This window comes from Citrobacter sp. MGH105, assembly GCF_001037485.2.
GTDB lineage: Bacteria > Pseudomonadota > Gammaproteobacteria > Enterobacterales > Enterobacteriaceae > Citrobacter > Citrobacter portucalensis.
On the sequence record NZ_CP073049.1, the window covers coordinates 172,818 to 228,654 of the forward strand.

Below are 55,837 nucleotides of genomic sequence, written 5' to 3' on the forward strand. Positions count from 1 at the left end.
CGCCGTTGGGCTTGGGGCCGGTGTGTTTGATGAAGTGCGCCACCAGCATCGTGAATCTGTATATCTGACCTCTACCCGTCACCCGGTTGATGGCACGTTGCTTTGCGAGTTCAAGGAAGAACACAGCCACGCCACTGATCATCTGATCTATCTGCCAGATGATGAAGAGAAAAGACGTCGTGTTACCAACGCGCGAACGCTGGTTTTGATTGATGACGAGGCAACCACCGGTAATACCTTTATTAACCTGCTTTCTGCCCTGCGTAATACCGGCAAGCTTCAACATATTGAACAGGTTATCGCCGTTACGCTTACCGACTGGAGTGGCAAAGCCTTGTCCGAGCGCAGCACCTTACCCGTCACTTCTGTTTCTCTTGTAAGCGGTCAGTGGGGATGGACCACATTACCAGATGCACCGGTCCCGGACATGCCGAAAGTCAACGTAACTTCACGCGGAGAATGGGACATCCAGGGGAAACAGTCATGGGGTCGACTGGGGATGCTCGCACCTGCGGCCGATCTCGGCCATGAGGTTTCCGTCCGCAAAGGGGAGCGTGTTCTGGTTCTCGGGACAGGGGAATTCGTCTGGGAGCCGTTCCTGCTTGCAGAACGGCTCGAAGCTGCCGGGGCAAAGGCATTTTACGGTTCGACCACCCGCTCCCCTATCGCCGTTGGTTATGCCATTGAGTCCGCCATTTCCTTTACGGATAACTACGGGCTGGGCATCCCCAATTTTGTCTATAACGTCGCCCACCAGCAGTTTGACCGCATTCTTGTGTGTACTGAGACACCCGCAGAAAGTATTGACGCGCAGCTTCTTAAGGCGCTGGCTGAGGTTGCGCCCGTCGTGGAGATTGTTACCTATGAATAAACCCGTTGTTCTGAGCGACCTTGACGACACGCTCTTTCAGACCCGTCGTAAAATGGTAGACGAGCTGGCCCTGGAGCCATTTCGTACCGGTGCCGTTGATCGCACCCTGAATCCACGAAGTTTTATGACAGAAGAACAGTCCATGCTGGTGGACTGGCTCCTTGAGCAGGCTGAACTCATTCCTGTTACCGCTCGGGGAACTGAAGAAATCAGCCGCGTCAGGATCCCTTTCCGCTCCTGGGCAATCACCACGCATGGGGCCGTCATTCTAACGCCAGAGGGAACGCCCGACGAGGAATGGAAGGCCCTTATGCTCGACCAGTTAGCGCCCTACCAGGAAAGGTTAGAGTCTATGCAACGTCTGATCACTGAAATGATGGACGCAAAGGGGATCAAGGCCTGGGCAAGGCTTAACTATGAATATGATGAAACTCCGGTTTATATGGTGATGAAACACCGGGACAGCACACGCCTCGATGAGCTCACTGCTATTGCTGATGAAATTGAAAAGGTGTTCTCAACGGAAGGTTTCTACATCCATCGAAACAGTAATAACGTAGCCTGGCTCCCCACGCCGGTTGAGAAGGGGCGAGCTGTCAGTTGGCTGCTCGAAAAGCTTCGCGCTGAGCGCGGGGTTTTCCCCGTAATAGGTCTGGGTGACAGCCTGAGCGATCACCGTTTTATGAAACTGTGCAGCTGGTTTGGCATTCCGCGACAGAGTCAGTTTGCAGAGGCCATTTCACAGCGAATTTTTGGAGAAGAATAAAATGCAGCCACATGAAACATTCGCTGGCTCATACCAGCCCGGTGACGTGGAGTTTCTGCTAAAGCCGGTAGTCATTGAGATGACGCCGGTTGAGCAAAAAGAAGAGCTGATTCAGTCCGGAAAGAAACATTATTCGGACATGCTCAGCCAGGAGCCAGCACCCACACAATGGCATCTTGATTTGTTTCACCGGGCGCTGGATCGGGGGGCAGACCGGCTTGCAAAAGAAGTCACGCAGCTCGCTATTGCTCTGGTCGAACGCTTCGGTGATGAGCCCATCGTTCTGGCCAGTCTTGTCAGGGCAGGTGTGCCCCTCGGCGTTATGCTGCACCAGACCCTGCGTGATATGGGGAAAACCTCATGGCATTACGGCATCAGTATCATCCGGGATCGCGGAATTGACAGTACAGCACTTGACGTCATTGAAGAGCGACACGGTACCAGCGGTATTGTGTTTGTTGACGGATGGACAGGTAAAGGTGCAATTACCGGAGAGCTTGTACGCGCACTGAAAGATCGCCCGGGCTATCCTGAGCAGCCGCGACTGGTTGTCCTGGCGGATCCCTGTGGCTGCTCCTGGCTTGCTGCCAGTGATGATGACTGGCTCATTCCTTTTGGCATCATGGGTGCGCCGGTATCAGGCCTGATCTCCCGGTCAGTATGGTCCTCTGAAGGATTACATGGGTGCATGGTTTGCGAGCATCTCAGTGAATTCGAATGCAGCCGGATGCTTGTCGATACCGTCGCTCATTTCCGTAAGAAGTTAACACCGACATCCCTCGCTCCCCTGAGCTGGAATACGGAGTCAGCCCGGATCTTATGGCAGACAAGTCGCGACGTTATCGCGTTCCTGGCCGATGAATTTAAAGTGGACAGCGTCAATCGTATTAAACCCGGTATTGCTGAAGCAACCCGGGCTGTATTGCGTCGGGTACCGGACCATATATTTGTGCGTTCTATTGACGACCCGGACGTTGCCTTGCTTGTAGGGCTTGCTCGTGAAAAGGGAATAGTTGTTACAGAAATGGGGGGAACCCTCGGCCAGTATCGGGCTGTAACCATTATCAAGAAGGTACTCTGATGAAAAATCGTCTTTCTCCCTGGAATCTGGGAGCCACGCTATACATGCCTGCAACACGGGAAGATATTGCTGATGCCGTCCTGCATGGGAAAATCCCGGGTTTGCGCTCTCTGGTAATTTGCCTTGAGGATGCTGTCAGTGAAGCAGACATCCCCATCGCCCTCATAAATCTGGAGCACCTGCTGCACGAGCTCAGTAACAGCATGCGTAGCCTGGGTAAAAATGACTGGCCTCTGGTGTTCATTCGCCCCCGGCATGCCGACATGGGCAGATGGTTAAAAGCGCATTATGATCTTTCCGCTGTCGACGGGTTTGTGTTGCCGAAATTTACCCTCAGTTCGTTAGCTGAATGGTGGGATATCATGGGCGGGACTCACCTGTGCATGATGCCAACGCTGGAAACAGAAGACGTCTTTGACGTGGCTCAGATGCGGGAGCTGGCCACCCGTCTGGTGGAACATCCCTGCCACGACCGCATTATTGCGCTTCGAATCGGCGGCAACGATCTTATGAACGTTGTGTCGCTTCGCCGTCCCCGGGACCTGACGCTGTATGACAGCCCGATGGGCTACGTCATCAAAATGCTCGTTTCGGTCTTCGGCCCGCGTGATTTTGCCCTGACCGCGCCCGTATGTGAGCATATTGACGATCATGCCGTAATGGCCAGAGAGCTGGCTCTTGATATGGCACATGGGCTTGTTGGGAAAACGGCCATTCACCCGGGTCAGATAGAGGTCATTCAAAACGCGCTGATGGTCACTCAGGGTGAGCATTCTGACGCTCTGCGGATCCTGAACTCTACCCAGGCCGTGTTTAAGTCGCAGGGAGCAATGTGTGAACCCGCCACACATCGCCGCTGGGCGGCTGGCATTCTGGACAGAGCTCGTTTTTATGGGTTACAGAACGAGCAAAGCGCTGATGGAATCAGATTACTTACCGTGACCCAGCATCATTAAGGAAATCATAATGGGGTTCAGGTTCAGAAAGTCGATCAACATTATTCCTGGTGTTCGCCTCAACCTGAGTAACGGTGCACCGAGCCTGAGTGTCGGGCCGAGAGGTGCTTCCGTTTCTTTTGGAAGCCGGGGGACCTATGCCAATCTGGGCTTGCCCGGTACCGGGCTGAGTTACCGTACCCGGCTTGACCGGGCCGCGCGTTCCGGAGGTGGGAACCGGACGGCTACCGACCCGGGGCTCAGACAGGCGCTTGAGCAGGAAGCCGCTGATCTCATGTCAGCGGTGACCGCAATCCGTAATATTCACGAGCTGACGCCGGATCCTAAAACAGGCATCAGCTGGGCAGAGCTGGAAGCAGTATACCTGCATAACAGAACGTCGCCTTTTCAGGTTCCGGCACCGGTGCGTCCAGAAAAGCCAGACTATCTTGCATTGCCGGAAAAGCCTGCCGAGAGCGAAGGCATTAGTTTTCTGGGTAAATGGTTTGAATCGGAATCAGCTAAAGCTGAGCGCCACGCCGAAAATCTTCGCCGGTGGCAGCAGGAGCTGATTGATGTGGAGCGTGAGAATACCCTTCGACAGCACCGGTACCAGCAACAACGGACGGCCTGGGCCGAACAGTATGCAAACTGGAAGTTTGAGGCTGAAGAACATGAAAAACGGCTCGCCACGGCTCAGGCAGATGCCCGGCAGCAGTTCCGGACAGACGCCGCGTTTTTCGAATCATACCTGGCGGGTGTGCTGGCAGAAACTGAATGGCCGCGTGAAACGCTTGTTGCATTTGAAGTAAAGCCGGAGCTATCAGCAGTCCTGCTGGATGTTGATTTAGCTGAGATTGAAGATTTCCCTGATAAGATTTACGGCGTTAATGCCCGGGGCACGGAGCTGACGGAAAAAGCCATGACGCAAAAAGCCGTACGCGAAAACTATGCCCGCCACGTCCATGGCTGCTTGTTCCGCCTGGTCGGTATCGTTTTACATACGCTACCGTTCGACAACGTGATTGTGTCAGGCTTTACGCAACGGGTCAGTAAGCGGACCGGCTATCTGGAGGATGAGTATATCCTGTCCTGCAAATGCAGTCGCAGCCAGATGTCGTCAGTAAATTTTGCAGGCTTAGAACACATTGATCCGGTTGAAGCGTTAGGCGATCAACCGGTTATTCGAAAGATGAGCAGTACCTTCATTTTTCAGCCTATTGAACCACTAACCCTTTAAGCAGGCTAAATCTTACGATGCAATTAAATACCAGACAGGCCCGGATTTTTAAGCTTGCCAACTTACTGGGCACCGGCAAGCCCGTTTCCGCTGCCGACATTATAACCAGTCTGGAATGCTCAGAGCCGACATTAACCCGGGCACTCAAAGAGCTACGCGAGTCATATTCTGCGGAGATCAAATACAGCAAGGCAGGTCATTCATACCATCTCGTTAATCCGGGCCAGCTGGATAAAAAGACCCTTCGCCGGATGAATGAAGCGCTCGCACAGAATGCTGAACTGAAAACCGGTGAGTCCACAGGGAAGGTCGTACTCGATAAGGATAAAAAAACAGCCGTGTCATTATCGCTACGCATGCGGATTTTAAGAAAAATTGACCGTCTGGCTGCGCTGAGTGGCTCGACCCGAAGTGAAGCGGTAGAGAAGCTGGCTCTGCACTCCGTTGATGAACTGATAAAAGAATACAGCGCTAAAAAGTCCTGACGCTAAATCTCAGACCGGGGTGAAAACCCCGGTTTTGTCATATTTCACCTCTGTATCTGCGTGACGGAGTTTTGATCTATTCTCCTCCCGCAATGTCAGCAGCGCCTTTCTGCCTACAAAACCTGGTGTCTTGACATCCTCTTGTGCTACACATCAATCTTTGGGCGATTTACACTCCATTCATGCAGATCTGTGATGTATGATGATTTTCATACATAAGAAAGTTTATTTTTGCCGGAGTTTTTTTCAGAAATCTTATATTCCAGTACGGTCTGAATTTTTTTCTCTGATAAGAGGCCATTCACATGTCGGTAATTCAATGGTGGTTAACTTATTTCTTTAATGCCGCTTCTGAGTATTTAATCTCCACCCGACAGATGTCGTGCCGTTTTATCAAATCTACAAACTCTGGCCTCTTCCTGAAACTACTCTCCTCTTCCGATCTCTTAAGAAGGAATTACATTTGAGACGCTTACCCGTATATCTGCTACTCGACACGTCCGGCTCTATGCACGGAGAGCCTATCGAAGCGGTTAAGAATGGCGTTCAGACGCTGCTTACCACGCTGAAACAGGATCCGTATGCACTCGAAACGGCTTACGTGTCAGTGATCACCTTTGATTCTTCAGCCCGACAGGCAGTCCCCCTGACAGACCTCCTGAGTTTCCAGATGCCAGCACTAACAGCCAGCGGCACCACGTCTCTTGGCGAAGCGCTTACCCTGACGGCCAGCTCCATTGCCAAAGAAGTACAGAAAACGACGGCTGACACTAAAGGTGACTGGCGTCCCCTAGTATTCCTGATGACGGATGGAAGTCCGAATGATGACTGGCGTAAAGGCCTGAATGACTTTAAAGCCGCCAGAACCGGCGTTGTTGTGGCATGTGCAGCCGGGCATGATGCCGATACCAGCGTCCTCAAAGAAATCACTGAAATCGTGGTTCAGCTCGATACAGCTGACAGTTCGACGATTAAAGCTTTCTTTAAATGGGTCAGTGCGAGCATTTCGGTAGGCAGTCAGAAAGTGGAGTCCAGCAAAAAAGAAGTGATCGGTCTTGAAGACCTGCCACCGCCGCCGCCAGAAGTAAATGTGGTCTTATAATTTTATTAATTAAGGGGATGTCATGTCTGTCAGTCTGAGCAAAGGCCAGGGCGTAAGCCTGAAAAAAAATGAATACGATCTCTCGTCCGTTACTATCGGCCTGGGTTGGGATATTAATGAGGAAAAGAAAGGTTTCCTCGGCGGGATCTTTGGTAAAAAAGAAGAAGAATACGACCTTGATGTGATCGCTTTCCTGTGTAATTCAGCCGGAAAGGTGACCGATCTCGGCAATGTGGAAAATGGTAAACCAACGCTTGTGAATGGCGATATCATCTTTTTCAACAGCCTTCGCCATAAGTCAGGCAATATCTGGCTGACAGGCGATAACCGAACCGGAGCCGGTGACGGTGACGATGAGCAAATTATTGTGCGCCTGAATTCCCTTGACGCTCAGTACGAGAAAATTGTGTTCATCGTTCAGATCTACAATGGTGAAAAGCTCCAGCAGCACTTTGGTAAAGTTCAGAATGCCTTCATCCGGGCAGTAGATGCCCGTAATATTGAAATGGCACGATTCGATCTTTCTGGCGGACCCGCCTTTGCCAGCCAGCGCTCCATGGTCTTTGCCGAGCTGATACGCGAACCTACAGGCTGGAAACTCAAGGCAATTGGTGAGCCTTCAGAATCAGATTCGTTTGTCTCACACCTGAGGAATTACATCTGATGCGTCGCCTGCCTGTTTACCTTGTTATCGACACCTCCGGTTCAATGCGCGGTGAGTCCATCCATTCCGTTAACGTTGGAATTCAGGCGATGCTAAACGCACTCCGCCAGGATCCATACGCCCTCGAAAGTGTCCATGTCTCCATTATCACCTATGACAATGAGGCGCGTGAGTTTATTCCTCTCACGCCGCTGGAAGACTTCCAGTTTTCTGACATCGTTGTGCCAAGCGCTGGCGGGACGTTCACCGGCGCTGCCCTTGAATGTCTGATGCAGTGTGTAGACCGGGATGTGCGTCGCTCAGATGGTGATACAAAAGGAGACTGGCGTCCCCTGGTATTCCTGATGACTGATGGTACGCCTTCTGATGCCATGGCGTACGGTGAAGCGGTAAAAGCTATTCGTGGCCGGGGATTTGGCTCCATCATTGCCTGTGCGGTAGGTCCTAAAGCAGGCCACGAGCATTTAAAACAGCTCACTGATAAGGTTGTGTCTCTGGAGACTCTCGACTCAACCGCTTTTGCAGGTTTCTTTAAATGGGTTTCGGCCAGCGTTTCTTCCGGTAGCACAAGCGCGGGGATCAATGCCGGAACAGATACCCTCCCACCTCCTCCACCAGAAATACAGCTGGTGCTCTGACAGACAGGAAGGTGCTGCTTTACCCGGCAAACGCCTTCCTTTACAGAACCGTTTTCTGCTGACTGTTACCAGCCGTACGAGGGATATTATGAGACGCCTTCCCGTTTTTTTTGTTCTGGACTGTTCAGAGTCCATGATCGGTGAAAACCTGAAAAAAATGACTGATGGTCTGCAAATGATCGTCGGAGATTTAAGAAAAGATCCACACGCACTGGAAACGGCCTGGGTCTCGGTAATCGCATTTGCCGGAATAGCCCGCACGATTGTACCTCTGCACGAAATTGCCTCGTTCTACCCTCCCCGCCTTCCCGTTGGCGGCGGCACGAGCCTTGGGGCTGCATTGCGTGAGTTGACCGTGCAAATTGATACTCAGGTAAGAAAAACCACTCATGAGACTAAAGGCGACTGGAAACCCGTAGTGTATCTCCTTACCGACGGACGTCCGACTGACGACACAACCTTAGAAGTGAAACGCTGGAAAAATAACTACGCGAGTAAGGTGAATCTCATTGCCGTTGGCCTGGGACCGTCAGCGGACCTGAATATCCTGCGGCAGCTGACAGAAAATGTCATGCTATTCACAGAGTCACAGGAAGGCGACTTTACCCGCTTCATCAAATGGATCACGGCCTCGGTTACTGCTCACAGCCGCAGTGTCGGGGACGAAAAACAACCGGAGCTCAGCCAGACTGAATACATAGTTCGCCTGTCCAAAGACGAGTATGTAAAAGCGTACGACGAAAACTGCGTTACGCTCACCGGGCGTTGCAGCAAGACTCGTCGACCGTACCTGATGAAATATGAACGGCCACCAGCAAGGGTTTCCGGGCTCGATTTCAACCTGAACCTGAACAACTTTAATATTGCCGGATGCTATCCCATTGATGAGGACTATTTTGCGTGGTCAGATGCCACCGCTACCGATTTGCAGGTAAACACAAGCGAACTGCATGGTGTACCGGGTTGCCCCCACTGTGGTAATGCCAGTGCGTTTGCCATGTGCTCATGCGGGAAGTTGCTCTGCATTGATGGCCCCGATGACGTGATCTGCCCATGGTGTGAAAAAGGTCTTTCATTCAGCAATGATGGCGGAAACACTAACTTCGACGTAAACAGAGGGAGAGGTTGATGTCGCAAAATACGTCACTTGAAGAAAAGATTATCCGCTTAGTTCTGTCTGAGCTCAGCCACACCGCAGAAGGTGAGCGGCTTTCCCTTCCATCCCAGGATCCTGCCCTGTCTGCCGAGGTTATGCAGCTTATAAAGCGGATTGAGAACCTTGCAAAAGGTACCTCTGCACTGGTTAACGAAGGTGAGAACGAATCAGTGACTGCCCTCCCGCCTGCTCCAGGCCTTGCCGAAAAGCAACAGCCGGTCGGGACTGATGAGGATATGCAGGGAAACCACGCTATTGACAAAAAAGAGACGCAAACAGCCACAGTCAACGAAACCAGCCCTACATTGTGGAAATTGATGCCTTTTTACGAACTTCAGAAACCAGGAAAAAATGAAACTGAAAACCAGCCGTCTCCGATACTAAAACCTGGGCAGGTACCGGAAAGCCAGCATCGGACCGGGTCAGCAGTGCAATGTGTAATGCCCCCGACAGCGAGAATAACCATACCCAACGCCCGCGCAGGCGAACGTTTCTCTTCGCCGGTTGCCATCATACTGGATGAGGGTGGACGGGCGACGATAAGAGACGTTGTCTTTCCCCGGGACATTGGCTTGTCGTATAAAAAAGAACAAGGGTTGCTCACTGGCATACCCACTGAAATTGGCGATATTGAGCTTTCAGTACTGTGGTCATACACTTCGCACGACGAATGCGAAACAAAGTTACTTTTTGTAGTAAACCCGGATCCGAGAAGCCTGTGGAAGGTAATAGAACCACCAGCAGACGCTCCCTACCCTAAGGCCCATCTGGACTCTGCTGGCCTGGTCAGAGATAACATATGTATTGCTGCCGCCAGTCGCCGGGGCCGCTCTCATGAGCATGCCGGGAGCTTCAGAGATGATGACTTCTATATCAACCACTGCCAGGAAACAGGATGGTCTGTCATGCTGGTCGCAGACGGGGCCGGTAGTGCAGTAAATTCCAGAGAGGGATCGCGAATTGCAGTCATGACGGCTGGCGATTACCTTTTCAATCAGCTCAGTGGAGTGAAAGGCGTCCGTTTAAAAGAGCATATCACGACTTGGGAAGGGAGCGATCAGCAGGCAACCATAAACGCCATGCTTCATCATTTTAAACAGGCAGCTACGCTCGCGGTCAACAGCATCCAGAACGAAGCCATTTGTGCAGAACAACCTGTGAAATCCTATTCAACAACCCTTCTTGCAACTGTAGCACTGCGAACTGAAAACGAGCTGTTTGCAGCTGCTTTCTGGCTTGGCGATGGTGCGATAGGTGCATACAGTCCTTCAGGTAAAGTCAGGATACTTGGAAATCCCGATAGCGGAGAATACGCAGGACAAACCCGCTTCCTTGACCAGAGCATTATCGCAGACCCATCATTTACTGGTCGCATCAGCGTGGGCAAATGGAATGACGTATCTCACTTGATCCTTATGACCGACGGCGTATCAGACCCTCTGTTTGAGACTGATAACGGGCTTCGCAGTGACGAAAAATGGACCCGTCTCATTAATGAGATCTCCCCTATCCTCGCAGACGCCAGTATTGCGTCTGAGGGGTTAGGCGACTGGTTAAACTTTTTCTCCACTGGGAACCATGATGACCGCACTATTGCGGTGTTGTGGTAAGGGATACGCTTTTTCGGTGATCAATATGGCAAATATCGTTACGTGTAAAACAAAGAACGGCGAAACAGTCCAGTATGTTGACGAGGTGATTGGTTCAGGCTCGATGAAGGATGTTTACTTTTCGCCTGATAAATCTTACGTCGTCGCTTTTTATCAAAAACCGCAGAATGAGCAGGCCCGGGATCGTATTGATATGATCACCGGCCGCTACAGGCAAAACATTTTTGGACAATCCGGTGGCGAATACTGGAAGGATCTGTTTTGTTGGCCGACCCACGTTGTTGAGCATGGGAATAAAATCGGTATCGTGGTTCCAACCTACCAGAACCATTTTTTCTTTAAATATGGTTCCAAAAACGATGATTTTCTGGATATTAAAGGCCGGGAGAAAGAAGGCAAATGGTTTGCCAGCGCCAGCAACCAGAATAAATTCCTCGATCCGCGTGAACGAGGCAATACGCTTACCTATCTCAAAGTCTGTCTGCTGCTGACAAGAGCCGTCAGAAGGATGCATGCAGCTGGCCTCTGTCACAGCGATCTCAGCTATAAAAACGTGCTGATTGATCCAGAAATGGGCCATGCCTGCATCATTGACGTAGACGGCCTAGTCGTTCCTGGAAAGTATCCTCCCGATGTGGTGGGCACTCCGGATTTTATCGCTCCGGAGGTGGTGAAAACCAGCCATCTTTCCAAAGAAGATCCGAACCGCGTACTGCCAAGCATTACTACTGACCGCCATGCACTGTCGGTGCTTATCTACATGTACCTGTTTTTCCGTCATCCGCTACGTGGCGGAAAAATACATGACATGTCGGATGAAGTGCGTGATGAAACCTTATCAATGGGTGAGAAAGCGCTCTTCATTGAACATCCGACAGACAAAAGTAATGCAGTCAAAATCAGTCAGTTATCCTCCTTTTCACTTCCCTGGGCTGACCCGGGTAAAATTCCTTACACCATCATGGGTCCCTACCTGACGTCATTGTTTGATCGAGCCTTCATCGATGGCTTACATGATGCCACAAAACGCCCTACCGCCGATGAGTGGGAAAGTGCCTTGGTTAAGACCGTTGACCTGATACAGCCCTGCCAAAACACGAAATGTGAACAGAAGTGGTACGTTTTCTCGGGTAAGACAAAGCCGGTCTGTCCTTACTGCGGTACGCCGTATAAAGGTAAGTTGCCAGTGCTTAATTTTTATTCTTCTCGTAAAGAAGGCAGCTATCGTCCTGACGATCACCGGTTGATGGTCTGGAGCGGGCAGTCTATCTATGCGTGGCATGTGAATCGTCTTATCGCGCCAAATGAACGTACAACGGATGCACAAAGGAAACGGGTTGGTTATTTTGTTTACCATAACGATCAATGGTGGTTGGTAAATGAAGGCATATCAGGACTAATGTCATTACCGGATAAGCGGCAGATTATGGTTGGGGAAAAAATAGAACTGAAGAATAACGCTCAATTTGTTTTGTCAAAAGAGGAAGGTGGCAGGCTGGTAGTCGTTCAATTAGTAGAAAACTAACAAATATCTCTTACCAGATTTTAGCTGTTACGGCATTGAGCCACTCATCGCGACTAATTCGATGAGCGGCCCGCCAAACGAGGCTGTGAAGCGCTTATGAAGGCGATGGATCGGTTTAACAAAGAGCTGCGTAGCTCTCTGTTCCTGCTTGGGGAAGGGATTCAGCAGGATTTCAGGGGGTAGCAGACCATACTGTCAATGTCGCCACGGTATACCACTCGCTGGAATGAGCTACTTGTCGTAAAAGCCTGACATCCATGCCAGTGTTACCCGGCATGGTCAGTTCTGGCATGAAAAGCTACTTTAACCACCACGGGCCTTCTGGATTGCGTATTTCAGGGTAGCTTCGTCGACAGCCCCCGGGATGAATGATGTCGTTGCAGCATCGGGTTTTTGCATGTTCATGATAATGAACCCTGGCGTTCCGCTGATCCCGAGAGCTTCCCCCAGTTGCATATTTCCGGAAATGACATTCTCATAGCGACTTTTTTCTCGATCGCTGAATGAGCTGTTGAACCCGGATTTATTCACCACCATGTCTAAATCACTGAGCGTAAACCCTCGCTGGTTGTTGAAGAATACATACGCGCTGGTCATCAGGTTGTTGTGGTACTTACGATACGCTTCAGCGCCAAATGCCTGGTACACATGCAGGCCTGTCGCCGCCCCCATCGCAGAAACGGGTTTCGAACCAGCGAAGATTGGAAATTCTTTAAAGAAGAATTTAACATCGCTGCTCTGGCTCAACACGGATTCAACGACCGGCGCTACCTTCATACAGAAATGGCACTGGTAGTCGAAAAACTCGATGACGGCGACGGCCGCATTATCCGGTCCAATGTTGGGAGTCTCTTTGGTCTCGAAGAGAGCCGGTGCGTAAGGGATGATCCGCTCAAGGGAGGCGTTGGTATTTTGGTTTTCAAGAGCCTTACCCGCTTCAAGCAGATACTGAGGATTTTTTACCAGATAGGTAGCCGCTACCTTTCCTACTTCATCGTTACTGGGGAGCTCAGTTTTAAAATATTTCGACGTGATATACACAGAGCCAGCCGTCGCAATCAACACAGAAATTAAAACAGACGCTACGGGTTTTAAATAATTTAATTTAGTCATAGCCACCTTTACGAATTCAACTTGTTAGTTATCAACCTGTGTTCGATTATACTGTCACAGCACATCGGAATTATTCGTTAAAGAACCCTTTTTGGAGGAATTAGAATGTTACGGCATTTATTCTTACTGACCGCCACAACGTTCTTATGTGGGTGCAGCTATCATTTCGGGAATGATGTTGATGCTTACGATTTAATGTCACGCCCGGTAGGCAACAAGAAATTTGAAATTGTAGCGCCTGATGACAGTATACAATCGCGCATGTTTGCAGCCCGGTTTGCGAGTGGATTAACGGGGATAGGGTTTAATATTTCCAACCATCTGCCCGACTATATTCTCAGATTCAGTTACAGTAAGACCCAGGAAAATATGCAATACAGTGAACAGCTGGTGACGGGCATAACCGGATATGTCGTCGAGAAGAAGACAACGAAAAAAGATAAACACGGGCAGACTCAGACGGACTATGACTATAAACCCGTCAGCGGGATCGTGGGGTCAGAGACGATATCACAGAGGCATTTCTGGCGCCGCCTTGATGTGGAAGTCTACCCTGCGGGGAAAGGGGCACAACAGGTTCTTAAAGTCAGTATGCAGAGCAATGCGCCAATCCCATCGGACAGCATTGCGTATTCCGCAATGATCGACGCTCTGGCCGGGAAACTGGATGCCCCGCTACGCTCCGGAAACTATGTCGCATCGGTTCCCTGGAACTAATGACCAGCACCGCAACGCCCAACCGCAAAGTGACTTTTCTCACCTGCATGCCGCACCTTTACCGGCCTCCTCTGTTGAAATCATAGAGCCGGTAAAGATCACCGATCGTCATTGCATCCACTTTGGACACGAACAAATACTCAAACTGCGCTTTCTGAATATCTGACACTGACGCATCGTCCAGCACCTCCTGGTAAAATCGAGCACTGATGCATCTCTCCGGATGCATGAACTGGTACCGACTCTGGAGAACCACCATTAGTAAAAACAGAATCAGCAGAACGAGAAGTAATATTTGGTTGGAGAGCTCCAGTCCCAGCGACACACCGATGGTTGCCAGGAAACAGAGAGTCCATCCGACCAGGGCAAAAGGAGCCTTTTGGATCTTTTGTTGGTAATAACGGAAGATCACCGGATCATTTAAATACCGCTTATCCGGTAATCCCGTTGCCCGGGTGACAATGCTGAGCCAGAGCGACATTTTCTAACCCCCAAATCGCGGATATACGGCGCTCTCAGGCCATACGTTCATAAAAGGCAACCAATGGCTGGGTGATGGGGTTTTGTACAAGCTCGGGGCGAATGGCTTTCAGCTGCCTTACCGGCGCTAGCTCATCCGTCGGCTTCACGATTCCATTGCCCGGACCTTTCCGGGTACTGTCGGTGTTCACCTTTAGCCTGTCATTATTCAGATACGATTCAACCCGCTTAGACATGGCGTCGCTGGGGGATGATGCGTCATTAAGTTTTTTTAAAACCGCGTCTTTATCCGTCTGAGCCGCAGAGACCAGCAGTTCACTGCTGGCCTCAATGTCTGCGTTGCAGGACCCGAACTGGCATTGGGCCGCAAAGACGGGTTGAGTGCCAACCGCCACGAGCATTAACGTTGTCAGTATTACAGATTTCATAATCACCTCTTGCAGTCGTGAAAAGTCACTTTTGTGCGGTGCCCATGCGGGTCACCAGATTTTCCGGGCTCAACCAGCCGGTGAACAACTGAGGTTTACCCGACAGCGTTACCATGGTTGGCGTACCCTGAAGCGGAATAGTTGAAGCAACCTGGAAATGCGATTTGATAATATCGAGGCAGGCCGCGTCAGGCCGTCCTTCCGGAATGATTGATATCGAGCTCATTGCAGCATCCAGCGCATCATTAGGTTTGGCCGCACACCAGATTTTTGCCATATTCCCCGCGACCACGGAGTTCAGGCCTGCACGCGGAAAAGTGAGGAATTTTATTGAGATCCCGGCATCGAGATAGGATTGAAGATCATGATGTAGTTTCTGGCAATACCCGCAGGTTATATCAGTAAACACCGCCAGGCGATATTTTTCATTCGCCGACTTATATTCTATGGATTTTGTTTTAGCAGCAAACTCCCTGACGCCTTTCAGTATCGCCTGTTCCGTTGTATTCTCCACATCTTTGCCGTTAACATGAAACAAGCTCCCGGTAAAAATGTAATCACCATCTTTGCTGACGTAACTCACGCCTTCTCTTGAAATCACGGTATAAATATCTTTTACTGGGGATGGTTCAATATGCTCGATGGACAGCCCAACTTCTTTTAATTTCTTCAGTGCTGCATCAGGAAGCACGTCAGTTTTCACTGTCTGGGCATTCATGCTAAAGGCCGTACAAGATGCCAGTAATAAGAATGATGCCTTGATAGTCTTATTCATTTCAGCTCCTTTAATGGAGCATTAATACTATCATGCGAAAAAATCCTCCAAATTCGCTTAAGGGACAAAATTCCCTCCCTATAGTAAAAATTTTTAGCCCGCGATGTGGGAGAATATCCAGTATGTAATTCCAGTGGAGATTATCTCGTGTTTATACCACCAGCAGATGATGTGAAACCTATTCCCGTTCCTGTTGAAGTCTACACACAGTGCATTACCGATGCCTCCCGCTTTTTCGGGATTGATGCAGAATTGGTCTTTACGCTTTTTGATAATGAAGGCGGAAAAGTGGGAACGTTCAGCCGGAATAAAAATGGCACTTATGATATTGGACCTATGCAGATCAATTCGTCCAATCTGCCGGAAATACGTGGCCACTTTCCGTCTGTTACCTGGCGGGTATTGGCCTATGACGCCTGTGCCAGTTTCTGGGTAGGTACCTGGTGGCTTTACCGGAAAATTGTAGACCGAAATGGTAATGTATTTGAAGGGATTGCCGATTACAACAGCAAAACCCCTAAGGTCCGGGCGAGGTATATCTTTAACTTCATGGTCAAATACAATCGCCGGATTCAGGGCCGGAATGGCATGGACGAGTTATATCAGTGGACGCAACCAAAGACCCAGTACAACGGACATATTGTAAAAAATGTTCCGGAGTAAATTACCCCCCTACTCTCCAATTTATTGTTTAGTTGTTTTACGTGGCTGTGAACAATTCATCACTGAGCGAGTGAAACTGTCCCGTGAAAGAGGTTAGGTATGCTCCAATCAATATACGAATTCCTGTGCAAGATACGCTGTTCTCCACAGAAGCTTAGAAATAAAGACTTGGACGGGATCTTGCCTCAGGATGAATCAACAGCTGGCTTATGGGGACCTCTGCCATTAATCCATATTGTTCTTTTCCTGGATTTTGATGGTGTAATCCACAAATGTCAGAATGAATCTTTCGAACGGATGTATTTGATTGAGAAGTTACTTGATGCAAGTCCTTCAATGTTCATCGTTATATCAAGTTCATGGAGAGAATGCGGGAGTATTACCTACCTAAAGTCACTTTTCCGCTCGCCGTACAGAGACCGGGTAATTGGCGCAACCCCATCCCTGTGTCTACCCTCGGGGGGAATAGGGGTACGTGCAGCTGAATGTGAAGAATTCGTGGCCAGGCACCAGGTAAAAGCCTTTATCTGCCTTGATGACGATACGACCCTGTTTCCGCCAGAATATCCGCACCTGATCCGTACGGATTATTACACGGGGGTTAAAGAAAAGGACATAACGGATCTGATAGCCAGATATAACCTACTGATGGCCCGTTTTTATTAAAAAAGTAACTTTTCCACACACTCCGTCAAAAAAAACCATGATTCGCCATCTACCAAAAACACTGCATCAGTCGATCAGAAAAGTAACTTTTTCCTCAACTTTAATTTAGGCCAGTAAGCATTCACGTTTCTTAGGGTGGCGAGTGAACTGGATTTGGAAAGAGAATTTGAATCGTGATTAAGATAGTATCCTGTTTGACCATTGTTTTAAAACTGAACAAACCTTATCCAATGCTCAGTTAGCCGGTGTACTTTTCTCAGATTCGTGGTTTACCTTGAATAGCACTGCCGTGAATAGTTATTTTCCCCGGATGCAGGCATAAAAAAGCCGTGCCCAAAAAGAGCACGGCTTTTATCAGTCAGTATTCACTCCTACTTCTTATTATCATTCAGCCAGTTTTCAGCTCTCTCTATTCTCGACTGATACGGTTCGTTTGTATTGTTAAGGTCTGACTTCATAAAGTTAACGAACGCATCTGCTTTATCCGACCCGAAGCGTGGATCATCGGTCAGTTGCTGACGAATCGCACGCTCTGAGTTTTGTGATGCACTCTCATACGTCTTGATCCCATCACTTCCCATATCCTTATAACGGCTGGTCACCGCGCTCAGACCATCTGACATTTGCAGGTGGTTGCCAACCTTGCCCAATAACGAACTCGGCATATTTACCGGATTCGTTGCATCGTTTGCCAAAGATGCGGGCGTAGTCAGGACCCCAATACCTGAGAGCATGTCGTTTACGGGTTTTGCTCCGATAACGTCAAGCCCTCTGGCAACACTCTCCTGGCCCGATAAAAGCGTACTGCCAATCACACTACGTTCTGTATTGGACTCAATTTTATTACCAGCAAGGGTATCAATCGTGGTTTGGGTTCGTTGGCCAACGATCCCGCCGCCAGAGCCGCCTTCACCAAGATTCGCCCTTATTGCTGAATCAAGAGAGCCTGAAGCCTTGTTGTGCATGTTGAAACCTTCATGGATACTCTGGAGATCATTCATCCCCCAGCTAACGTTGTAGTGACCCAGCTCGGTGAGGAGGCTTTGAGTATCCGCTTTCAGTTGTTCTTTCTCAGCGCCGGTTGCCATTGTACTGGCCCCATAGGTAAACACGGCTTGTGCGGCCAGCTCCGCCCGTTTGTCATCCGGCTTTTTGGTTGGGTCATTTGCAACCCTGTCAAAATAATTCGGGAGGTTGTTTGATATCCCGCGTATCTGGCTATCTCCGTACATAGAATTCAGTTTTTCGCTGGTATTACCCATGCCTGAAGTAGCATGCTTGCCGCCTATACCAGTTTGAAGCTGGTCGAAAGTTTGGTTGGCGTTCTTAACGTCCTGCCCAGCCCCCTGAATTCTTCCCACGGTCTCATTAGTCACTACAGGGGTATTCTTATCCAACGACGAGAGAACACTTTGGTTTTCTTCGCTATAGGAGTTAGCTACATTACCTTTATGAATGCCCTGAATATCTTCTTTACTGACCGAGCCCACATTGTACGGCGTAACACCTGATTCGGTTTGTCCGCCAATATGTTGATTAGCATTCTGCTGGTTCTGTGCCAATCCAGCTTTCGCCTGAGCATCCAGACCTTGCCCTACGTCAGCAACACGATCGGCACTCATTACGCCGGAGGTATCTACATGGTCTGGTGTGCGCTCCTGCGCCTGTGCAATGGTATTAATACCCGATGCATCACCAGTGATTCGGTCAAGTTGATTGGTAATTGGCAGCATCTGTTGAGCGTTACCGCCGAAGTCAGCAACCAGCCCTTTAAGCAGGCTGGAGGTCTCACGCAGATCCTGCTTATTGCTCTCAGCCGTTTCACCCCTGGCAGTATCAATCGCAATTTTTTGCTCACTAAAGTCGCGTGTCGTTGCCACCAGCGCATCAGTTCGCTGGAGTTGTGATCCCAACTGAGTGCTGGCCTTAAATGTGTCATTGTAAGAATTGAATTTATCCATAAACGCATTCTCATCAAGACCATTTTTCCGTGCAAAATTACGCACATCATCATCGCTGAAGTTTTTATTACGAATAGAATCGGAGAATCTGTCTAGGTTGACAGACTGTCTTGAGTCGAGTGTCATGCCGGTATTAGCGCTGGCGTTCGTTGAAAGTGACGTCGACAGATTTTCGGCCATTGTCTGTGTTGCCTGGTTCATTTTTGATGCAGCTTCTTTGAATGCATTGGTCTGTGCAAACTGATCACTGTTTACCTGAGAAGCCGCTTTACTCATTTGTTCAGAAAGTCCTGAGTTTTCTGACAATTGAGTCGTAATAGCTTTATTCAAATCAGTTAAGAGGCTATCACTGCCTGAATTCGATTTTGAGATCCCTGAACCAACGGTACCCGATGCTTTCAGACCTAGTGAATCCATCACTTTCTGACCTATGCCCCCAGCCCCCCCTTTTCCAAGTTTTTCCTCGCCACCAAGTCCCAAACTTCCATTGAGGAGAAGGTTTGACACCACACCAGCTAATTGCTGCGAATTAATTCCGTGCTTCGCCCCTACGCTATTAGCGACGTTTGCACCGGCCTGGTCTGTATATGATTTCAAGTTTTGCAGATTCGAGGAAAATTGCTGGCCCGATTGCCCCGAACGACCAACTTCACTCATCTGATTGTAGGCCTGCTGGAATGAATTACTTGCTGCACTCATGACTGATGAGGTCATTGCCGCCCCTTGTCCCTGGCTTGACGCGATACTTGAACCTGCATTCCACGTACCGAGTCGGAAGTTACTGGAGTCCATGGCCCCGCCACCGCTGAACCCCTGCCCGGTGCTTGTCAGTGCTGTACGATTAACATCCCCAAATGATGATTTTCCGCTATTTGGCGCATCCCACACTTTCGGCGTGAGGTGGCTGGAGTCCACAGGTGCGGGTGGCGTAACTCCTTTCATCGCATTCATCATTGGATGAATGGATTGCGTCATCAGGAACAGCGTCAGGACTGGGATAAGAGCATAGAGCGCTGATGCAACTGATAAGTAAGAACTATATGTTTCGGCAAGCCCTGGTAAGCCCATCCAAGTCACCGCGTTACTCTGACTATTCAGTGTGCTCCATGTATCAAGATCCGCTGTTGCCACCTTCTTCACGTAGGCATTGACCATCACCGCAGTAATCGGCCACATATTAACGAAGAGAATCAACTGAAGATATTTTGCCGCTGCGGCAACACCGTTTCCGCCGAGTGCAAGCAGCATGAGCAATGCAAACGGAGCAACCATGTACGCAAACATTTCAAGAAACGCAATTGCCGCACCAGATAATTGCAGCCAGAGCTGCCCCTGAGATGCCATGGTATTCGTACGTTTTAATGATGCCTCAAACAGTTGCATATCCGAGGCCAGACCAAGTGGGGTTTTGTATTTACTGGCACCATTACGTAGCTCATTCATGATGAACAAAGAAAGCGTCGCGTCATAAGCGCCAATCGCCTTGCCATACATGCCGTTCGCCGACGCCATTACATCCGTGAAGCTCGATCCGGATGCGGCACCGCCCGCCTCTTCTGGGGTAAGAATACCGTTTGTTTGCCCAATCAAAGCAATCGTCTGTCGAGCCTCCGGGGTGCTCGTTACCTGTTTAACGGTCGACCAGACCTCTTCACAAGTCGCTGACTTTGAACTATTCACACCCACGATGTTAGCAGATGCGTTCTTCAGCGAACCTTTCATCGCCTGATTAATGCGTTCCATGCTTTCCGCGACATTTGAAGAGAAAATATCGTTAAAAATGGTTTCTTTCCCAGCGATTTTCGCGCTTGAGTTTTGTGTTCCCTTGAGGCAGTTATAGGCCAGTGATTGCACTGTCGCACACACGTTCATCGCACCTAATCCGCTAACTGGTTCGGGGAACGCTGAACAATACCCCTGGCTGTCCCCGCCCCATTGTAAGAATTTAACGAAGCGAATCATCGGGCCAAGAGTAATGTCATCATCAAGCGTGGTTGCGGCAAAGTCGATCGGCGCCAGCGGATCAAACGCCGTTTTATAGTCTTTGAGTAGGCCCTGGCTAAGGTTAGTGGTTACAGTTCCCATCGCCGCGATAAAAACAGGAATACCATCGACATTTCTCACTTCACCAGACTTAACCGATTCAATAGTCACATCCACGCGTACTATTGCCATCGAAAAAAGAATCAGCCCAAGAATCCATGAAAATATCGGCACCTCTGCTTTTGTCGGGTTCAACAGCCAAAGCCATGTTTTATAAAACAGGCTGGCTCCAGCCAGCACCGCTGCCGTGGTGAGAAATGCTTTTACACCGGTATATTGTGAGAAAATCAGGGCAATCCCGTTAAGGGCGGACCACACGAACTCGATATCACCTACTGTATAGATGTTGTAATCCATATCAGACCTCAGTTACCTGTGCCACGAAGACTTTCCATGAACGCCTTCCTCTTTAATCGGCGATCATCCCATGCTGAAATGACATCAGAGCTGTTACCTACCTGGCTACGGGTGAGCTCGTAAGCTGCTTTTACCTGATTGCTAAGGTTTTCAGATAACCGAGTCAGGTCCTGCCGCCGTCCGGAAAGTGATTCACTGGGGATATTCATAGCGCTGATCTTTGCTTCAACTTGCCGAAGCATGTTAATGACAAGGCTGGTGGCCGCTATTGCACTGATATCCTGGATATAGGCATAGCCTTCAGGGACATCAAAAGTCTGAAGAGAATCAAGAATTGTTGGGATGCCGATATAAGAAATAATGCGTAATTCATCATCAGAGATCCTGACATCGCTGATTGCCTTTGTTTGAACCTGAATTAGGAGGTCTGAAATCGTATCCTTCAGTCCTTTGAAACCACCATCCATCACTTCAGACATAACCAGGCATTGCGACTTTCTCGCTGAAGCAGGATCGGGTACAGGCGAACATTTGAGCATTTTTATGGAGCCACCAGCCGGAGGACCCATGATGAAATCCGATACCGTCATCGTCGATGGACGAACTTCCATCCCCGCTTTTTCACCTTTAGCATCCCAGTTGATAATCACAGTGCCGACAAGCGACATCAGCTGCTCTGCGAGTTTGTAGCCAGATAATTCAGTCACGCCACCGATATTCATAGAACCTTTATCGATGTCCATAAATGACATATAGAAAAGGTTTCCACTGAATTTTTCAGCAAACTCTTCAGGGTCTTTTGCTTTTACCTGGGAGGTCACAGTTTCTGGCGACTTGGTCATTGATGAACCGAAATCAGGCAACAATCCATTAAGAGTACCAAGCATTGAAGCTGGGCCGGAACTGACCGCATTCGCATACTGGCTGGGTGGTCCAACATTTTCAGAAAGAAACGAGTAAGTAGCGTTGCAGGAATCTTTGGCAAATTTGTTCAACGCCTGCAATTTGTTCTGGATATCATTAATAGTCGCAGCACAGTCAGCACAGATTGCCGATACCGCGACATTAAATGCATAAATCGCGGCCCCCTGCGCGATACCGCGAGCAACCTGCACCAACTGATCTCCGTTAATCATACTGAATGAACCGAGGAAAACATCGATGCCGTTACAGCCGACGGAAGCTTTGGGGAAAGACATTGAAACTAAATTGGTATTCACGTTTGTTGTGCGGTAGGAAAAAGAGCCGCCAACCACACCGGTACGGGTGGCCGTTTCAAAACTGGCCGGGCTGGTTGTCGTCATCATTCCATTAAAAATATTACGCATGGCGTTATCGGCACCGGCATTTGGTGCAATCATCGCCGTGCAAACGGCTAACGACAAAAGTAACTTTTTTGCACAAACATGGAGGTTAGCGCGCATATGGGCCTCCTAAACTGCCACCAACATTCAAGTAGTTCACAGGGTCCGCTGTAGGCATATCGTACCCTTCCAACTTCTGGTCCATTATTCGTTGCAATAAGAACGGGTCAGATTCCATTTCTGATTTATTCACTGTAATTACGCCATCCTCACCAATGGTATATTGGCGCTTAATATCTAACGTGGATTGGAATGAGGCATCATCAATCAGGTTCATGCCCTTTGCAGCCAGAATAATAGTATTCTTGAGCTCCTCAGCAGTGATCATACCTTCGCTAATTCGTTGCGCTGATGACCCGTCTTTCGACACAAGGAAAATAGTTGGCACTTCGCGGATTTTGAATTGATCAATAATCTGCGCATTAGGGACAGAGAAATCCTGGAACAACCCATTTTGTAATGGTCTGCCATCCATGCTGACAGGGAGAATGTCGACCGAATAGTAATTCTGCATAAACTGGAGGATTTGACTTTCTTCGTGGCAGAACTCACAGGTACTCTGGAAAAAGAAAAAGAGCCCGGATCTTGTGAAAATATCTTTCATTACCGTCTGCTGGTTTTTTTCCACAACCGTACGATGTGCATCCAAGGCAACCTTCTCAACCGGCTGTCTTCGTTTTTCAGACATCATTGGATTTTTAAGAAAATAATCTTTCGACTTATCCGAAAATCGCGTACCGATATCCAACATTAAACGTTGCGCTGTATAAAACCTCGATAAGTTTTCAGGGGTCGGATTATCCATTGCCTGAGTCAAAAGCCGGGGCATATTGTCCTTTAGCCACTTTGAATTAAGATCAATCTTTTCTTCTTGTACTGGCTGGGACGAAGATGCAACAGGAGGCGTAGTCTCATTAATTTCTTCCTCAGTTTTCCGGGCTGGGTCGTCATACCAGAAAAAACCTTTCTTAAAGGCTTGTCCTGACACAAATGGGGTGTCTTTGATAAGGGTCTGGTCTTCATTTGCATGGACGCCAGTTATAAACAAAGACATCAGCACTAACATCTTTGAAGGCAGTAACGTTAATCGAGTCATTCACCGATCTCCTCATGGAATAGAGGTATGATGGCATAAAAAAAATCACCGGGAGTTCGATAACGGAGTAGATTTCATGCGTTAAAAAACCAGAAATGTGACGCCGACAAAGCCCCAAAAACGACAGTTCAACACAGTGTCCCGGTAAAGACATGGTCTGTAAGAGAGAAATGGATTAATTATATGACGGTACAGTAATGCAAATTCGCGTTGTCATTCAGACAACACTATCCAGATTATGAACGATCCCCGTACTTTGCTGGTTAACGCATAAGGGAATTTATACTTAATTGAATACCTATAAGAAACGAAATTGGCAGGCGCATCATAAAATCTGGACTTTTCAAAGACCGTAATGAATCAAAGAATGGCAATTCATGTTAGTTATACTTACAGAAAATGAACGTTGGAAGGATAGAGCAGACAAAAAAATACGGATGGTAGTAATATTTAACACAGTATGTTTTAGATACGTCAGAACGGAAGCCGTCTGAAAATAAACAGCAACATGAGGAACCATGTGTAACGGTATGCAAGCCAAAGATTTAATAGATAAAGACGACGCAGTCTTTAGATTTTTGGTCTCAGCTTAAAACCACTCACATAAAGTAATAGCTAATCTAACTCCTCCTGAGAATATCTCGCTATTGCAGAGACCGTTGACGACAATCTGCACCGAGGGCAATGAGTATCATTGGTATACGGGACAATGTAAGGCCGCTTGCATTTCGCACAAGTTTCGAGTTCCTCTATTTCTTTCATTGACGTGAGGATCTCAATGATTTTATTGACCTCAGGGGCGCAGACGAAATACCCAAGGTTATGCAGCACGCTCATGATTCGGTTGAAGTCAATATTGCGGAAGCTGGATTCCGGATGAATAGGATCAAAACCGAAGTAATTTACCGCGACATCAATAACCGCAGAAAATGCTCTGCGGTTATCCGAACGACGACTCCACCCTCGAATACCTTTTTTAACGTTTTGTTGAGGTTCCGATCTGAAATCAATATTTTCTGCAACATGGCTTCCATAAAGAATTCTTATTGAGTTTTTATTCGCACCAAGTGACATCGTTTTTGTAGCGCTCAACAACATGTTAGCTTTAGTTTGATCGACTTTAGCCATTTTTATTAATCCTTCAAGAGCACTTTATTTGCCAAAGAGTTGAACACATCCTGACGGTGGCATGTAAACATAGTGTCGTAACGCAATAGTTCCATTAAGTCGTCACTAACTTTACCCAAACGAATGTCGGCAGATAATTCGTATGCCCAGGCAAACACCTTAGATTTTAATGTTGCACTATCATCCCCCAACCCCGGTGTAAAGGCAATTATTCGTGGGAATAGAACGACATCGTTAATTGCTTTGAGTGATGACACACCAACATCTTTTATTGCATCTACGGTAGCAGGCTTTAATCCAAAAAATATACTGACAAACTCAGGTGCAAGCATTGACATAAAGAAGATCTGCATAAAATAATCATTTTGTATGTCTACACACTTGGAGCGTAACTGCTGAATTTTGCTCGGATTATAACAATCTTCCTGCCCATTCAACAAAGTAACTTTTTCCCCTGCATTGTAAATGCCGAAGTCAGTATCGTCACTGTCATATTCACGGATAACGTTAGTGTCACCATCAACAACGGCCATAAAAAATTTATCCCACGAGATCTCTTTACCTAAAGAACGTGGAACGAGGAAACTTCCGGGACGTGTTTCAACTTCGAATGCATTATCAGCCATTGCCCCAAACCCGGTTCCAAATAGACGGCGTTGCAGGAGTGGAGACCCTGTTTGATACATAGAAGATCCGTGAATAGGCAATAACATTAGGAATGCACGGTAACTACGAATAATCGAAATCTCGGTACGTAATAGTTTACCGAGTAGGTTACGCGTTATGTTATCTGATTCTGACATGTGCGGATTGTCCTTGCGTCAATACAATTGTACTAATCTTCTACATGAAATTAAAGTTTGGTTTTTGAATGATGAAAAGTAACTTTTGGAATTTTAATACTGCCTATTTGAGTCTTAAAACTAACCATTCATCCATTGGCCTTACTTGTAACACTTTTTGACCAAACTAACCAGAATTTTATCAAAAAACCCTGCGCTTGCTAACGAAATTTTAATCGCTTAAAAAAATAGCAAAGCCCGAATCGTTATCGGCATTAAGCGGCAATAACATTAGCGAAAAAAGCGATTCAGGATGAATATTTTTCCGATTGATTAACATGACTACTACATAGGGTCACTTCTTGCCGAAAAGTGGTCCTATGAAGCCTCGACATAGGGTCACTTCTTTGTGAAAAGTGACCCTATGTAGCCAAGACATAGGGTCACTTTTTTTAAAAGTGGCACTATGCGCAAAAAACATAGGGTCACTTTTGTTTAAAAAGTGGCACTAGATATATGTATAACTTAGTAAGTAAAACAGCACTTTTCAGATCACGGTCTCAAAATACCCATGGCAGAAAAAGTTACTTTTCTGCCGCGCTTAAATGCGCCCATCTCAGCCGTTCCCGTGTTCATCTGGAGCTGCGCACTATCTGTATTCCTCACGCCTCCGAAGCCCCACCTCAAAATTCTCGATAAAAATCACGGAAAAAAGTCCTGTTTGTGAAAAAAAAATAAAAACCACTTCGGTATAGTGATTTCACATCAGGAGGTCACATGTCTAATTCGAAACTAATAAAGTCACTAGAATTATCACGCAGTTTGATGCGTTCACAAATCGAGGTTCTGCGGGAGGCAGCTGAAGACCTTTGCACAAATTACTGGATCGAGTGGAAAGAACGGAATCATCTGGAGATTAATTTACCCCGGCCTAACAATACGCTAAAGCGTGAGTATCTGGGTTCGTATGCGCCGAAAATTGAATTAATCGGTAATGCCAAAAAAGTTACAATCACCTGGCATAAGTTCAGCCCGTTTAAAACCAGGTCTCCCAGTCATATGTCGAAACGGATTTCTGCGATGAAAAGCGGAAAATATTCGAAAAGCTGCTTTGTTAATCATGCCTTCTGGGAATATGAAATGATCGAAAAAACGGAGGGAGTACTAGAACCCTACAGAGAATTACTTGAGTTCTATCATACTGCGTATATCGAACTGGGACGCAAAATCCGTAAATACTCAAAATCAGAGGTGGCACAATGACCGACGTAACAATTAATGAAAGCAAGCAGAAGACACCTGATGTAAATGCCCGCTCCTCTCAGACTCCTGAAGATAGCCGAAGAGCCACGCAAAGTAAAAATGAACATTACGGCATGGCAACAGTAACTATTACTCCAGGCACGCCAGACTTTAACCGATTTCTTACGGCACGGAATCGTTCCGTAATAAGAGGCTTTAATGATGTTAGCATTGCTATTTCATCATTATTCAGGACGGTTAATGCGGTAAAACACCCTGAATTGGTGCAGGCAATTCAGGACTGGTTTAATGAATTGCACGACGAAAACAATTTGATGAAGCAGAATCTGGAGGCCCACATCGCCACTATTAAGGTTGATGAAAGTGATCCATTCTTCTCATCAACTGAGTTTTCTCCGTTCAGATTTGAATCTGTCCAGTTAAACTTCAACAACCAGAACACGATGCGATTTTATAAGCACATCTTTGAAATGAACAACCTTCTGACCCAGATGTATAAATTCAACTCTCTGGGTCAGCTGCCGGTTAGCGATTACAACGTAATGGCGCACAATATTATCCGAAGTCTCAACATGTATATCGAACGGGTCAAAAAAACACTTAACGTGTCGCGCCGTGTAAAAGGTTCTTACAGTCCTGATGAGTTTATCGAAAAGGTAAAACAGTACAAAAGCGTGCAGGCATATATTGCTGCGGAACTATCTGGTAAACGCCAATAAGGATTATTTGATGAATTTCAGGGCGCTATTCCTAAGTATACAAAGAGTTTTAGGCATCTTCTCCAGTAGGGAGAATGATGTGGCTGAGTTAATGATGAAGGATGTTTCGAGTCTTTCACCATTTGCTCAGATTATAGGGGATCAGAAATACACTGTACCGGATCACCCGAATCTTGAAGTCCTGAAATTCATTGAGTACCCAACTCGGCCAGCTGGGATACAAACGTTTAATGAGCAGTCTATTCTTTCTCTTTACAGAGATAAACTGCACTCAATCTCTATGATGCTGGCAATAAGTGATGGAGACATCCGTGAGGATGCCTTTACCTTCACCAATCTGGTTTTAAAACCATTGATTGAATACATCCGTTGGATTCATTTACTTCCTGCTTCAGAAAACCACCACCATAATGGTATTGGCGGATTGTTGTCACATAGCCTGGAAGTTGCAATGATTTCTTTAAAAAATGCCAATCATTCTGAATTGCGCCCAATTGGGTATCAGGATGAAGAAGTCATTCGCCGAAAAGTATATCTCTATGCCGCTTTTATCTGTGGCCTTGTGCATGATGCCGGAAAGGTATATGACCTCGATATAGTAAGTCTGAATCTGAATGAAACTTTAACATGGGCGCCAAGCTCGCAAAGCCTGCTTGACTGGGCACGTGAAAACAATGTTGTCGAATATGAAATACATTGGCGAAAACGCATTCATAACCAACATAATATATGGTCAAGCGTTTTCCTTGAGAGAATATTAGATCCGGTCTGTATGTCATTCCTCGACCGTGTCAAAAAGGAGCGCGTCTATGCAAAAATGGTTACGGCACTGAATGTCTATAACGATGGCAATGACTTTCTGTCCAAATGTGTAAGAACCTCAGATTATTATTCAACGGGAACTGACCTTAATGTATTGAGGGACCCGATAATGGGTCTGCGGTCGAATGATGCTGCGGCAAGAGCAATAGGTACCATTAAGCATAACTTCACCAGTATTAATATTAATAACTATAAATCCAAACCCATGCACATCATTATTGTAAACGGTGAAGTTTACCTCAATGAAAACGCCTTCCTCGACTTTGTACTTAGTGATTTTGCGGCCCACAAGTTCAACTTCCCACAGGGGGATGCAGGTAAAACTGTACTAGTAGAGTCGCTGGTTCAACGGGGTTATGTTGAGCCTTACGATGATGAGCGTGTGGTTCATTATTTTATTCCCGGGACATACTCGGAAAATGAAATAGCCAGCATCTTCCGAAACGGTATCGGTAAGCTGGAATTTTATAATCTCCTGAAACTTCGCTGGATCGGGTTAATTTTTGACTCATATAAAATCCCGGATTCTGTTCCGGGCCTCTTCAGCGTTAATGCAAATAAAGATTTCATCTATATTGATGAACAGAAAACTGTAACAGAATACAGAAGGCCGGTCCCGGGTCGTGAGTCTGTTACCAGAGTAACGGACACCGTAAGCGACGCCATTGAAGATACTCCACAATACGGACTCAAACTCGTGAACGGCCCTGATGCCGACAGTGTCAACGGTAAAAGCAGTGAAAATACTGAAGCCATCACAGAAAGTGTGGAGGCGGCTGGCACGGATAAAGCAACCGATATTATTGATCCGCAGGTTACTACGCCAACAGATACAGCCGGAACAGGCGGCTTGGATGAAAAGGAACGGGTAGAGGAACATGAAGAGCAGAGTCAGATGCGTCTGGTCGAGCAGCTGCATGAAATGCTTCTGAGCGCCCCACTGCCCCACAACGCAGTCATTAATATTGATTCCGTACCTTACCTTAATCTCGATGCTGCTATTGCGTTAATCCCTGGTATTGATGAGGCGGCATTTTGTGATGGGCCCTTTTTCCAGCTGACGTACCGTGATGGATCACTGGATGGTATGTGGATAGTCCGTGACGTAAACAATCTACGCCTGATACAACTGGGGGATAACTGTGCTGGTATTCAGGTGAGCACCTCGGAACCCCGAACCACTTCTACGCTGAAGTCGCTTTTTGATACGTCAATGTACCAGCCGTTGGATATCCCTGAAAGTCCATCATTAAACGAAGCGGTTTCGCCCCCACAAACACCGCTTGATCTCCCTCCGGCGCGACTGAATACCCCCCAGGCTGTAGAGGCCAATTCGGTAGCTGAACAGATTAACGCCCACTCCGAACCGGAGACCGTCACTGCTTCTGAGTATGAGCAATATGGCCACCTGCTGGAAGAAACCCTAGATAGCGATAGTGAGGCATATTCTGACTTTATAGTCGCCGACAACTCTGTGGTTGAACCCCCCCAGCCTGAGGCGAAAAATAGCGATGTCGCCGAATTCCATGATGAAACAGACCAGGTCGTTGCGCCCGGTAAATTGAATGATCCTGAGGATACCAGAGAGCCACCAGCTCCCAATACAACCGGGAAAGAAGTAATTTTAACAAGTCCTGTGTCATCACAGGACCCTATAAAATCGGAACCCGCCGGGGAGAAAGCGAACCATCTATCTCCGGCCCTGGCTCGTCTGTTTGCGGTAAACACTCAAGCAGAGAAGAAGCATGAAAATCCGCCGGTCACGACTCCAGTGAAAGAAGCCTTTAATCGATCCAACTCTGCCACAGTTCAGGCTCCTATTGCCGTTGACCAACCTGGTGCAGAAGAAAAGGAGACACTGGAAGATTTTACCCTGCTAAGTGGCGGTGAAGTTACAGAACTTGAATACGTCGAAATTGCCACAATGCTTCACCACATTCTGACTAAGTTATCTGGGTCGTTTAAAAGAAAGCGGAAAAACCGATTCATGGTTTTGACCCAGAACACCTTTTTTCTGACCCAGTCATGTGTTGAAAAATACGGGACGCAGTTAAATGCGCCTGAGCTTTTTAACCAGCTTCCTCAATACCAGGTCACCTCCGGCGCCATAGTCAATACAAAATGTTTCGCATTCAACATGCCAACTCTGGTAGCCGCATCCGACCGGGCAAAGGTCGATATTGAGTTAATCATTAACACACTTAAAGATGTAGGGAATCTATAATGGCAAAATCAAAAAGGACCAACCTGCACGCCCAGGAAAACTTTTACAGGCCGATATTGGAGTACAGAAGTGCCTCAGTACTTTTAATTTGCGCCATAATAATGCTGTTTATGGGGTTTCGATCAGATGGGTTGAATATTGCCCCCATCATTTTGTATACCGCTGCCTTCATGCTTTTGGTTTGTTTGTACCGCTGTAAAACGGCATACCCTTATTTGATGGCGCACTGGCGCGTGTTTCAGCGCCAGATTATGTTTATTAGCCTTAAATCGCTCAGGTCGATCAACAAAAGTAACTTTTTCTCTAACGAGCGAAAGTACCGCCAGCTGGTACAAGAGTATAAAAAATCCAACCGTCAGGTACCGGACAGAAAAACCTACTTCTGTAACGGCTTTGAATGGGGTCCCGAGCATGCAGATCGCGCGTATCAAATTGCCAATCTCTCAAGCGATAAAAGAGAGATAGCCCTGCCATTTGCCCTAAACCCCATAGCGCGGCATTTTGAGGCGATGGCCAGATCCATGGGTGGCAGTAACGCCATTTTTGCTGTTGATAAACGGGCGCCAATTTTTGTTACCGAAGATAACTGGTTCGGCCATACCCTCATTACCGGAAACGTCGGTACCGGTAAAACAGTCCTTCAGCGGTTATTGAGCATCAGTATGCTGCATTTAGGCCACGTCATTGTGGTTATTGATCCAAAGAACGACGCAGATTGGCGGCAGTCACTTATGGATGAAGCGGCGGAACTTGGGTTGCCATTTTATAAGTTTCACCCTGCCCAGCCTTCTTCTTCAGTGTGTATTGATGTCTGCAACGCTTATACCAATGTTTCGGACCTCACCTCACGCCTTCTTAGTCTGGTTTCGGTTCCCGGGGAAGTTAACCCATTCGTACAATATGCCGAGGCTCTCGTTTCAACTGTGATCACCGGTCTGTCTTACACGGATAAAAAACCGTCGATATATCTCATTCATAAAAACATGAAAAGCCACATGGCAATCCTGAACCTCACCGTAAAAGTTCTGGAATGCTGTTATGCACGGCACTACGGGCCCGATGTATGGATGGAAAAGGTGAAATATTCTTCGAATGATACTCTACAAGTCCGCTTTAAGCGCCTTGTTGAATGGTTTTCTGCCCACTTCTTGAATTATGAAGGTGCCGAGCCCATTGATTGGATTGATACCGTCGGCCGGTTAGTAGATTATTCTTTGTCTGATCCTGAGCACATGTCAAAAATGACAGCGGGTATTATGCCGCTGTTCAGTCGTCTGACCGAACAACCACTGAATGAATTGCTTTCGCCGTCACCTAATTCACTCACTTCGCGTGAAATAGTCACTTCAGATGGAATATTCAGTACCGGAGGTGTTCTCTATATCTCGCTCGATGGTCTTTCCAACCCGGAATCCGCCCGGGCTATTTCGCAGTTGATAATGTCAGACCTGACGTCCTGCGCGGGTAGTCGCTATAACTCTGATGATGGTGATATGTCCTCACATTCAAGGATCAGTATTTTCGTCGACGAAGCACACTCCGCAATCAACAATTCAATGATAAACTTACTCGCTCAGGGTCGTGCCGCACAAATTGCATTGTTTATTTGCACGCAAACCATTTCCGATTTTATTGCAGCAGCAAACGTTGAGACTGCAAATCGTATTACGGGTCTGTGTAACAATTACATTAGCCTGCGGGTAAACGACACCCCAACGCAAACGCTGGTTGTAGAAAACTTTGGTAAAAGTCCAATTAGTACAAATATGGTCACGTATACGACAGGATCAGAAACCACTTTGCCGCATAATAACTTCTCTGGTTCGATATCAGAAAGAAAGCAAACAACGCTGGAAGAAAGTATTCCGAAAGAGCTTTTAGGCCAGGTTCCAAAATTTCATATTGTGGCCAGACTTCAGGATGGTCGTAAAGTCGTCGGGCAGATCCCGATTGCCGTAAGTGAAAACTCGATGAGACCCAATACAACATTATTGGAGATGTTCCTGAAACCAGCCGGAAAAGTAACTTTGCGTCAGAATGTGGGTTTAGACTATTTAAATAAACATCTAAGGAAATTGCATTGATGGACGAGCAAATTACTCTGACACAAAATCAAATTTTCAGTTCATCTCTGAAAGTCAGTAAAAGCCGTTCGCTTGTTAAACGGCGTATGCAGTCATTAGGCCTGAAGTTTGCCGATTCGCAGGATGTTCGTGACCGTCTGGCAGGGATTGAAAAAGGTGCTTTGAAATCTGTGGGGCAATTTTGCCATGACAACGATGCTGAGTCTTTATCAGCGCTGGCTATTATCCTTTCCGAGCTTTTTCTGCTCCAAGGGGAACTGTCCACCAGCAATGAATACGGTGACCATGAAACAAGTTACTGGTCCGTAGCTCAGGGACCTTGTGATGAATGGGTTCAGTCTCTTCTTACGAGCGAAGACGGACAGCGAAAATTTATTGGTTTTCGCATTACATTCGACAATTCTGAAGAGCGCCGCCGCCTTGTTGATAAAAATTCAAAAATGCTGGGGAGTTATTTACTTCCCTATTTTGTCAATTTTACGAGTGCTGCATCGGCGTTTATTACGCTGCCTGACAGCGTCACGTTTAAACAAGTACAACGCAATAAGCCACTCATTCACCCTGAAACCACATTAAGTCACATTCTTACCATAGAAGACTCGGCGTTTCTCTCTCGTATCAAATTTAAACTAATCTCGGCGATTGACCGCCTGCCCGACCCGACCGGGCTGTATGCCAATATGTTCAACCACATTATGGACCGGGCACTATTAACACACCTCGACCGGGAGCAAATTGATAGCCCTTGTGTGTGCAAAAAGGTCATCTCAACCTACGCAGACACCATGCTAACGCTCCCGGTATTTAATACAGGGATCACCGGGAGATACCGACACTGGACGCCCTGGGGGATTAATTTTGTTGAGTTTAGCCGTCAGGCTGCAAAGGAAAAAGCCTGTGTCTATGTTCCTGAACCCGGTCAAATTCATTGGAAAAGTCCGGAGCATAAGGAACTGGCTGAGTTCAGCCTGATCAACCACATAATCCCGCAGCAATACCACTGGTTGCTGGGTGTGCCAACAATCTGGCGAAGCCACTACCGTGACCATGGCGACCGATTAGACTTATTCAGGGAGTGGAGGGACGCAAATGGCTGCGGATAATTCTGCACGGGCAGTATTCATCAGAGGACTGCTTTTTTTAGGGATGATGCTTTATCTTATTTATAGTCTGGGCTTCCAGAATACTGACGATCTAAAGCAACAAATCACTCAGGAGGTGAACGCCAGTCGTAGCCTCATTTCTAATGACCGGTGGTTGTCGGTTATTGCAAATAGTGAAGCTACTTTGTCGACTCTGATTAATGACTATAAGCTGATCGAATATCTGAATACGATACTGATCCCGGAAACGACGAAACCTGCGCGTGGGCTGAATTACGTTGCAGAGAAGATGTCATCGGTAAACTACACTGTGGCAAAGAATCTCCCCTTGCTCATTTATCAGTCCATTTTCCGCTGGAATCTGATACTCGGCTGGCTGATTGTGTTTTCACCTTACTTAATTGCTATGCTCGCTGACGGCATGTATCAATGGAAATTAAAACGTTACGTTTTCGGTAATGTAACCGTTCAGTTTTACAGGATCTGGTTCAGAGCCTTCTGGATAATTGGTGCATTAACCTTTGTTTACCTCTCAATGCCTAATATGTCTCTTTTTAACAATATCGCTCAACTGTTCCCCCCTGTCGCATTGCTGATATTGGGAATTGCACTCAACCGCTTGTGGTCTAACTTTCAAAAACTTATGTAATAAGGTGGTCAGATGTTTAACCGTAAAAATAAGAAGTCACCTGCCAATATCAAAGAATCGCTTGATGAGAACGCTGACCGTTTTTATAAGATGTTCCGAATCCATACCACCTCAAAAGTGGTTATTTCCCTTCTGGCATTAGCAGCAGCAGGGGTTTCGGCCTTTAATATTTACGATAAGTATCAGGAATCAGAAGGACGAATGGATCATATTGCCGTCGTGCGCATATCGGGAGAAATGGGCACCGGGTCAGAGGCCGGTGACGGTTCTGTGATAGCCGCAGCACTGGCAAAAGCGTACAACAACCCGCATGCCAAAGCTGTCATTATCGAGGCGGAGTCAGGTGGTGGCGGACCTTCAGACGCGATTATTATTTATCGCCAGATTAATGCACTTCGAAGCCACCAGCAGAAGATTGAACGTATTTCACATGCGGAATCCGCAAGCAAGACCCGTAATACGGGTGATACCAGTGCTTCACGCTCGCAGGACGATATCAATGCCGAACAATCGAAACGCAATACCCTGGAGGTCCTCTCCGCCGGGAGTGGCCGTTTCATTGCCGATATGGAAACCAGCTATAAGCCTATTATCGTTAGCGTCAAAGGCATTTGTGCTTCAGCGTGCTACTACGCCGTGTCCCCTGCTGACGCCATTTATGCAGATAGCAGCGCTCTGACCGGCTCGATCGGCATACGAATGGATCACTGGAACCTGTCCCGCGTCATGGATACGGTCGGTGTTAAAAATGAGCCGCTCACAGCAGGGGAATTTAAAGCTGCACTCGACCCTTATCATCCGCTTTCCGAGGCCACCCGGGATTTTATGCAGAAGCAAATCCTGGATTCCATGCATGAAAAATTTATTTCGGACGTTGAGCAAGGCCGGGGTAACAAACTAATTAGCCGCCCGGAGGCAAATGCTGTCGCTCTGTATTCCGGCCGGGTATGGACAACGCAGCAAGCAATCCAGTACGGTCTCATCGACGGTGACCTGACACCAGTCGAGGTCCGTTCGCGTCTGTCTCAAATGTATTCGACCACTACATTCAAAACGTACAACGAGCCGCAACGATCGCTTCGCTCCGCGCTCGGTATGTTAATGAGCCTGTCAACCAACATCGAAACGCTGGCGGGCACAACCTCCCGGTTACTTGATTCTGTTCAGGCCACCAGCTATCCGACGGTGAAATAAGATGGACGTGATCCTGATGGCGTGGCGGGTGATAGCAATAAGTATTATTGCCCTGGTACTCATTGTGCTTTATTGCTTGATGGGATTCGTATCGTCAGCCATTGCTGAACGCAGGACGGCCAAGCAAATTGAAGCGTACCTTCCTGATGATGCAGAAGGCCTTCTGAGCGATTTAACTCTGCCGGTTAGTGCCACTGGCACCACGCAGATTGATCACGTCCTTATCGCCTCTCATGGGCTCTACGTCATCGAGCAGAAGAACTATGCTGGAAAGCTCTATGGGAAGCTGGATGAAAGCCACTGGCGAAAATGGAAATCGTCAGGGACACTAAAGTTACAAAACCCGTTCAGGCAAAACTACGGTCACATCAAGGCCATTCAGTCTACATTACGCGCCAGCGAACTGGAGTGTATCAATGTTGTCATCATTAACGGGCCCTGCAAGTTTGAAGGTGAGAAGCCAGACTGGCTTTGCATGGGTATGGGTGATTTTGTTCGGAAAGTCACTGAGCGGCGCCAGTTAACTGTATTCAAGCCTGAGGCAGTAAGTTATATCCGTGGGGAGCTGAAGTTAAAGAGAAAGCCTCCTGGCCTTTATACTGATCTGGACCATATCCACAACGTTACCACCAGATACAAAACAACTATGCGATTGGAGCAGCGTATTACCTATAACCTTTTGCGCTTTCTTCGGAATCTACCGGGTAAAATATTCGGTTCGACAAAGTAAAAAAAAGCCCTGCTAATTTATGCGGGGCTTTTTTATGGATTCAACACCGGAATATTTTGCCATGCTTCCTGCATAATTTGCATGACCTCCCCAATGGGTAGCGACGGCCATAAGACTGTGTCAGTCATGATTACGCCAACCGGCTCACATTCAATGGGAACCAGAATTAAAATCACACGAGTCCCTTTAACCTGATACGCAAGATTAACTACCGCCTGTCTGTAGGTTGCCAGAACACCAGAACCGTACTCCGCTGGTTTGCTGGCCCAGTTCCGTACCAGAGCATAAGCCTGCGGCATATAACGATTATCCAGAACGCCCTGTGGCCGACGAAAAGGCACAATATCATCGGAGCGGTAGATAGTAGTGGTGGTTACGTTGGCCGTTGTCATTATTAAACTCCTCCCGTCCAACCCTATTAAATCTGAATGAATAGGGTTCAACTAACAGTTCCTAGTCGTGAAAACTGGCTAGTGTAGCTAGAATTTTTGTTCCATTTGTTGAGCTTCAAAATCTCTCGTTGCCTTCAATAATGAAGCGCCACTGTAGTACTCCGGTTCAGTAATATCATCCTCTTTATTCAACCATTGCGAGGCTGATTCATTGCCTGTCTTAACTGTACTCACATCGCTGCCTTGGTATTTGGGCAACATTACGGCATCCACTTCTTGATAAACGCCATTGCGTTTCACCAGGATTTTAACCGCTTTCGCTTTGCTGCGTTTTTCGCGCACTTTATTAACCAGATACAGCACGACAATCCAGCCTACCAGTACGTAAAGAAAAGTATTCATAATGCCCTCCTTTGTATGTGTCCATTATACCAGGTTCCGTCCCAGCCCAAATAGGTTCGGTGCATGAAAAATAGACTTTCCCGCTTGAATCTGCAAATCACCTCCGGCGTGCCTTTGCTGCCCCGAGAGATATTTTCTTTCCGGATGCGTCTGACAGATTCAGAAAAGGTACTTTTCTGCACGACGGATTTAATTTAGATTCTCTGACTTCACGCCCCACCAGCCAGAGCCCACGGCCGCAACCTTTACGAAAAAAACCGTCAAAATTACCAATGTCGATAGCTCCCCACCAGCGGACGCCTGCGAACAGCATCAATCACCACCACCCCCACATCCGCCACCAGCGTCACCACCACCCCCACATCCACCATCACCGCCTGAGGTATCGGGGGTAAAGAAGGAACCATTTCCGTCGGCAATCCCCCCTCTCTTACTATCCTGCGTATACCGACGCCCTTCGGTCTGGGAATGGCAAAGTGCCTTTTTATTACGGGCTCTCAAAAATAGACAGCAGAAAAGACATACAACCACATAGAGGGTTAAAACAATATGGAGAATCATAAGCACCAGTGAAATCCTGTGAGTCATCGTTAATTGTCTGAGTATTTATATCAAAGTCCCTCGCGCTTAATTTTTGCTAGCACGTCCCTTTTCTCTCGATCGCGAATTAAGATGGCTCAGTTCAGTTACAGACGACACACCGCAGGCATCCGCCAGGCATATCTACACGCAGGTCGGGAGGTCACGACGATTTCTTTCCGGATGCAAGATACCTTTTCAGTTCCCCGGCGCCATCTCGGCACCGGGCGAAACCATCTGCATGCGGGTCAGACTTATACCACCAGCTGTGGGCCCCGGGCAGACCCAGACTCCCTTCCCCGTTTGCCAGCACTGACAGCTGAGTCCATAAAAAGAAACCCGGAGTTACCGGGTTCTTGTGCTGATCAGCTGGCCTTCAGTCCGTGGCTTTGCAGGTGGCTATTGAGCGCATCATAGGCATCGGGTTCATAATTCCAGTTACGCCAGATCAGCTGGCGATCGTGGTCGCGATGATTACGGATGGCAATCTGGAAATGGCCTGCTGGCTGGAGGTTTTCGATAAAGACGTTCTGGTAACCGGCGGCAACGGCGCGGGCTTGAGCCAGTGATAACGGTGATTCGTTGCTGAAAAATCCGCTCATGGGCATTTCCTTCATAATGGCCAGGCCTGAGCCTGGCACTGGGTGTCAGGCCACAAGGCGTTTCGCGAGTTTAACGAAGTGATCTTGGTTGTTGTAGAGCGGCATCTGATAGGCCCGGTCTGAAATAAACATCCGGATCTGGTCAAATGTCATGCCGCAGTTAAAGCCGGTTTCGCTGACATTAGCCCGGGGAAAATCGGCGCAAAATTCGTTTAACACCTTCTCATGGACAATGCCGATATTAAGGAGTCCGGCAGGTCCGTTATCACGGAAAGACACCACCCGGAATGCACCGTACCAGCCCGACTGGCAGAAGAAGGTAAACGCCTGGTTCGCAAGTCCGTTAAACAGCTCGTAACGCAGGCTGGCACTTAGCGATTGACTGTCCAAGCAGTACACACGGTTGATGAAGACGCCTGGGTCGATATTTGCAGGGGTCTGCCCGTAAGCAATACACGGCATAGGCATTTCCGCAGTGTCTTTGTTATCACCAATTACTTTATATTGGGTGGCGATGATATCCGCCAGCATTGATCCACCAAGTGTGTTAATTGCTGCGATGTCGTTAATCTGAATATTAAGATTTTTCATATTTCACCTCGTCGTTTTTTATTATTATTCCACAACCGGTTTCGTGGCTAATAACCTGAAGTGAAATATTTAATAAATAATTCAGTACGACAGACACAAGCCGGTTGACCGTTCAAAAATGTCCTGTAAATGAATACCACAGACATCCAGATTAAAGCGGACAAGCTCTGCTTCATTATTTGAAGTAGAAAATAAATAAAAATCAAATCCACCTGTATTATCATCTTTGAAAATTCTGAAGGAATTATTATCAACAGCGTCGGCCAGTTCAACGTGAACGCCATAGCGCACTTCACCGTCGTCAAACTGTGCAATTCGGCGCACAGATTTAAGACGGACAAATTTCGCCAGCTCCAGTTCGGGCGCCTGGGAAAACGTCAGTGCCTCGAAGATGAGATCAGCCGTTTCATGTTGCTTCCTGCGGTCGAACTCAAACAAACCGCCACCGTTGTTGCGATAGACCGGCTGAAGCGCATTGACCAGGTTGAACGACTGCCGGTTCCTGTCATATCTGTACATTTAAAGGTACTCCAGACCTGCCAGCATCCACCAGCAGGACATAATGTGATTAGTGCCAGTCGGCGATCAGTTCTTCGCACTGCAAAAAGGATAAGCACTGCTGTGCCAACACGGGCAGTACGGCAATGTTGGGTAGGCGGTTGTAACACCAGGCGTTAAACAGCATCTGCCACGGACCGGCGTAGTAACCGGCCATTTTCTTTTTTTGCTTCGGAGTACGGCACGCTGAAATAGCCTGCTGATAGAGACTTTCATTTTCGGCACCTGAGCGTTGTTGCAGTGCCTTGTAAATAAAGGAATAGAGAGCGTCGGAACAATTAGATGCGTAAGCCAGACTGGTTTTCATAATACCTCCTGTTTTTTGGTATTATATAAAATTCGACCTGCTAGCTAATAACCTACACTGAATATATTTTTAAATTCCCATAAATATTAAATATGGACGAATGTGGATTTAAGCGTTGTAAATTATTAAAACCATATCTTATTCTACCATTATGTATTCCCTACAATACGCTTGCTAATTCGTAATTTTGCAGTTATTTGAATATCACCATCCTAAAAGCTGGTAGCCACCTATTTTCCCTCGGATGTAAGTTCACAATAACTCTGTTTATTGCCTGTTCAGTGGCGGTTAAGATTTATAAATGGGTGTGCCATTCGTCAAATCGGTATCCATGGGGTTTGCAGGTACTTATTAAAACGGATCATTCACCTTTTACGTTTACTGCAAACGAGCGTAAGAATTCAGTTGCAGCTCTGCGTCCGCCTGCTGTTGCAGCACGTCCATCACCCGGCTGAGCATGGTCAGCGCCTGGGAGGGGGAGCCGCCAAAAGTCACTTTAATTTCGTTGGTGGTGTGGTGCTGCTCCAGATCGAGAATATTCACTTCCACGTCTTCGCCCTTCTCATCCTTCGCCGTACACTGAATGCTGACCCGGGTCACAGGGTCCTTAACTGTCTGCAATGGTGCCTTCGTGCTGACGTTGATCGCGATATTCTTCATTACCCTGTTTCTCCTTGACCTGTGGTGGTAACCGACCCTACCGGGTGGAGGGTCGGTCAGAAAATCATGCCTGGCCCTGTTGCTGCTTTTCGGCATGCTTACGCAGGTACTGCGTGAGATTGCCGTGGGCTTCACAGATGGCATTCATCTCATCATTGGTCAGCACTAAGGTGTACGTATCGTCGCTGAGGTTCTTAGCGGCACGTTGTTCTGCTTCTTCCGCAATACGCGAAAAAAGCGGGATTGCCGTGTCCGCAATCGTCGTCACGGTCTTTTTGTTGAGTACGCTGGAGACCGATACAGTTTTAGGCTCTGGCGTTTTGATCGGATCTTTCGCCTTCGGCTCCGGGGTGTTTTCCGGAGTTGGCTCCGGGTTGGTCCCAACATTCCCGTCCACCAGCTGCGGCGGGGTGGTCTCATCCGTAGTACCTTCGACGGATGTTTGTTCCGTCACGGTGGTTTCAGGGGTGTTTGCGTTCGTTTCCTGCACGACCGGCGCTTTCGGCTGCATGGCTGCATCAATGTTGCCAGCTTTGACGAATTTAAGGGTTTTGGCCGTAGCCTTGCCATAGACGTCGATGGCTTTGGTGATATTATTCACGGCCTTATCGCCGCTGTAGAGATATTCATCCAGCGCGACATACATGCTCACTTCCCCTGTCACCAGCATAACCTGGAGGGCTTCAGGCAGGTCCAGGACGCGAACCATCTGACGCAGGTGCTGTTCTGTTTTACCGCGACGCTTGGCCAGTTCTGCGAACGTTTTAGGTTCTTCAGCATCTTCGACCATCCGTTTGATGGAGAGCGCCTCAGCCACGACAGACAGAGCCAGATTAGAGTTACCGTCCAGCGTAAACTGTTCGGCACTGGCGCGGCTACCGCGAAACTCCTCGCAGCGAATTAACGAAATCAGTTCACGCCCTTCCTCTGCCAGCTCGATGTTTGCCATAGCGGCGGCGCGGATACGACATGCCCCCTGACGCAGAACAGGACGACCATTCAGAACCTGCACGACGATAGCTGGTACGCTTAAAGGCTCAGACTTATAGGACTCTTTAAGACTGTTCAGGTGGGCTACCACGTGGGGTAAGGAGTAGTAGCTTTCTCCCATGCCAGCGGTACGGGTGTTAAAACCTTCTTCCTCTTCGACCACTGCCGGGTTGATGACCAGACCATTGCTTTTGCGTGCGCCGTTACCGGAACGCTCCAGGTAAGTGCGCAGGCTGATATCGTTGTTAGCGGTTTTTACATCATTTTCGATAGTGGACATTGTGGCCTTCCTTTTAAATTTTCGTTTAGGGTGGTTGTTCGCTACAACACAACAATACCAGGTTCGATTCATTTCCTAATAACCTGAGGCGAAAAAAAAAGTAACTTTTTTTCCCGTGGTAATAGTACGTGATCCGTCCGTTTTAATTTTTCGCTAAGGAGGCCAAATTTAACTTTAGTGTGAAATCGGGTACCAAAAAGCCGGAATTTATCGAAAAAGTTACTTTTCCGTCTGCAAGAACCCACAATAATGCAGAACCGTCAGCATGAAAGGTGTTACATGCGCTGAAGGGAAGATGAGTAAGAGGGGAACTGCGGCGTCACAAGGCATCTAAAGTTACTTTTCCAAAATATGGAATGGCAATCTATCTATCGCTATAAAAGAATAACCGGGATCACTGTCGAACATCTCAACGCGGGGCAGGTAGAATGAGGGAATTAAAATCGGGCCAGGCTAAATCTGCCCGGCCATCGGGAAAGGATACGGCGGCATGGGTCTTACACGAGATAATGCGAATGTATGGTCTTTTCCGGTTGCGACTGTTGGGTTTCTTTCTCACCTGTGGCTAACCGTCGGTATTCGGCGTCACAAAACATCCGTAAGTTGGTAAAGACTTTCTCCATAAACTCAGCGTGAGCAAACGACTCACCCGGGGATTGTGTACGTTCTTTCATACATTCCTTTTTAATCATGTCGACACCTTCGGCACAGGTTGCAGCGGGTACGTCAGCGGGTCACCGGCTGGCGCTGATAATTCGTGAATCCGGAATAGTATTCTACCCTGTTCGCATGCCACATCTGGTCGATAAGCGGGGAATTTCAATCCTATATTGAACCCAGCGACCACCGCAGGGAGAAGGGGCACATTCTCCCCCGCTCTTCTTCCGTCTGCGGGAGGTCACACTCGGCGCGGTGTCCCCGGGCAGAATCATGCTGTGACGGCTGGCGTCCATATCAAGATGTCAGCTCCTGGATTAAACCGCCTCCATCTTCTGTAAATGCAGGGGCTAATGACTGTGTGCAACTGAATTTACCGCAGCATCCGTCCTGTATAAAAAATCCTCAAAACGTTGTTTTCTATTGTATTGACAATAGAAGTTCAGAAGATCATAGTAATCCCATGGCGCGGCATCCGCACCAACGCCCCGGCGTTTCCGGGCATAAGGTAAGCATCATGACCCACGATATCGACACCCTCATTCGTCTGTCCCAGCATAAGTCCCACATCGTCGCTGTACGCCGCCTGCAACTGGCCTTTGAGCTAGAGCTGCGCGACGCAAAAATCAACTCACGTGACGTCGCTGATGCGCTGGCTACCTTGAATGCGGCTATCAGTCTGGAAGAAGAGCTGAACGGCTCTGCGTATGACGATCTGCATTTTGACCTGACCGATGGCGCGAAAGTCGACGCAGCCGAACTGGCAGCGTACCGGGCACAGAAACCGGTGGCTTCCTGCATCGTGGCCGATGGCAGCATTGTGCCAGACGGTTTCGGTGATTACTGCGAGCCGCTGGCAGATGGGGCGCATGACTTGTTTGTCCGTCCGGTCTCGGCATAAGGAGCGATCCATGAGCAAAGAGACTCTGTCACTGGCAACCCGTTACGCAGGCAACTCCTCTGTGATTTCGGAAATGCAGACAGCGCTGGACGTAATGCCGCTGGTGACGGAAGCCGTTCAGAGCGTGTGCGAACGGGTTGAATGTGAGCCCACTGAATTTCTGGACGCGATGGCGCTTGTAAAACGTTTCCTGCTGGCAAAACAAGATGAACTCCGTGCGGAAAGCGTTTCAATCCGCAAGCAGCTGGGTGAGATGGGGGAATAATGATGATTAAGGCTACTATCAGCAACGATGCGCTTCGCACCCGTATTCAGGCGCTGCGTAAAACCAGTGCAAACACCCTTGTCAGCACGACGAAATTCGACGCTGATGCGCTGGAGGAGCTCCTGCGCCTGCGTACCGCAGTGAAGCTGAGACGAGTACGCGTGGTCCAGAGTGGCACCTGCGACTGCGAGGAGCCCTGTGAATGCATGCCCGGGCTGTATGTAACCGTCGACTCCGGCGTGGGTCACGGCCAGGCGGTCTGGACTTACCGGGACGACGGAAAATCCGGTCTGGCGTACTGGTGCGAATTTATGGGACTCGCTCCATTCTGGGCCGAAGACCAGATGAATGCCGCCGAACTGCTTCGCGAGAAGCTGGCCTGGCTGGGTGAACATGTCGAGGTGGTCCCGTGGTAATGAAGCTGTATTGCCCCGAGTGCCTGGCGTACCTTGAAGGGGGGGATGGAACGCTACAGGACTGTCACTGCGGCTGGAAACAGCCGGTCAGCTCTTCCACTGAAGAGGGCGATGATCATGACGCTGACTAACGCCCAAATTTATACTCTGCGTCGGCTGAATACCGGAACCCGCTACCTGATGCAGGGCAACGGAAAGAAAGGGATGGAGCAGCGTCCAGATTGCCTCAGTACGCTGGGATATTTTCCGGTTAATGCCCCCAGTCTGCCGCCCCTCTTCCGGCTGGGCCTGATTGAGTTCACTCTGAAAAGTGGGTTAGAACAGAGCTGTTTCTATCGCGTACGGCTGACCGGGCGTGGGCAGGAGTTAGCCACAACGGCGGTGATCTCGGTGGGCTGACTCAGCCCGCTGCTGCACTGCGCATTACAACTTTAACAGTCTGATTTAAAAAATAAATACAGCTATCAGGTGGAAAAAGCACCCGTTGTTTTGTATTGACAAAACAACTCTGATTCTGTATATTTAATCACACAGCGGCACTCTGGCCGCACGCCCCGGCGTTTCCGGGCATACAGGATAACCCCATGAAACCGATGCTTAAATCCGCTTTCTTCTCAGCTGTTAAATCACTCCTCACCAACGGCTTCAGACCAACCTTCTACACCGTTAACTGTGGCCGAATCGGCATTATCGCCTTTACCGATAAAAACGGTTCTAAGCAGGTTGAACAGGTCTATTCCTGTACCTCGCTTGCCGTGAAGACCATTGCTCCCCGTTTCGAAAAGTGGTTTGCTGCTGCCGTGGCGGAATTTCATGCGGCCGCAGCTGAGACTCTGGAGTCGGGCCAGCGGGTCCTGGACAAGGGTACTGTTCGTACCGTGACGGGATTTCGAAGTGCATTCATCCGCAGCGCTAACGGCACACCCCGTGCCCAGGCACGGACTGGCGTAGTCATGCTTGATCATCGGCACGAAGTTATGGCCGGTGATCTTGTTCGAATGGCTGACAATCCATCAGACACCGTCGTCCATAATACAGACCAACAGCCTGACCAGACAATTCATTCTAACGTGCAGAACGTTTCCGTAAACCTCGCCACAGGACTGGCCCCTGACCCGACGGTTTCAACAGCGACATGACACGGCTGCACTCTCCCCCTGGGAGCCGCACTACGCGGCTCTGTTTGACCGAGAACACTATGACCGATAACAATGAAAAGCACGTTAACGCGATCCATATGAAGGGCAACGATAACGCGAAAAAAGATGAGGCCGACAAAGCAACGGCACTGGTCCAGATGCGTATGACCCCGGAGAAAAAATCACGCTATGTCCGTGAGGCGAAGCGTAATGGCCTGACTATCTCGGCATGGATTCAGCGTCATATGGATCAGGTATGTGATGAGTCAGACGTAAACTATCTAAAGAAAAAGGCTGGCGAGCAATAGGCGACAGTCCACCAGCAGCAGCGAAAAGTTACTTTCCCGGTTGCCTGAAAAGGACCGCATACTGCAAACACAAGGTGTGAACATCACACCCCCGCCCCGGCGGCTCCGGGCAAAGGAGTATCCAATGAAACTTTCCCGCCAGACCACGAACGACACTGCTGTTATCGAAGGTACCCGCAGCCACTTCTGGGGTCGCTCGCTCTACTTCATCATTGAGAATGCGCCCAGGGCACACCTCGTCGCTATTGATGAATTGCTGGATGCAGCGGGTTGGGAAAGCGATCACTGTCCAAACTACGAAGATGACGATGCGTTTGGGCATGCCGGTTACAGCTGCGGGTACATGATTGAGATCGATGACGTGGCACGCTTCAGGGCTGACTATAAGCGCCTCAAAAAGCAGATTGCCGCCCATATCGCCGCCCAGCGTAAAGCCGCAGCCAAACAGACGGCATGAATTTTAATGCAAGCGTTGAGCCTGCATCTAAAAGGAACTGTGCAATGACCGAACAACTATCGGATGAAAAACTGCACCAGCTGGAAGGTGCTGCCGCAAATTACCGTACGACATACCAGGCGCACCTCGCTAATCCACTGGATGGCTCCGCAGTACAGGACTGGGATGAAGCGACCCGTCAACTAATGGCGGTCATCAATTACGATGAAGCCAATATTATCGCGCACCTACTGGCTCGCCGGGATGCAGATCTTGCCAGGCATGAAAGCGACATGACCCGGGCTATCGCAGCTTGGCAGACGGCATCCGTGAAGCTGTCCGAGCAGGCCAGCCAGCAACCAGAATTCCACCTCCGCCGTGTTGGTGGGGACGAGGAGCTCTATGCCCCTTGTGGAAAAGATTATCCACGGGGAAGAGCGTACTACGTTAAGCCGGTAGTGAGCCTGGTTACCGTAAATTGTCCGCCCTGCGACCAATGCTTTGATTCTGCCGACGCCGCAACGGCCTACCGGGATGAGCAGTGGAGACATGTGCTGAGTGAAGCTGGTGTGCTGGTTACGCCGGGGGAGACAGCCCCGGTTCAGCCCACTGAAGACAAGCCGCTTTCCAAATAGTGCGATTGAAAATGAAAACGAAGATGAAACAGCCCAAATCTGCACTTCAGAATGCGATGAAGGGCGAAGAGCCTGCGAGCGTACAAATTCAGATGCGTGCCACTGTAACAAGAAAAGAACGCTATAAGGCGCAGGCAATTCAGGAGGATCTGAATTTAACCGAATGGATGGCGAATCATCTGGACGCCGTCTGTGACGCCGCCGAAGGAAAGGCATCCGTCAGCATCTTTTCCCCGGTTGTACCGGAGAAGATCCCAGACAGCGTCTACCAGGTCATCTATCAGGAATGCGGCGGGTTCGTGGACTGCGATGCGAATGCCCAGACGATCTGGAATGCCTGCCGCCAGGCCATTCTGAAAAACGTGAAAGACTGAATACCCGGCGTCATTTTACCGGATGCAGCAAGGACAAACATGACCATAATTGAACGCCGTGCAGAGATGCGCCAGACGGCCATTAAAGCTCTGCTGGATGCTGAAGAAGCACTGACCGCACTGGCTATGTCCTATGAGCTACAGCCCAATGAGAAGACCAGTGCATGTCATCCACAAACCAGTACTCTCTCCACGACCAGCCAGGTTCGGAAATTGCGGCGGGTCCTCGAAAAATTGAGGCGTTGAGAATTAAACAGGACGCAGGAGGAGGTACCCAGTGCGAGCCGCAGCCGTTCTGGGGAGAATTTTAATCCGACGGTATTCCACTGAGACTGTTGAATGCCTTGGGTAATTGAGTGGCGGTCTGCCACCGAACGGAAGGAAAAAAGGGTTTCCCCGACCGGAGAAACCCTTTTCTAAAGGTGCTATTGGCTTGCTGGCCACATCTGAATCGAGGGGGGTTACCCCCCCTCTTTCAGCTACTTACCGGATTCGTAGTCCATCACAGCCGACACTTCCCGCGTACAGTCTTTCAGCCGCAGTTCGCAGAGCGAATTGCGCGTAAGCCAGGTGAATATCAACAGCGTAAGACATACTATCAATACGCACAAAACAACGGGTTGGTTCGGCAGTTTCATGGCTTCTTCTCCTGTCAACGCAAAGCAGAAGTGTCACCATCGGTGCGAAACAGAGATGTCATGCTTTGGTTCAGAGAATGCGTTTGACCGCCTCGCTATATACTTCCGAGCGTTCTCTTTTCCCAACAGAAATCACGAAAACGACAACTTTCTCGTCTATAACCTGGTATACAAGGCGATAGCCTGAAGACCGGAGCTTAATCTTGTAACAATCAGGCATACCACGGAGCTTGTTTGCTTCAATCCGGGGTGACTCAAGTACTTCAACCAGCTTCTTTTTCAACTGTTCACGTACCGTCGAGCCCAGCTTTCGCCATTCCTTTAGTGCCCGCTCGTCAAAATCCAGAAAATACGCCATCAGAGTTCATCCAGCGTCACACGTACTGGCTTAGGATTACGAAGTCGTTCTTTCACTATCTCCACAAGTTCAGCATCTTCATCACTCAGGAGTGTCTGTTTGAACGGCAAGCGTTCATTGTCAGCGATATACTCGAGCATGAGACGAAGCGCTTCAGAAGGAGTTACGCCCATTTTTTCAAGCGCGGCGTAAGAACGCGCTTTAAGTTCATCGTCAATACGTAGGTTAATGCTACCCATGTCTTACACCCCTTGTAATTACAAATGTCATTACAAGTATCGCACTACAACATGCTTAGGGCAAGTCACGAAGTAAGTCAGAAAGTAGTCGTAAGAACGGTGATCACTGTCCGCTTTGTGCCAGAAGCGGACTTTTTAAAAATATTGCGTGCCCAACAATTGGGCGCAGGTCACATCAAGTACCCTCAGAATTATAGAGAATACCTGAAATTTTTGTAGAGCGAGGTTTGTTACCCTGCCCGACCAGCGACATGTGGTTAGTTTAGTGATCAGAAATGTCGAGCGTTTGGTCGTTCATTGACGCGGGATCTTCCAACGGTTCCACATGAGTGGTGATATGGATAAAAGGCAGTGCGGTGCGGATATCATTCTCTATACGCTCGGCCCAGTCGTGCCCATATTGAACAGTCCATCGCCCAGGAACTAGGATGTGCATTGTCATAAACGCCCGCCCGCCAGCCTGGCGTGTACGTAGTGCATGGAAATCAAGCCCCTGTTCACGATATCCTGCCAGCAGTGACTCGATTTTTTTGAGTTCTTCCGTGGGTAGCGATACGTCCATCAGACCTGCAGCTGAACGACTCATAAGCTGATAACCAGTCCAAACGATGTTGGCTGCGACCAGCAATGCAACGATCGGATCGACCCAAAACCAGCCGGTCAGATAAACCAGTCCGACACCAAAAATGACACCGACCGACGTCCAGACATCGGTCAGCAGGTGATGAGCATCTGCCTCAAGAGTGATAGAGTTGTGCTGCCTGCCAGCCCTTAACAAAATGCGAGCCGTCACAAAATTAAGGATTGATGCGACTGTTGAAACCAGTAATCCGAGACCAATCTCCTCAAGCGGCTGTGGAGTTAACATCCGCTCAACTGCGGTATAGGCGATACTGGCTGCCGCCAATAGGATCAGAAATCCTTCGAAAGCACTCGAGAAATATTCGGCTTTGCCGTGCCCATATGCATGGTTCTCATCGACCGGAAGCGCAGCCAAGGTCAGCATCCAGAGCGCCATTAGGGCTCCTGCGAGGTTAACTACGGATTCGATGGCATCAGATAGCAGACCGACCGAACCGGTCATTTTCCACGCCACACCTTTGAGTCCGATAGTGGCAATAGCCGTGGCAATGGAAAGCCAAGCGTAGTGCGTCAGCGGACGAGGTAACCCTTTTGTTTTAGTCATTATTAACTTCCTAAAATAGGACGACTAACTCACATTTCTATCCATGATAGATAATTAAACAATCATTTCGCCATGAATATTTTTTCGTTTTTATTAAATTTAATTAAAAAGTCTCTGCAAGTGCTGTTTCATCTTCTAGTAAACTAAATTTTATTTTTAGGGTTTTCTTCAACTTGAAGTAATATTATCTCACAACAGATTAGTCACTTAGGTTAACTGAGCGGCTTTTATATTTTTCAATTAAAATATGCAAAACTCCCATTGCACCATGTGCATAAAAATAGACCTCAATGAAAGTAGTAAAGAACTTATGCCAGTGGATTACTGTTTCAGCCAGATTTGACTGCATGGTATTCAACAAGAACCATAGGCCACCTGAAAGTGCTACAATTAGCAATGCTAGAACTCCAAATCCTTGGATTGTACTGGCAATACCTCCCGAATGTGCATCGGGCAGTCGGAAACTAGTCAACGTTTTTATATCTTGCTTAATACCACTAAAGTCAAGCCCTACCCATGAAAAATAATAAGTAAAACCTCTTTGAGTAAGCATCCAACTTAACATAATAAAACCACAAATAATCAGTCCTAACCCTGAAATAATGTGCATCCAGGTTATAACTCCTTCAAGACTATGTTCACCAATTGCTTCGGTCTCTGTCAGATTAGAGTTAATAATTTGTGATAATATTAGAAATGCCACAATGATGTGAAGAATACGAAAAAAAGGAGCGTAATCATGGGGTAATAGATTCCAGAGTCGCAATTTCATTAATGAGTCCTTAGTAAATTTATCGATGATCTTAATCATACAAAAGAATTATTAGGATAACCTTAATTCTTAAAATTGCAGCAGGCATTAGTTCACCTCTGATATGGCCACTTGCGAAATGGGAATGGTAACTGTTATTACTATGTGTTTACTTGCTGTTCTTGTTACGCAGCCCCTTAAACACATTACTTTCAAATATGATTTCCTGCTGGGTTTAAATATGTGTCTTTCTATAGTGCGGCAACCTATTTTTACACCAACTCATGAATTAAATAAGAATCATAAATTAAATGAGAGGTTTAATTCTCTTGCTTAACGCGATGATATTAAATGGAAATTTTAATTTTTGTAATTTATTAAACAGTTAGAATGAGACATGGTAAATACGATCTTCCTTTAGATAATTCTGATAGCACTTTTTCTACTGGGCAGTCTGCAATGTCCGCTTCACGCCCTGAGACATTCGACAAGCTTTTTATGGCTTCAGTAAGGGCGAGTGGCGCGCTTCGAGAGCCAGCAAATATTTTGCTTCATCGTACTGGGTTCTGGCCTTCCAGCAGCGGTAAATGATCCTTATCCATTTGAACGCCAGTGCCCGGATCGCAGACTGATGAGATTTGCCCTTCTCTCTGAGGCCCTGATAATACAGTCTGGCCCAGTATGATGAATTAACCGTCTTGGCAGCCCATTCAACAAAGGTTTGCCTGACGAACTTGGCACACTGCCATCGCCAGTGAACCCAGGATTTCTGGCCACTTCGTTCTGTCACCGGTGCAATACCTGCGTAGTTTTGAATTTCTTCAGCGCTGTTAAACCGGTCACGGTTATCACCAAGTGCAGCAAGCATTCGTGGGCCCATACACGGCCCCATGCCCGGAAGTGATTTGAACAGCTCCGCATCTGGCAATGTGTCAAACAACGCTTCGATTCGTTCGTCATAGGTTTTGATGATTTCACTCACGACTTTAATTTGTGTCGCCAGTGCTGTTGCCATCAAAGCATTAGCCTCTATAACGCTCGGGTCTGTAGTCAATGGGATCGCGTTATCAATACTCGCAACACGTTGCTCGGTAAGAGCCATTGCGCGGCCACCTTTGGCATTCAGAAAGTTGCGGATCGTGTCGCGCCTCGCTCGTTTCAGTTGTTGCAGACTGGGCCACCGGATAATCAGCTCACACAATAGTAAGCTACCCCGATGTGAGAACCACTCCAGTGGCTGAGGATAATACTGTTTAAGTGTGTTGATTATCCGGTTCACAAAACGGCGTTTATCTTCAACCAGCTGACGGCGCTGCTCAACCAGTTGCTGGAGTAACCGGATATCCGCATTGTCGGGTTCAATGGCTTTTATCTTTTGGGGATAACGCAGCATTAACTCTAATGCCAGCTCGGCATCCTGCGGGTCATCTTTAGCGCCGCTGGGCGAGAAGGCCTGCCGGTAACGAGCCAGGGACAAAGCGTGGACGGGGAAAACGGTGATAAATGGATATTTCTGAAGAGCATACACCACGGGACCTTTCTTCAGCTCAACGGCGATAGCGATCCTGCCTTTTACCTTCTGGTGTAACTCGGTAAGCCAGACATCAAGTGCTTCCGGCGTATGTTCAATCACATGGAATGTGCGTTCACCGTTTTTAAACTGAACACAGACATCGTGCTTTTTATCTGCCCAGTCCAGACCAACGTGCGCAGCAAATTGATTAGTCGCAGTCATCACCAACTCCTTTTTATCGGGGATTGGTATGCATTCCACGCTCTTCGAAAGAAATATAGCCAGCAGTTTATCTGCATGCCCTGAGTATTCGTTAGCGAACGTGGAGCACCCACTGGCTCGAAAGAAAAGCGGCGATCATCACGTGATTCTCGCTCAATATTCGTAACCAGTAAGCGCATACCCTGAATCACTTAAAGTGTAATTCTCAGGGTGCGAATGACTATATCTCGCTCTTAGCGGACATTAGCATAGGCTATTTACCATAACGCCGCATTACGCGTACCGCTCAGACGGCCTGAGCGCGTTTCTGACGTGTCCCCGTTAAAAACAGTAACAAACCACCCGAAAATGCACGCCAGAAACGCTACGTAAGAATCTATCCTATGACTGGATATGCACTCAACTGAATAACGCCTGGTTTCAGTCCATTTTATCGGGATCAGCCTTCTTTCTGGGTAATTTAGGGGGCTTCACTTGCTGATTACTTTGCGTGCGGCGCGTGAGCCAAGGATGGTCAGCTTTAGGTTTTACGTAGAATTTTGAGCGTAAATCAAAACGGGCATTATCCACACGTTCATGGACACTTTTTTCATCATCCAGTGGTATAGGCTCCGGGCCATCAACATATTTTTCCCATCCCAACGCTTTCCCATCATACAGAACCTTAATTTCACCGTTAAAGCTTTCGCATACCGTGACAACCGAATGCCGAAGTCGATATCCCCGGCCTTCACTGCGAATCTGAAACGCACTGCTTTTGTACTGGAAAGTGAGATTTTTGGAGAGAACGCGCTTCGCCTGGAGGCTGAAGATATAACCCAGTTCCTCTTCAGAATGGTGTACATCAAGATGGGCGTTATCAGCAATACGAGGCGGCGTAGCAAACCGGTTGTTATAGGCTTCAATAAAGGTCGGCAACCATGCGTTTGCTGTTTCAATATCACTGATACCCTGAAGCCGCATTTCTTTGACCAGCCTGTCCTGCAGTGTCTGATTGGCACGCTCTACCCGCCCTTTTGCCTGCGGGCTGTTGGCATGGATTGGCTCGATGCCCAGTGTCTTTATCGCACGTGTGAACTGAGTCAACTCTCCTTCCCGCTCCGGGTTATTTACTCTGAATATACTGTGTCTGTCAGAATAGAGAGCCAGTGGTACGCCATGATCATTAAGGTAACCCCGGAGGGTTTCCATGTAAGCCCGGGTTGTTTCTGCAGGAGCGAATCGTAGCGCCATCAGAGCGCTGGTAGCATCATCGATAAAGACTATCAGTGTGCATTTGGGGCCCCGACCTTCAAACCAGTCATGAGGCGAGCCATCAATCTGGATGAGTTCACCGTAGGATGGGCGCCGCATCCGGCGCTGATAAATTCGGGCAAACTTACGACGACGTTCGCGCCATATGCCCTCCTCTACCATCCACTTCCTGAGAGTTTCAATGGATAAACACAAGCCGTGTATCTCGCGCAATTTTTCGCACGCAAGCGTAGGTCCAAAATCAGCGTAGCGGCCTTTGAGGAGTGAAATTACTGTTGCTCTGAATTCGGTAGAAAAGGAATTATTGGGACGCTTTCCACGTCGGCGGGAAACTAGACCAGAAGGCCCTTCATTTCTATACCGTTGCACCAGACGTTTAACCTGCCGAATAGAAATGCCAATGCGTGCCGCAGCTTGTTCCTGAGTAATATGGCGATTAAGTGACTCCTGAATAATGTGAAGTCGGTCGAGTTCCTTATGACTCATCGTAACAGTCTCTTTGATCATGAAAAATCCCCCAGAGAATTGTCTGGGGACATTTTAGAATGGTTCAAAGGGGACATTACAGCTTGGTGTTAACACATGGCTTCTTCTCCTTGCATTTTTGCAGGTAAGAGGCTAACCTTTAATGTGACTAGCATCAGGGGCCTCGGGTTAATTTGAAAAAATTACTCGGGGCTTTCTGCTTTTTACCACAGTCAAACAGTGATTCTGCTGGCTGGGGCAAAAGCCTCCAGCACCGAAGCCATTATACCACCCAGCCCCCTTCAAACGAACAGGTCGACCGCCTAAATATTTAATAAGTAAGTATTTCAGGTTTTGCTGCCTCGCAGGCCGTAACAGCGGACGGCTGACGTAATCGCTGACGAAACAGACGGATGCAAATCTCTACACTCAACGCCGCCAGCCCGTCCGGTCCCCCGCTTCTTTCCGGCTGTAATCAGTCAGTCTTCGAACCCGCGATCAGTGACAAACGGTGAGCACGAACACAACTGTGCATTAGGCTATCCGGGTAATGGGCGATTTTCTCCAGTTTCTCATCGAGGCGGGTATACGTCAGTCGCCTGATTTTCGTTAGTTCCTCGTGAAGCCAGCGTTTGATAAAGGGATTGCTGGAAAGCAGCACCAAATCGGAGTCCTCCACTTCATCAAAAAGCCAGACGGGTTTTGCCGGAGTAAGACGATAGAGCCAGGGACGCGAATAGTCCCCCGTCGCAATCAGGAACCAGACAACAATGCCAAGTGCGAGCTCCATGACCAGCATCAGGGTAAACTGAATATCCCGGACGTCAGGCTCTCCGGTAAAGCTCATCAGTCGGTCGCCAGTTGCCACACGCTGGATAATACATACCAGCATCAGCAGAGCAAGCAAAAGCCCCATGAGCAGCCCGCCATTCACCTCAAAAGTAGCTTTCTGGACGCGATCAGGCGGTACCTGTCTACGGTAGCGGCCGACCACTTCGCCGATCAGTTCCCTGATGGCCATGCGTTCTTCATCGACCGTTGTTGCGGTATATCCGGACGGGTCCGATTCAGTTTGGTTCATGTACCCTCTCCTCACTCTGAAAATTAATGGTCACAGACACGCTGATCATACCCGGTGAACGGGAGCTAGTTTGCGGGTTAAGGGCTCGAAAAAAACGGGATTAAAGAGGGAAATGACAGCAGGAAGGTGGGATGCAATGAGCTGTTTTGTTTCCCTACAGTTAAGTGGGGGGGGGAAACTGCCATCACCGGAATACGCTGAGAACGGAACGGGCCAAACCGATAAGATGGACGGGCGCTATTTTGATTCCAATATTCGGGATTTTTCTTCCCGCGTCGCCAAACGGGCACTTCCGGAACGGTCGCGGATGAGTAGCGGCTTATCTTTTTTCCAGCTACTTATCGCCGTTTCCCCGAACCGACGCGGCGCATTGCGGTTCCAGCTGGCGATAACGTGGTTATCGTAAACCTCCTGAATAACGACAGAATGAAGAGTTACTGTCTTAATGGTGGTATTGCCCATTTTGGTTCGGAAGAGTGACCAAACGGTCATCCCCGCCTCCAACTGACTGAGTTTCATCTTTGCTCCGGTGATATCGGGGAAGTCGACGTGGTGACGTATTTAATCATAATCACTCACAGCGGATAATGCCGCCAGGTAACAGGGTACTGTCAGCCCAGGCATGAGCAGTCCTTACGGCTATCGTGATTCGGCCAGTGTGCGGGTAATAGTCGCACGCTGACGCTGACGCTCAGCCTTACGCTGGCTGCGGCGGTAAAGCGGTTTCGCAGCAGCATAACGGCAATCCTCCGGGTAGTACCAGCAGCAGCCACAGGGCTCAGGCTGCGGTTTTCCGGCAAGTCCAAATGGTTTCATAATGTCACCTTTAAATGGAAATATTGTTCAGTTCCCGGCCTTCAGACACGGGTTCATTAATGAAGCGGCGTTGCATAAACAGGTACAGATAACCCTCTGTCGAGAACATACAAAGATTCTCAGTAATACAGGCATCGAGATATTCTGTGTCGCTCTGGAGTCGTTTAATGACGCTCATCTGGTTAGCCGCCGACTGAATCAGCGGATAGCCATTAACAGCACGATGAATACCTGAGCGGAATAACGAACGAGCCTTTCCAATCTTTTCCCGGGCAGCGGTCATTTCCATCTCGATAACCGACTGTCGCGCAAGATTAATAGCATCGCCGGATAATTCCGCAAAGCTGACCAGAGACTTATTCATCTAAAACTCCTTTCAGAAATGTGA

At 48.2% G+C, this 55,837-nt stretch carries 65 protein-coding genes and 1 pseudogene (1 of these 66 running past the window's edge); 36 read left to right on the forward strand and 30 right to left on the reverse strand.

Translation table 11 applies throughout. From position 1 onward, the window contains the following. From SK35_RS25205 to SK35_RS26985, 13 genes are all read left to right on the forward strand, one after another. Positions 1–871: the 3' portion of a phosphoribosyltransferase domain-containing protein gene (locus SK35_RS25205; protein WP_032610455.1), read on the forward strand. The gene continues 272 nt to the left of window position 1, outside the view; only the last 871 of its 1,143 coding nucleotides appear in the window; its start codon lies off the left edge, out of view; its stop codon occupies positions 869–871. Beyond that, positions 864–1,637 (forward strand): hypothetical protein, encoded by a 774-nt coding sequence (locus SK35_RS25210; RefSeq protein ID WP_032610456.1) that lies wholly within the window; start codon positions 864–866, stop codon positions 1,635–1,637. Before SK35_RS25205 ends, SK35_RS25210 begins: the two co-directional genes overlap by 8 nt. Position 1,638: 1 nt before the next feature. After that, positions 1,639–2,718 (forward strand): cysteine protease StiP family protein, encoded by a 1,080-nt coding sequence (locus SK35_RS25215; RefSeq protein WP_032610457.1) that lies wholly within the window; start codon positions 1,639–1,641, stop codon positions 2,716–2,718. Then, on the forward strand, positions 2,718–3,674 hold the full coding sequence (locus SK35_RS25220; protein ID WP_032610458.1) for an HpcH/HpaI aldolase/citrate lyase family protein: 957 nt from the start codon (positions 2,718–2,720) through the stop codon (positions 3,672–3,674). The genes SK35_RS25215 and SK35_RS25220 overlap by 1 nt, the downstream gene beginning before the upstream one ends. 10 nt (positions 3,675–3,684) lie before the next feature. After that, positions 3,685–4,893 carry a DUF4236 domain-containing protein gene (locus tag SK35_RS25225; RefSeq protein ID WP_000506888.1) on the forward strand — a complete coding sequence of 403 codons (1,209 nt, stop codon included), beginning with the start codon at positions 3,685–3,687 and terminating at the stop codon, positions 4,891–4,893. Between the two features lie 17 nt (positions 4,894–4,910). Next, on the forward strand, positions 4,911–5,378 hold the full coding sequence (gene terW / locus SK35_RS25230) for a tellurium resistance protein TerW (protein WP_001176767.1): 468 nt from the start codon (positions 4,911–4,913) through the stop codon (positions 5,376–5,378). A 463-nt stretch (positions 5,379–5,841) separates the two neighbouring features. Further along, a complete protein-coding gene (locus tag SK35_RS25235; RefSeq protein ID WP_001388628.1) occupies positions 5,842–6,480 on the forward strand; it encodes a vWA domain-containing protein in 639 nt (212 codons plus the stop codon). Between the two features lie 22 nt (positions 6,481–6,502). Beyond that, the gene (locus tag SK35_RS25240) at positions 6,503–7,144 is read left to right on the forward strand and encodes a TerD family protein (RefSeq protein WP_032610462.1); all 642 of its coding nucleotides are present in this window, start codon (positions 6,503–6,505) and stop codon (positions 7,142–7,144) included. After that, on the forward strand, positions 7,144–7,782 hold the full coding sequence (locus tag SK35_RS25245; protein ID WP_015062986.1) for a vWA domain-containing protein: 639 nt from the start codon (positions 7,144–7,146) through the stop codon (positions 7,780–7,782). Before SK35_RS25240 ends, SK35_RS25245 begins: the two co-directional genes overlap by 1 nt. 88 nt (positions 7,783–7,870) lie before the next feature. Then, complete coding sequence (locus SK35_RS25250) at positions 7,871–8,911, forward strand: TerY-C metal binding domain-containing protein (RefSeq protein ID WP_015062987.1); 1,041 nt, start codon at positions 7,871–7,873, stop codon at positions 8,909–8,911. Beyond that, complete coding sequence (locus tag SK35_RS25255) at positions 8,911–10,548, forward strand: PP2C family serine/threonine-protein phosphatase (protein WP_015062988.1); 1,638 nt, start codon at positions 8,911–8,913, stop codon at positions 10,546–10,548. Before SK35_RS25250 ends, SK35_RS25255 begins: the two co-directional genes overlap by 1 nt. A gap of 25 nt (positions 10,549–10,573) precedes the next feature. Then, positions 10,574–12,073, forward strand: a complete 1,500-nt coding sequence (locus tag SK35_RS25260) for a helix-hairpin-helix domain-containing protein (protein ID WP_032610464.1) — start codon at positions 10,574–10,576, stop codon at positions 12,071–12,073. 198 nt (positions 12,074–12,271) lie between these two features. Then, a complete protein-coding gene (locus SK35_RS26985; protein WP_223203177.1) occupies positions 12,272–12,325 on the forward strand; it encodes a DUF4113 domain-containing protein in 54 nt (17 codons plus the stop codon). Positions 12,326–12,376: 51 nt separating this feature from the next. Here SK35_RS26985 and SK35_RS25270 read toward each other — a convergent pair whose 3' ends face one another. Next, entirely contained in the window at positions 12,377–13,186 is an 810-nt protein-coding gene (locus SK35_RS25270) for a DsbA family protein (protein ID WP_015062990.1), read from the reverse strand. A 369-nt stretch (positions 13,187–13,555) separates the two neighbouring features. Here SK35_RS25270 and SK35_RS26990 point away from each other — a divergent pair, with 369 nt between their 5' ends. Continuing rightward, the gene (locus tag SK35_RS26990; RefSeq protein WP_223203176.1) at positions 13,556–13,903 is read left to right on the forward strand and encodes a hypothetical protein; all 348 of its coding nucleotides are present in this window, start codon (positions 13,556–13,558) and stop codon (positions 13,901–13,903) included. Between the two features lie 58 nt (positions 13,904–13,961). On the opposite strand, the gene SK35_RS25280 is transcribed toward SK35_RS26990, so the two are convergent. From SK35_RS25280 to SK35_RS25290, 3 genes are read right to left on the reverse strand one after another with little or no spacing between them, the layout of a single operon-like run. Continuing rightward, on the reverse strand, positions 13,962–14,384 hold the full coding sequence (locus SK35_RS25280) for a hypothetical protein (RefSeq protein WP_015062992.1): 423 nt from the start codon (positions 14,382–14,384) through the stop codon (positions 13,962–13,964). Positions 14,385–14,418: 34 nt separating this feature from the next. Next, positions 14,419–14,811, reverse strand: coding sequence for a hypothetical protein (locus SK35_RS25285; protein ID WP_032610466.1), 393 nt, complete (start codon positions 14,809–14,811; stop codon positions 14,419–14,421). Between the two features lie 25 nt (positions 14,812–14,836). Beyond that, positions 14,837–15,586, reverse strand: coding sequence for a thioredoxin fold domain-containing protein (locus SK35_RS25290; RefSeq protein ID WP_032610468.1), 750 nt, complete (start codon positions 15,584–15,586; stop codon positions 14,837–14,839). A gap of 147 nt (positions 15,587–15,733) precedes the next feature. Here SK35_RS25290 and SK35_RS25295 point away from each other — a divergent pair, with 147 nt between their 5' ends. Both SK35_RS25295 and SK35_RS25300 read left to right on the forward strand, forming a co-directional pair. Then, complete coding sequence (locus tag SK35_RS25295; protein ID WP_032610469.1) at positions 15,734–16,249, forward strand: lytic transglycosylase domain-containing protein; 516 nt, start codon at positions 15,734–15,736, stop codon at positions 16,247–16,249. Positions 16,250–16,348: 99 nt separating this feature from the next. After that, positions 16,349–16,915, forward strand: coding sequence for an HAD domain-containing protein (locus SK35_RS25300; protein WP_015062996.1), 567 nt, complete (start codon positions 16,349–16,351; stop codon positions 16,913–16,915). Positions 16,916–17,286: 371 nt separating this feature from the next. Here the strand turns inward: SK35_RS25300 and SK35_RS25305 are convergent, their stop codons facing one another. The 5 genes from SK35_RS25305 to SK35_RS25325 form a co-directional block, all read right to left on the reverse strand. Beyond that, entirely contained in the window at positions 17,287–21,276 is a 3,990-nt protein-coding gene (locus tag SK35_RS25305) for a conjugal transfer protein TraG N-terminal domain-containing protein (RefSeq protein WP_015062997.1), read from the reverse strand. A gap of 8 nt (positions 21,277–21,284) precedes the next feature. After that, positions 21,285–22,700 (reverse strand): IncHI-type conjugal transfer protein TrhH, encoded by a 1,416-nt coding sequence (gene trhH, locus SK35_RS25310; RefSeq protein WP_015062998.1) that lies wholly within the window; start codon positions 22,698–22,700, stop codon positions 21,285–21,287. Then, positions 22,690–23,736, reverse strand: coding sequence for a thioredoxin family protein (locus tag SK35_RS25315; RefSeq protein WP_015062999.1), 1,047 nt, complete (start codon positions 23,734–23,736; stop codon positions 22,690–22,692). The genes trhH and SK35_RS25315 overlap by 11 nt, the downstream gene beginning before the upstream one ends. A 615-nt stretch (positions 23,737–24,351) precedes the next feature. Then, entirely contained in the window at positions 24,352–24,864 is a 513-nt protein-coding gene (locus SK35_RS25320; RefSeq protein WP_015063000.1) for a hypothetical protein, read from the reverse strand. A gap of 5 nt (positions 24,865–24,869) precedes the next feature. Continuing rightward, positions 24,870–25,667 carry a hypothetical protein gene (locus tag SK35_RS25325; protein ID WP_015063001.1) on the reverse strand — a complete coding sequence of 266 codons (798 nt, stop codon included), beginning with the start codon at positions 25,665–25,667 and terminating at the stop codon, positions 24,870–24,872. Between the two features lie 756 nt (positions 25,668–26,423). Between SK35_RS25325 and mobI the strand changes: the two genes are divergently transcribed. The 8 genes from mobI to SK35_RS25365 are packed head-to-tail and all read left to right on the forward strand — an operon-like array spanning position 26,424 to position 36,434. After that, positions 26,424–26,909: a conjugative transfer protein MobI(A/C) gene (gene mobI / locus SK35_RS25330; RefSeq protein ID WP_015063002.1), complete on the forward strand. Its 486-nt coding sequence runs from the start codon at positions 26,424–26,426 to the stop codon at positions 26,907–26,909. After that, a complete protein-coding gene (locus SK35_RS25335) occupies positions 26,906–27,628 on the forward strand; it encodes a hypothetical protein (RefSeq protein ID WP_015063003.1) in 723 nt (240 codons plus the stop codon). The genes mobI and SK35_RS25335 overlap by 4 nt, the downstream gene beginning before the upstream one ends. A 10-nt stretch (positions 27,629–27,638) precedes the next feature. Beyond that, complete coding sequence (mobH, locus tag SK35_RS25340; RefSeq protein ID WP_015063004.1) at positions 27,639–30,674, forward strand: MobH family relaxase; 3,036 nt, start codon at positions 27,639–27,641, stop codon at positions 30,672–30,674. Next, positions 30,674–32,758 (forward strand): conjugative transfer system coupling protein TraD, encoded by a 2,085-nt coding sequence (gene traD, locus SK35_RS25345; RefSeq protein ID WP_015063005.1) that lies wholly within the window; start codon positions 30,674–30,676, stop codon positions 32,756–32,758. The genes mobH and traD overlap by 1 nt, the downstream gene beginning before the upstream one ends. Further along, complete coding sequence (locus SK35_RS25350) at positions 32,758–33,861, forward strand: hypothetical protein (protein ID WP_015063006.1); 1,104 nt, start codon at positions 32,758–32,760, stop codon at positions 33,859–33,861. Before traD ends, SK35_RS25350 begins: the two co-directional genes overlap by 1 nt. After that, positions 33,848–34,510 carry a DUF4400 domain-containing protein gene (locus SK35_RS25355; protein WP_015063007.1) on the forward strand — a complete coding sequence of 221 codons (663 nt, stop codon included), beginning with the start codon at positions 33,848–33,850 and terminating at the stop codon, positions 34,508–34,510. Before SK35_RS25350 ends, SK35_RS25355 begins: the two co-directional genes overlap by 14 nt. Positions 34,511–34,522: 12 nt before the next feature. Further along, a complete protein-coding gene (locus SK35_RS25360) occupies positions 34,523–35,704 on the forward strand; it encodes a S49 family peptidase (protein ID WP_032610470.1) in 1,182 nt (393 codons plus the stop codon). A gap of 1 nt (position 35,705) precedes the next feature. Continuing rightward, entirely contained in the window at positions 35,706–36,434 is a 729-nt protein-coding gene (locus tag SK35_RS25365; RefSeq protein WP_015063009.1) for a nuclease-related domain-containing protein, read from the forward strand. Between the two features lie 32 nt (positions 36,435–36,466). Here SK35_RS25365 and SK35_RS25370 read toward each other — a convergent pair whose 3' ends face one another. The 10 genes from SK35_RS25370 to SK35_RS25415 all read right to left on the reverse strand — a co-directional run bounded on the left by SK35_RS25370 (position 36,467) and on the right by SK35_RS25415 (position 42,469). Continuing rightward, complete coding sequence (locus SK35_RS25370) at positions 36,467–36,826, reverse strand: hypothetical protein (RefSeq protein ID WP_015063010.1); 360 nt, start codon at positions 36,824–36,826, stop codon at positions 36,467–36,469. 87 nt (positions 36,827–36,913) lie between these two features. Next, the gene (locus SK35_RS25375) at positions 36,914–37,228 is read right to left on the reverse strand and encodes a hypothetical protein (protein ID WP_015063011.1); all 315 of its coding nucleotides are present in this window, start codon (positions 37,226–37,228) and stop codon (positions 36,914–36,916) included. Positions 37,229–37,494: 266 nt separating this feature from the next. Next, positions 37,495–37,635 carry a hypothetical protein gene (locus SK35_RS25380; RefSeq protein WP_154591402.1) on the reverse strand — a complete coding sequence of 47 codons (141 nt, stop codon included), beginning with the start codon at positions 37,633–37,635 and terminating at the stop codon, positions 37,495–37,497. A 537-nt stretch (positions 37,636–38,172) separates the two neighbouring features. Beyond that, positions 38,173–38,409, reverse strand: coding sequence for a DUF905 family protein (locus tag SK35_RS25385; RefSeq protein ID WP_032610472.1), 237 nt, complete (start codon positions 38,407–38,409; stop codon positions 38,173–38,175). A gap of 45 nt (positions 38,410–38,454) precedes the next feature. Next, positions 38,455–39,000: a hypothetical protein gene (locus SK35_RS25390; RefSeq protein WP_032610473.1), complete on the reverse strand. Its 546-nt coding sequence runs from the start codon at positions 38,998–39,000 to the stop codon at positions 38,455–38,457. Positions 39,001–39,081: 81 nt separating this feature from the next. After that, the gene (locus SK35_RS25395) at positions 39,082–39,519 is read right to left on the reverse strand and encodes a hypothetical protein (RefSeq protein ID WP_015063013.1); all 438 of its coding nucleotides are present in this window, start codon (positions 39,517–39,519) and stop codon (positions 39,082–39,084) included. Positions 39,520–39,568: 49 nt separating this feature from the next. Next, complete coding sequence (locus tag SK35_RS25400) at positions 39,569–39,865, reverse strand: hypothetical protein (protein WP_032610474.1); 297 nt, start codon at positions 39,863–39,865, stop codon at positions 39,569–39,571. Between the two features lie 378 nt (positions 39,866–40,243). Next, positions 40,244–40,525 (reverse strand): hypothetical protein, encoded by a 282-nt coding sequence (locus tag SK35_RS25405; protein WP_032610475.1) that lies wholly within the window; start codon positions 40,523–40,525, stop codon positions 40,244–40,246. A gap of 64 nt (positions 40,526–40,589) precedes the next feature. After that, the gene (locus tag SK35_RS25410) at positions 40,590–41,795 is read right to left on the reverse strand and encodes a DNA-binding protein (protein ID WP_032610476.1); all 1,206 of its coding nucleotides are present in this window, start codon (positions 41,793–41,795) and stop codon (positions 40,590–40,592) included. 497 nt (positions 41,796–42,292) lie between these two features. After that, positions 42,293–42,469 (reverse strand): hypothetical protein, encoded by a 177-nt coding sequence (locus SK35_RS25415; RefSeq protein WP_155034045.1) that lies wholly within the window; start codon positions 42,467–42,469, stop codon positions 42,293–42,295. Between the two features lie 500 nt (positions 42,470–42,969). On the opposite strand from SK35_RS25415, the gene SK35_RS25420 reads away from it, so the two are divergent. The 11 genes from SK35_RS25420 (at position 42,970) to SK35_RS25470 (ending at position 47,172) form a co-directional block, all read left to right on the forward strand. After that, entirely contained in the window at positions 42,970–43,353 is a 384-nt protein-coding gene (locus SK35_RS25420) for a hypothetical protein (RefSeq protein ID WP_050596975.1), read from the forward strand. 10 nt (positions 43,354–43,363) lie between these two features. Continuing rightward, positions 43,364–43,618, forward strand: a complete 255-nt coding sequence (locus SK35_RS25425; protein ID WP_032610479.1) for a hypothetical protein — start codon at positions 43,364–43,366, stop codon at positions 43,616–43,618. Then, positions 43,618–44,034, forward strand: a complete 417-nt coding sequence (locus tag SK35_RS25430; protein ID WP_032610480.1) for a hypothetical protein — start codon at positions 43,618–43,620, stop codon at positions 44,032–44,034. Before SK35_RS25425 ends, SK35_RS25430 begins: the two co-directional genes overlap by 1 nt. Then, entirely contained in the window at positions 44,028–44,165 is a 138-nt protein-coding gene (locus SK35_RS25435; RefSeq protein WP_163181309.1) for a hypothetical protein, read from the forward strand. Before SK35_RS25430 ends, SK35_RS25435 begins: the two co-directional genes overlap by 7 nt. Beyond that, entirely contained in the window at positions 44,152–44,433 is a 282-nt protein-coding gene (locus tag SK35_RS25440) for a hypothetical protein (RefSeq protein ID WP_032610524.1), read from the forward strand. The genes SK35_RS25435 and SK35_RS25440 overlap by 14 nt, the downstream gene beginning before the upstream one ends. A 185-nt stretch (positions 44,434–44,618) precedes the next feature. Continuing rightward, positions 44,619–45,173, forward strand: coding sequence for a hypothetical protein (locus tag SK35_RS25445; protein ID WP_015063016.1), 555 nt, complete (start codon positions 44,619–44,621; stop codon positions 45,171–45,173). 59 nt (positions 45,174–45,232) lie between these two features. Then, the gene (locus SK35_RS25450; RefSeq protein ID WP_050596976.1) at positions 45,233–45,481 is read left to right on the forward strand and encodes a hypothetical protein; all 249 of its coding nucleotides are present in this window, start codon (positions 45,233–45,235) and stop codon (positions 45,479–45,481) included. 124 nt (positions 45,482–45,605) lie between these two features. Beyond that, positions 45,606–45,938, forward strand: a complete 333-nt coding sequence (locus SK35_RS25455) for a DUF5417 domain-containing protein (RefSeq protein WP_032610481.1) — start codon at positions 45,606–45,608, stop codon at positions 45,936–45,938. Positions 45,939–45,982: 44 nt separating this feature from the next. After that, complete coding sequence (locus tag SK35_RS25460; protein WP_032610483.1) at positions 45,983–46,552, forward strand: hypothetical protein; 570 nt, start codon at positions 45,983–45,985, stop codon at positions 46,550–46,552. Between the two features lie 23 nt (positions 46,553–46,575). After that, positions 46,576–46,926 (forward strand): hypothetical protein, encoded by a 351-nt coding sequence (locus SK35_RS25465; RefSeq protein WP_032610485.1) that lies wholly within the window; start codon positions 46,576–46,578, stop codon positions 46,924–46,926. A 39-nt stretch (positions 46,927–46,965) separates the two neighbouring features. Beyond that, positions 46,966–47,172 carry a hypothetical protein gene (locus SK35_RS25470; RefSeq protein ID WP_044255297.1) on the forward strand — a complete coding sequence of 69 codons (207 nt, stop codon included), beginning with the start codon at positions 46,966–46,968 and terminating at the stop codon, positions 47,170–47,172. Between the two features lie 233 nt (positions 47,173–47,405). Here the strand turns inward: SK35_RS25470 and SK35_RS25475 are convergent, their stop codons facing one another. The 3 genes from SK35_RS25475 to relB all read right to left on the reverse strand — a co-directional run bounded on the left by SK35_RS25475 (position 47,406) and on the right by relB (position 48,161). Further along, positions 47,406–47,564, reverse strand: a complete 159-nt coding sequence (locus SK35_RS25475; protein ID WP_064758473.1) for a type I toxin-antitoxin system Hok family toxin — start codon at positions 47,562–47,564, stop codon at positions 47,406–47,408. Between the two features lie 70 nt (positions 47,565–47,634). Next, positions 47,635–47,922 carry a type II toxin-antitoxin system mRNA interferase RelE gene (gene relE, locus SK35_RS25480; RefSeq protein WP_000323025.1) on the reverse strand — a complete coding sequence of 96 codons (288 nt, stop codon included), beginning with the start codon at positions 47,920–47,922 and terminating at the stop codon, positions 47,635–47,637. Beyond that, the gene (gene relB / locus SK35_RS25485; RefSeq protein WP_000534858.1) at positions 47,922–48,161 is read right to left on the reverse strand and encodes a type II toxin-antitoxin system antitoxin RelB; all 240 of its coding nucleotides are present in this window, start codon (positions 48,159–48,161) and stop codon (positions 47,922–47,924) included. Before relB ends, relE begins: the two co-directional genes overlap by 1 nt. Before the next feature lie 24 nt (positions 48,162–48,185). Between relB and SK35_RS26995 the strand changes: the two are divergent. Beyond that, a pseudogene (locus SK35_RS26995) lies at positions 48,186–48,302 on the forward strand (hypothetical protein); the annotation flags it as partial. Between the two features lie 121 nt (positions 48,303–48,423). Here the strand turns inward: SK35_RS26995 and SK35_RS25490 are convergent. The 8 genes from SK35_RS25490 to SK35_RS25525 all read right to left on the reverse strand — a co-directional run bounded on the left by SK35_RS25490 (position 48,424) and on the right by SK35_RS25525 (position 55,813). Beyond that, positions 48,424–49,347 (reverse strand): cation diffusion facilitator family transporter, encoded by a 924-nt coding sequence (locus SK35_RS25490; protein WP_032610488.1) that lies wholly within the window; start codon positions 49,345–49,347, stop codon positions 48,424–48,426. A 199-nt stretch (positions 49,348–49,546) separates the two neighbouring features. Further along, a complete protein-coding gene (locus tag SK35_RS25495; protein ID WP_001515348.1) occupies positions 49,547–50,119 on the reverse strand; it encodes a cytochrome b/b6 domain-containing protein in 573 nt (190 codons plus the stop codon). Between the two features lie 475 nt (positions 50,120–50,594). Continuing rightward, positions 50,595–51,833, reverse strand: a complete 1,239-nt coding sequence (locus SK35_RS25500; RefSeq protein WP_003030308.1) for an IS110 family transposase — start codon at positions 51,831–51,833, stop codon at positions 50,595–50,597. 420 nt (positions 51,834–52,253) lie between these two features. Further along, complete coding sequence (locus SK35_RS25505) at positions 52,254–53,594, reverse strand: ISNCY family transposase (protein WP_000589001.1); 1,341 nt, start codon at positions 53,592–53,594, stop codon at positions 52,254–52,256. A gap of 433 nt (positions 53,595–54,027) precedes the next feature. Continuing rightward, entirely contained in the window at positions 54,028–54,633 is a 606-nt protein-coding gene (locus SK35_RS25510) for a hypothetical protein (protein WP_015063019.1), read from the reverse strand. 237 nt (positions 54,634–54,870) lie between these two features. Beyond that, positions 54,871–55,152: a hypothetical protein gene (locus SK35_RS25515; protein WP_022652345.1), complete on the reverse strand. Its 282-nt coding sequence runs from the start codon at positions 55,150–55,152 to the stop codon at positions 54,871–54,873. A 120-nt stretch (positions 55,153–55,272) separates the two neighbouring features. Further along, positions 55,273–55,449, reverse strand: coding sequence for a hypothetical protein (locus tag SK35_RS25520; RefSeq protein ID WP_162859439.1), 177 nt, complete (start codon positions 55,447–55,449; stop codon positions 55,273–55,275). A 10-nt stretch (positions 55,450–55,459) separates the two neighbouring features. Next, entirely contained in the window at positions 55,460–55,813 is a 354-nt protein-coding gene (locus SK35_RS25525) for a hypothetical protein (protein WP_022652347.1), read from the reverse strand. Between the last annotated feature and the right edge of the window lie 24 nt (positions 55,814–55,837).

Excerpts from the sequence above, each read along its gene's own strand:
- SK35_RS25385 (WP_032610472.1), bottom strand. The coding sequence starts at position 38,409 with ATGAGCGGATTTTTCAGCAACGAATCACCGTTATCACTGGCTCAAGCC.
- SK35_RS25245 (WP_015062986.1), top strand. The coding sequence starts at position 7,144 with ATGCGTCGCCTGCCTGTTTACCTTGTTATCGACACCTCCGGTTCAATG.
- SK35_RS25490 (WP_032610488.1), bottom strand. The coding sequence starts at position 49,347 with ATGACTAAAACAAAAGGGTTACCTCGTCCGCTGACGCACTACGCTTGG.
- SK35_RS25395 (WP_015063013.1), bottom strand. The coding sequence starts at position 39,519 with ATGTACAGATATGACAGGAACCGGCAGTCGTTCAACCTGGTCAATGCG.
- SK35_RS25390 (WP_032610473.1), bottom strand. The coding sequence starts at position 39,000 with ATGAAAAATCTTAATATTCAGATTAACGACATCGCAGCAATTAACACA.
- SK35_RS25425 (WP_032610479.1), top strand. The coding sequence starts at position 43,364 with ATGAGCAAAGAGACTCTGTCACTGGCAACCCGTTACGCAGGCAACTCC.
- SK35_RS25410 (WP_032610476.1), bottom strand. The coding sequence starts at position 41,795 with ATGTCCACTATCGAAAATGATGTAAAAACCGCTAACAACGATATCAGC.
- SK35_RS25380 (WP_154591402.1), bottom strand. The coding sequence starts at position 37,635 with ATGGTTCCTTCTTTACCCCCGATACCTCAGGCGGTGATGGTGGATGTG.
- SK35_RS25455 (WP_032610481.1), top strand. The coding sequence starts at position 45,606 with ATGAAACTTTCCCGCCAGACCACGAACGACACTGCTGTTATCGAAGGT.
- SK35_RS25225 (WP_000506888.1), top strand. The coding sequence starts at position 3,685 with ATGGGGTTCAGGTTCAGAAAGTCGATCAACATTATTCCTGGTGTTCGC.
- traD (WP_015063005.1), top strand. The coding sequence starts at position 30,674 with ATGGCAAAATCAAAAAGGACCAACCTGCACGCCCAGGAAAACTTTTAC.
- SK35_RS25465 (WP_032610485.1), top strand. The coding sequence starts at position 46,576 with ATGAAACAGCCCAAATCTGCACTTCAGAATGCGATGAAGGGCGAAGAG.
- SK35_RS25520 (WP_162859439.1), bottom strand. The coding sequence starts at position 55,449 with ATGAAACCATTTGGACTTGCCGGAAAACCGCAGCCTGAGCCCTGTGGC.
- SK35_RS25420 (WP_050596975.1), top strand. The coding sequence starts at position 42,970 with ATGACCCACGATATCGACACCCTCATTCGTCTGTCCCAGCATAAGTCC.
- SK35_RS25270 (WP_015062990.1), bottom strand. The coding sequence starts at position 13,186 with ATGACTAAATTAAATTATTTAAAACCCGTAGCGTCTGTTTTAATTTCT.
- SK35_RS25365 (WP_015063009.1), top strand. The coding sequence starts at position 35,706 with ATGGACGTGATCCTGATGGCGTGGCGGGTGATAGCAATAAGTATTATT.
- mobH (WP_015063004.1), top strand. The coding sequence starts at position 27,639 with ATGAATTTCAGGGCGCTATTCCTAAGTATACAAAGAGTTTTAGGCATC.
- SK35_RS25475 (WP_064758473.1), bottom strand. The coding sequence starts at position 47,564 with ATGAAACTGCCGAACCAACCCGTTGTTTTGTGCGTATTGATAGTATGT.
- SK35_RS25315 (WP_015062999.1), bottom strand. The coding sequence starts at position 23,736 with ATGACTCGATTAACGTTACTGCCTTCAAAGATGTTAGTGCTGATGTCT.
- SK35_RS25325 (WP_015063001.1), bottom strand. The coding sequence starts at position 25,667 with ATGTCAGAATCAGATAACATAACGCGTAACCTACTCGGTAAACTATTA.
- SK35_RS25260 (WP_032610464.1), top strand. The coding sequence starts at position 10,574 with ATGGCAAATATCGTTACGTGTAAAACAAAGAACGGCGAAACAGTCCAG.
- SK35_RS25305 (WP_015062997.1), bottom strand. The coding sequence starts at position 21,276 with ATGGATTACAACATCTATACAGTAGGTGATATCGAGTTCGTGTGGTCC.
- SK35_RS25360 (WP_032610470.1), top strand. The coding sequence starts at position 34,523 with ATGTTTAACCGTAAAAATAAGAAGTCACCTGCCAATATCAAAGAATCG.
- SK35_RS25350 (WP_015063006.1), top strand. The coding sequence starts at position 32,758 with ATGGACGAGCAAATTACTCTGACACAAAATCAAATTTTCAGTTCATCT.
- SK35_RS25430 (WP_032610480.1), top strand. The coding sequence starts at position 43,618 with ATGATGATTAAGGCTACTATCAGCAACGATGCGCTTCGCACCCGTATT.
- SK35_RS25405 (WP_032610475.1), bottom strand. The coding sequence starts at position 40,525 with ATGAAGAATATCGCGATCAACGTCAGCACGAAGGCACCATTGCAGACA.
- SK35_RS25280 (WP_015062992.1), bottom strand. The coding sequence starts at position 14,384 with ATGTCGCTCTGGCTCAGCATTGTCACCCGGGCAACGGGATTACCGGAT.
- SK35_RS25505 (WP_000589001.1), bottom strand. The coding sequence starts at position 53,594 with ATGATCAAAGAGACTGTTACGATGAGTCATAAGGAACTCGACCGACTT.
- SK35_RS25370 (WP_015063010.1), bottom strand. The coding sequence starts at position 36,826 with ATGACAACGGCCAACGTAACCACCACTACTATCTACCGCTCCGATGAT.
- SK35_RS25215 (WP_032610457.1), top strand. The coding sequence starts at position 1,639 with ATGCAGCCACATGAAACATTCGCTGGCTCATACCAGCCCGGTGACGTG.
- SK35_RS25400 (WP_032610474.1), bottom strand. The coding sequence starts at position 39,865 with ATGAAAACCAGTCTGGCTTACGCATCTAATTGTTCCGACGCTCTCTAT.
- SK35_RS25510 (WP_015063019.1), bottom strand. The coding sequence starts at position 54,633 with ATGAACCAAACTGAATCGGACCCGTCCGGATATACCGCAACAACGGTC.
- mobI (WP_015063002.1), top strand. The coding sequence starts at position 26,424 with ATGTCTAATTCGAAACTAATAAAGTCACTAGAATTATCACGCAGTTTG.
- SK35_RS25300 (WP_015062996.1), top strand. The coding sequence starts at position 16,349 with ATGCTCCAATCAATATACGAATTCCTGTGCAAGATACGCTGTTCTCCA.
- SK35_RS25460 (WP_032610483.1), top strand. The coding sequence starts at position 45,983 with ATGACCGAACAACTATCGGATGAAAAACTGCACCAGCTGGAAGGTGCT.
- SK35_RS25450 (WP_050596976.1), top strand. The coding sequence starts at position 45,233 with ATGACCGATAACAATGAAAAGCACGTTAACGCGATCCATATGAAGGGC.
- SK35_RS25335 (WP_015063003.1), top strand. The coding sequence starts at position 26,906 with ATGACCGACGTAACAATTAATGAAAGCAAGCAGAAGACACCTGATGTA.
- SK35_RS25220 (WP_032610458.1), top strand. The coding sequence starts at position 2,718 with ATGAAAAATCGTCTTTCTCCCTGGAATCTGGGAGCCACGCTATACATG.
- SK35_RS25495 (WP_001515348.1), bottom strand. The coding sequence starts at position 50,119 with ATGAAATTGCGACTCTGGAATCTATTACCCCATGATTACGCTCCTTTT.
- SK35_RS25515 (WP_022652345.1), bottom strand. The coding sequence starts at position 55,152 with ATGAAACTCAGTCAGTTGGAGGCGGGGATGACCGTTTGGTCACTCTTC.
- SK35_RS25255 (WP_015062988.1), top strand. The coding sequence starts at position 8,911 with ATGTCGCAAAATACGTCACTTGAAGAAAAGATTATCCGCTTAGTTCTG.
- SK35_RS25250 (WP_015062987.1), top strand. The coding sequence starts at position 7,871 with ATGAGACGCCTTCCCGTTTTTTTTGTTCTGGACTGTTCAGAGTCCATG.
- SK35_RS25415 (WP_155034045.1), bottom strand. The coding sequence starts at position 42,469 with ATGAAAGAACGTACACAATCCCCGGGTGAGTCGTTTGCTCACGCTGAG.
- SK35_RS26990 (WP_223203176.1), top strand. The coding sequence starts at position 13,556 with ATGCAATACAGTGAACAGCTGGTGACGGGCATAACCGGATATGTCGTC.
- SK35_RS25285 (WP_032610466.1), bottom strand. The coding sequence starts at position 14,811 with ATGAAATCTGTAATACTGACAACGTTAATGCTCGTGGCGGTTGGCACT.
- SK35_RS25240 (WP_032610462.1), top strand. The coding sequence starts at position 6,503 with ATGTCTGTCAGTCTGAGCAAAGGCCAGGGCGTAAGCCTGAAAAAAAAT.
- SK35_RS25210 (WP_032610456.1), top strand. The coding sequence starts at position 864 with ATGAATAAACCCGTTGTTCTGAGCGACCTTGACGACACGCTCTTTCAG.
- SK35_RS25500 (WP_003030308.1), bottom strand. The coding sequence starts at position 51,833 with ATGACTGCGACTAATCAATTTGCTGCGCACGTTGGTCTGGACTGGGCA.
- SK35_RS25375 (WP_015063011.1), bottom strand. The coding sequence starts at position 37,228 with ATGAATACTTTTCTTTACGTACTGGTAGGCTGGATTGTCGTGCTGTAT.
- SK35_RS25440 (WP_032610524.1), top strand. The coding sequence starts at position 44,152 with ATGACGCTGACTAACGCCCAAATTTATACTCTGCGTCGGCTGAATACC.
- relB (WP_000534858.1), bottom strand. The coding sequence starts at position 48,161 with ATGGGTAGCATTAACCTACGTATTGACGATGAACTTAAAGCGCGTTCT.
- SK35_RS25525 (WP_022652347.1), bottom strand. The coding sequence starts at position 55,813 with ATGAATAAGTCTCTGGTCAGCTTTGCGGAATTATCCGGCGATGCTATT.
- SK35_RS25470 (WP_044255297.1), top strand. The coding sequence starts at position 46,966 with ATGACCATAATTGAACGCCGTGCAGAGATGCGCCAGACGGCCATTAAA.
- SK35_RS25445 (WP_015063016.1), top strand. The coding sequence starts at position 44,619 with ATGAAACCGATGCTTAAATCCGCTTTCTTCTCAGCTGTTAAATCACTC.
- terW (WP_001176767.1), top strand. The coding sequence starts at position 4,911 with ATGCAATTAAATACCAGACAGGCCCGGATTTTTAAGCTTGCCAACTTA.
- SK35_RS25320 (WP_015063000.1), bottom strand. The coding sequence starts at position 24,864 with ATGGCTAAAGTCGATCAAACTAAAGCTAACATGTTGTTGAGCGCTACA.
- relE (WP_000323025.1), bottom strand. The coding sequence starts at position 47,922 with ATGGCGTATTTTCTGGATTTTGACGAGCGGGCACTAAAGGAATGGCGA.
- SK35_RS25355 (WP_015063007.1), top strand. The coding sequence starts at position 33,848 with ATGGCTGCGGATAATTCTGCACGGGCAGTATTCATCAGAGGACTGCTT.
- trhH (WP_015062998.1), bottom strand. The coding sequence starts at position 22,700 with ATGCGCGCTAACCTCCATGTTTGTGCAAAAAAGTTACTTTTGTCGTTA.
- SK35_RS25290 (WP_032610468.1), bottom strand. The coding sequence starts at position 15,586 with ATGAATAAGACTATCAAGGCATCATTCTTATTACTGGCATCTTGTACG.